Here is a 57671-nt window from a genome sequence, read left to right as displayed (position 1 = left end):
ACCGTGGCGATCTTGCCCTGCACCGCAAAAAGATTCGTTTCGGCCGGTGTTGGGATGCCGGGGCCTTCAATGCGGAAGAAGTTCGTGTTGAAGGGGCTGCCGGTTACGGTGTGCTCAAGGTTGGGATCACCGATGGATCCGGCGTTGGCATCGGGCACGGGCGTATCCCACTGAAGGAACGGACCCCAGCTGCCGGAAAGGGGCTCATCCCAGGTGCAGGGCTGCTGCAGGCAGCCGATGTCCTCCGTGAAGCGGACCCTTCCGCGATCATCCGCAGTGACTTCGTAGACGCCGTATGGCGTGGTCGCCTTGTAGGTCGCGTTTGGGGTCATATCGTCCATCCGGATCCGCATCCGGGCGAAAGCAGCCTGTTGTCCTTGAATTATTTCCCCTGCCCCTCCGAACGCTGCTTCCTGGGCCATGATGAGGCGGGCGTCCTGCCCGTTAGGCAACGTCAGCGATGCCTCGGCGGACCACCAGAAGGACTCGTCCGGGAAGTTTCCGGGAATCGCCGGCGCCAAGGTCGGGTCGTAGCCTGCCCCGACAACGGGGCAGACATTGACGTCGTCGAGGCACAATTCCAGTCGAAGGCCGTTCTTGTCCCCGTACCAGTACGGGTAGCCGGTTTCGGGGTTGACTGGTCCGACGCTTCCCTCCATTCCCGATACAGCGGCTGGAAGTAGTGCGGGTTGGGGCGCGGCCCCGGCAGGTAGTGGACTGAATGTGGACAAGAGCACAACCGCCGAGGCAGCAATTCCGGTCCCCCTCCACATCCTGCTCGTTCGGGGGGTGCCCCCCGCTGCGGTGCGTGTACCGTCCAAATTCATGATTGTCTCCCCCGTTAATTCCAGATCCCCCGACGAGCGAGACTGCTGCCGGGCGGGGCAGAGAATGAGACCTGCCCCGGAGCCACTGTGCAGAGGGGACCTTACGAATACCTTGAGGAGGTACCCGAGTAGCACGTAGGCCTGGCTCCCAATATTCGAGTACTCGGTACTGGCGCCGTCGGAAGCGGCAGCTGCTAACGTCGAGCACGGTTGACGGTAGGGTCTCCTGCGCGCCGCCGTTCACGGGTTGCAGGCAACAGCAAAGGGACCCAGGTGCATGCAGAAACCGACAATCAGCACCAGTCCCGCACCGCTGGCTGCCGCACCTGGACGTGTTCCGGGACCGGACCATGCCACCCCGGACCATTCCGGGCGCGACCGGTACCTTGACCTGCTGCGCGCGATCGCGTTGGTCCGAATTGTCGCCTACCATACCTTCTCCGGCGTAGCCTGGCTGACCTTGGTCTTCCCTTCCATGGGCGTCATGTTCGCCCTCGCGGGATCCCTGATGGCCCGCTCCCTCCAGCGGCCTGCCTTGGGTGTCCTGAAAAGCCGGACCCGGCGCCTGTTGCTGCCCCTGTGGATCTACAGCGCCACAGTTCTGGTTCTACTGCTCTGGCAGGGCTGGAGCCCGGACCAGGAAGAGGGCCGATCCTGGCCCGAAACCCTGCTGTGGTTCTTCCCGCTCGGTGACCCGCCCTTCCCAGAGAGCATTGGTTCCGAGGAAGGCCTGGTTGACAGCTTGTGGGCCCACGAAGCTGGAGTCATCCTCTGGTATATCCGTGCCTACTTCTGGTTCATGCTTTTGTCTCCCCTGCTGCTCGCGGCGTTCCGCCGGCTGCCGTGGATTACGCTGGCAGCGCCGCTCGGAATCATGGTGCCCGTCGCCGCCGAGTGGGTGACGCTGCCCGACTGGGCGGACAGCGGCGTCACCGACTTTGCCACCTACGGCTCCTGCTGGGTTCTTGGCTTCGCCCTCCACTCCGGAGCGCTGCGCAGTATCCCCCGATGGATCGTATTCTCAGCCGGAACATTGATGATGGCCCTCGGTTTCCTCTGGGCCGCACCCCACCTTGAAGAGGCGGGCTGGGACCTGAACAACATTCCCGGGGCTGATGGCGTGTGGGCCCTGGGGTTCTGTGCGATGCTCCTGCGGGTCTCCCCGTCCTGGAAATCGCTGCCCCTGCCGGTCAGGACGCTGGACAAGCCAGTCACGCTGATCAACAACAGGGCCGTCACCATCTATCTCTGGCATACCCTGCTGCTGTCGGTCTGTTACGTAATTGTCGACAGGCTCTACGACAACGAGCAAATTGCCGAAGCCGTACCATGGCTGTTGGAGAGCGAGTGGACCCTGTTCGCCGGCATCGGGCTGCTCCTCGCCATCGTGTTCCTCACCATCGGCTGGGTCGAGGACGTGGCCGCTAAACGGAGCCCGCGGCTCTGGCCGGACAGATAACGTCCACTGCACGGGCATGGTTCGGCAGTTCTTGGAAAAACCTCGGGTTGCGCGGCCCTCCGACCAGGCCCGGAACTAGGAATGCAGGGTTTTTGCCGAGATATACCCAAGGTCGATCCGCCACTCTGACGGTGGCGGGGAAACCCATTCTCGGCCTGGCCTTGAAGCTACTGGGGGCCACCAATCGAGTGTCCATCTGAGGAGTCACGATGTTTTCCAAATCTGTTGACCGGCCCGAGATGCCAGACGGAGCGCGCCGCGCCCGCCGGACAGCCCGCCAGCCAATGACCACAACCGCCCGCCGTCTTGCCGCCGTGGTCTCCGGCGCACTGCTGGCCGCATCGCTTGCACCGCTCGCTGCCCTGCCGGGCAGCGCTGCCACAGCCGGCATGGGGCCCGTGGATCCGACAAACGGGTTTCCCACCTGGTATTCGGACGGGAACGTCCGGCTGCAGCTCTGCTACGAAGCAGGGAAGGGCTGCCTTGTGGAACCGCCCAACCCTGACCTGCCTGCTTCCTACCCGGACAACTTCCCTGACGAAGCCTTCTGGTTCGCAGCTGAGGCCTCCAGCGGCAACCTGGGCCTGTATGAAGCCGCTCTCGAAGCAGCACATGCCAACGAAGCCGTGATCAACGGCGATCAGATGGGCTTCGGCCGGCTGCGGTTCCGGCTGGACGGGCTTCAGGCCGGACAGACCTACACCATCACCCACCCGTACGGGGTCCACACCTTCGCGGCCGACAACCTCGGGGAAATCAACCAGACCCTCGACCAGGGCGCCTGCGCCCCGAACGAGACGACAGCCTGCGACTGGGCAGGCGTCGGCGCCGGCTTCCTGGGAGATTACCGCGCCGGTTCAACAGCCACGTTCCTTACGCAGGTCGGCGCAGCTGCCGGCACCATCGGCGACATCAACACCGCGCGGCCCGTGACCGGCGCTCCCTCGGGCAACAACTTCGTGCGGGTTGACGGACCCGACGCCGGTGGACCAGGCGTTGACACTATGACGGTCAACACCTTTACCGTCCAGGGCCTCATCGCCCAAGACACCGAAGGCGGTCCCTCGACGCCGGATCTGGCCGCAGCCAGCGACAGTGGCCGCTCCTCAGCGGACAACGTCACCAACGTGACCGCCCCGACCCTGTCCGGTACCCTGCCGGCGGGTGTGACAGGGCCGGTTGAGGTGGTGGTCAACGGCGGCGCAGCCCAGGCAGCAACGGTTACCGGTTCCGCGTACTCCGTGAAGCTGGCACCGCTTGCCCAGGGACGCCACACCGTCCAGGCCCGTGCCGGAGCCCTGACCTCCGGCACACTCACCTTCACCGTGGACACCGCGGCGCCGGCGGTTTCCGTGACGGCTCCGTTCCCGTCCACGCCCAGCCCGGACAACACTCCGACGCTGTACTTCAGCAGCCCTGATCCGCAGGCACGGTACGAATGCAGGTTGCTGCCCACCAACGCCGACTGGGACCCCACCTGCTCGTCACCGAAGACCTGGGACGCACAGTTCAACGGCTTCTTCACCTTCAGCGTCCGCGCGACGGACACGGCCGGAAACACCGGCCTTGTCGCCAACCGGAACGTCCAAATCGGCACGGGCGGTGGCGTCACCAGCATCACGAAGGACTTCAACGGTGACGGACGAGCTGATATGGTGTCGCGGGATTCGGGGGGAAGGCTGTGGCTCTATCCTGGCAACGGGGCAGGAGGCTTCTTGGCAAGGACCCAGATCGGCGCCGGCTGGAACAGCATGACATCCATCGTCAGCGCTGGTGACTTCAACAATGACAGCAAATCGGATATCATAGCACGAGATTCCAGCGGAAGGCTCTGGCTGTACCGCGGCAACGGAGCAGGAGGCGTACTTGCACGGACCCAGATCGGCACCGGCTGGAACATCATGACCTCAATCGTCGGCTCAGGCGACATGAACAGTGACGGAAAAGTCGATCTGACCGCACGGGACTCCAGCGGCAGGTTCTGGCTCTACCGGGGCAACGGAACCGGCGGCTTCCTGCCGCGCACACAGATCGGCGCCGGCTGGAACATCATGACCTCAATCGTTGGAGCTGAGGACCTCACCAGCGACGGAAGGGCTGATCTCGTGGCGCGCGATACCAGCGGCAAGCTCTGGCTCTATCCCGGCAACGGAACCGGCGGCGTCCAGGGCCGCACCCAGATCGGCGCCGGCTGGAACATCATGACCGCCATTAGCGCTTCGGGTGACCTCACCGGTGACGGCAAGTCAGATCTGGTGGCCAGGGCCTCCAGCGGCGTGCTGTACATTTACCCGGGCAACGGCGCCGGCGCCTTCCCCACGCGGGTCAGCGTAGGCGCAGGCTGGAACGTCATGAACGCCCTCAGCTAAGGCAGTTGCCTCAGCCTGATCAACACAAGCACCGCCCGCGTACACACAGTACGGGGGCGGTGCTTGTGTCCGTTCTCCTGGCCTGCATGAGTAAAGCTGCACGACGTCGCGCTCGAGGTCGCCACCGCTGCCGCGGGAACAGCGGACAGGACGCCGTTAGGTCCGTGCGTCGATATAGCTCTGCACGATGGCGGCGAGTGTTCGGAGTACCTGCTGCTCGGAGGTCGGGAAGGCCCGGGGTTTTTGGTCGATGATGCACAGGGTTCCGATGTTCCAGCCGCGCGGCCCGTGCAAGGGATAACCGGCGTAGAAGCGGATGTGGGGCTCCCCCACAACCAGCGGATTAGACGCGAAACGTTGGTCCTTGAACGTGTCGTTGATGATCAACATCGAGTTGCGTTCCACCGTTGCCGTGCATAGCGCAATCTGCCGGGGAGTCTCATCGCGGAGAGGCCCGAAGACCGATTTGAAGTATTGGGCGTCTTCGGCGATCAGTGACATCGACGCAGCACCGACGTTGAAATATTTCCTGGCGGCAGCCACGATCCGGTCAAAACTTTCCTCCGCGCCGCTGTGAAGAAGGGCTGTCTCGCGCAGTGACTCCAGGCGTTCCGCCTCTGCACGTTCAGGAGTCAGCAGGAAGCTTCCCGCCGCCCCCAGCGCTGAGACCGCACGCTCACGGGTCTTCTTCCGGCTTGGAGGCTTGTCTGCACTAGGGAAGGACTCTAGCTTCGGCCCTGCCAGCGCACCATTGAGGTAGGCGTCCAACTCGAACTCCGACCACCGGGAACGGCCGCGATTGGCAGGCAAAAGTTTCCAGGGATCTACACCGATCGTGGCAGCGAGCTCAAGCCGCCGCTCCGTCTCTTCATCCACACCGTCCATCTCCAACCAAATTGCGCTTCACGAACCAAGTTTTCCGCAGCTGCGGAAACCATTTTACTAAGGCTACTTACTACTTCACCCCCAAGGCTACCCCGCTCTCCCGAAAAGCACGCGTTTCGGAAACTTGCAATGGAGTCATCGCCCACTTTGTCCTCAACTACTCATAGGATTTCTTGCATGAGGATTGCCGTTGCAGGGGGAACCGGTACCGTGGGGCGCCACGTCGTCGAGATAGCGCGCCAGCGCGGTCACCACGCCGTCAGCCTGAGCCGTTCGGAGGGTGTGGACCTGGTGAACGGCCGCGGCCTGGACCAGGCGCTCGAGGGCGCGGAGACTGTGATTGACGTTTCCGGCGTGGAGACCATGTCCACCAAAAAGGCAGTGGATTTCTACACCAATGCCACCCAGAACCTGCTGGCGGCGGAGAAGAAGGCGGGCGTCCGTCACCATGTGGCGCTCTCCATCGTGGGCATCGACAAAGCCACCTCGGGACTGTATGCGGGGAAGCTGGTGCAGGAGGACGAAGTCAGGCACGGCGGCATTCCCTGGTCCCTCCTGCGGTCCACGCAGTTCCACGAGTTTGTACCGATGATGGTCAAAGCCGCCTCGGCCGGGCCGCTGGTTCTGGTCCCCAACATGTTCACCCAGCCGGTGGCGGCCCGGGAAGTCGCCGAGGCCCTGGTCAACGCCGCAGAGGCAGGACCCAAGGGACGCCTCCCCGATCTCGGCGGGCCCCGCGCCGAAAAACTTGCGGACCTGGTCCGCGCCTACCTGCAGAAGACGGGCAAGCGGAAACGCGTCGTGCAGCTGAATGTTCCCGGCCGCATGGGCAAGGCAATGCGGAAGGGCGGGCTGATTCCCAAGGCGGGTGCCGACGTCGGACGCCAGACGTTCCAGGAATGGCTGGAAACGCACCACAACAAGTAGCCCCAGCATGGGTCTGGGGAAATTCGAGTACCCGCTACTCGTGCCCTCCCCGGTGGCCCCACCCTAGATTCGAAGTGCGGCTCGCGAATTCTTGCGCGGGCGAGGTTCGAGCGGGGGCGTGACGGTGACAGTAGTGGCGGGCACCAGCAGCACAGTCCTGAAGGCCGACGGCGGCAGGCGGGCGATTGCGGGCTCAGCCAACTTGAAGCCGTGGCATGAGCCGTCCGGGTTCCTGCTGGACCTGGTCACGGACGCAGCGACCGACATCGACTCCCTTCGGCGGCTGGCCGAGACCGCGGCAGTGGCCCTTACCGGGTACATCGGAGTCCAGATCGATTGCGCCGCCACCCTCACCCCGCCGCAGGGCGCTCCCATCCGGGCGGCCAACAACGGCCGGGCGGCTACCCTTGCGGCGGTGGAAAAGGATCTCGACGACGATCCCCTGGCCCATGCCATAGAGGCAGGCGGTCCCGTTATTGTGGAGGCCGACGGCGGCCCTCCCCTGCGGTGGCAGGCTTACCGTCGGCGGTGCCTCGACGCCGGCTACGGCGAGGTCCTCGCCGTTCCGGTCCGGCTCGACGCCGGAATGTCCTGCGCGCTGGCGTTCTTTGCCCCGCCGGAGGTCCGCTTCGGACCCGAAGCGGTCAGCCAGGCAACGTGGTTGGCGGGTCTGGCGGGGAAGAGCCTGAGGGTGGCCCTTGAGGTCCGGAGCGCCCGTGCAGCGGGGGACAACCTGAAGGCCGTCCTGGAAGGCCGGACCTCCATCGACGTGGCCTGCGGGGTGATTATGGGCCGGAATCGCTGTTCGTATCCGGACGCGTTCAACATGCTGGCCGGCGCCTCAACCCGCCGGGGCCTGCTGGTGCGCGAGGTGGCCGAGGGATTCCTGGCCAATCTTCCAAGCGGCGCCCCGGGGACCCGGTTCGAGGTCTGAGCCTGGTCGCTTGGAGACAACCAGGCTCAGCTGGTGCCTAATATTGCGATCCACCTTGGAGCTGGAAGGATGCCGTCATGCGAAGGGTCGTTGTTTCAAATATCGTGTCCCTGGACGGCTTTTACGCTGCGGCTGACGGCAATCCCCTCGTGCTGAACATGGACGCGGCATTTGATGAATACAACCGCATGCGGATCGAGGCGGCGGACATGGTGCTCCTGGGCCGGAAATCCTTCGAGGGCTTCAGCTCGTACTGGCCAGGAATAGCGAAAGCCCCTGACGATCCAGCGGACCGCGCGCTCAGCGAGGACAACCGTCGGGTCAGCAGGGCGTACAACTCCTTGCCCAAGGTGGTAGTTTCAGACACGTTCTCGGTCCCGGCCGGCAACGCCTGGCGTGCCACCACCACCGTCATTGCTGCCCACCAGTTGGCCGCTTGGATCGGCGCCCGCCGGCAGGAAGGCGACGGCGAAATCCTGATTTTCGCGAGCAGGGTCCTGTGGAACAGCTTGCTGGGCCTGGGGCTGGTTGATGAGCTTCACCTGATGGTTAGCCCCAACGCGCTGGCGGAGGGCATCCCGCTTTTCCTTGAACCCACTGGCCTCAAGCTCCTGGATTCAACGAGATTCAACTCCTCGTCCAACGTCCTGCTGCGATATCAAGTGCATGGGACCATCCTTTAGGTGACTGCCACCTGCCGCGACTACTTCGTGGTGCAGACTGCCGAAACCCTGCGGCGGTTCCAGGAGCGAGTGGCCCCGTCCTCGATCACGCAGGCCATGCCCTGATGCATGAGCAGTCAAACGTCGTCGAAGCCCTCTTCATCGAGTGGCTCGCGCGGGTACGCGGGCGGAACTACAACTAGGGCTGGCTGTTGATGGTCCGCGGTTGCCGGGCTGTATCCAAGTGAATCCGCAGGGCGTAGGACGTTTGTCCGGCACGTTGCTTGATCCGGTGCAGGTAGTCCACGGCGAGCCGGGGAAGGGCAACAGCCGGATCGGCAACCCGGATCCCCTCACGCTGGGCCGCCTCAAGGTCGGCGGCCAGGGCCGCGAGCCGTTCGGCGCCCACCATCTGGCTGGCCGTCTTGAGGCTGAGGACAGCATCCATGGCTCCGTCGGCATCGCCGGTAGTCAACGCGACACGAACCTTTTCGATCCTCAAGGGCAGGGCCATGATGAAGTTCTGGACAAACACCCTCCAGACGTCGTATTCACTGAGGTCCTCGCGCAGCCTCTCCAGCACTACGTGGTCCAGGAGGGGCGTAGGGGATCCCGGGGCGGTTTTCCAGGCTGACGTCCCGCCCGGCTGGGGGCTGCTGGCCTTGTGCAGTGGAGTGGTGGTGGTGGTCATGCTTGGACGGTACGGAGTGGATGCTGGGGGAACCCTGCGACCGCACCTTGAGGTTTCCTAGCAGGCCCAAGGTATCTTTTGGTCCCGAAGTGCTCGAAGGCCCTGATAAACTGATGTTCGCTTGTTGTCCCGTGCAGGACATCGAGCTTGGCTGCTGTAGCCCACGGCGGATTATTGCACCCTGCTGAGAAGAGCCGCCATGGCGCAATCACAGTTCGATCGATTCCTCACCGAAGCCACCTACCAAGACCCCGAAACCGGCGCTACTCTCAGCCGGGACGCCTTTTATGGCCTGTACACCAGCTGGTGCAGCGTATCCCAGGAAAAACCCCAGGCTGAGCACGCCTTCTGGGGCGCCATGGCAAAGCTCGTAGATCCGGGACACCGGCTGCGCATGACTGGCCCGGCTGCTGCGGATTACATCCTGGCCAGCTACCCGGCCCTGGTCTGAGCATATTGACGTCGCCAACGGACACGTACGTTCCCTGGGACGTCCGCCAGCCCCGCGGGAAACGCCCGTGGTGCGCAAGCTGCGATACCGACCTGCACCTCGTGGCTGAATTCCCGGCCGTCAGAGGCAGGCGAAGCGGGACACTCGCCGTCGCCGTCTTCTGTTCGCAGTGCTGCTTCTCGCGCGTCGTGGACACCACCGCGGATCACGTCGCAGCCCTACCCGGGCTATCATTCGAACCCAGGACAGATCAAAGGAATACCCAGAACATGACTTTCATCAACAACACCACCGGGCCTAAAACCACTCCCAATGGCGGGCATATGCATCTGGCTGGCCTCGAGGACCTTGACCTCACCCCCGCCGGCCTCGCAGACGCCCCCGCAAGCGAACAAGACCGCGACAGCATCGTGCACACCGGCAACAGCTAAACTTCCTGCATAATCCCGGGCGGATACTAACCGCCGGACAAAGGAAAGCCCCTCCTAGGAGGGGCTTTCTGCGTAGTGGTCAATTGTCTTCTGGTATAGGTCAGCGGTGATGCACTCCCCCTTCCCGGACGCCCCTCAGCGCCCATCCGGACTATGACAAGAAAAGACTCTAGTTAATTGCCCCGGGGCTCGTAAAGGGGTTCGGCTGAGAAATTTTTCGTACGACGGCGTTCCTCGCTCCACAAGTTTTTCTCAGGAGGGCGGGGTTATGCTGCTCGCCTATCTGCCAGCAGACAGACGAGACGGATTGGACTGCGAAGATGCCCAACACCAGCACTACTGCCGGCAACGTACGGCTCACGGCATGGCGATCGGCTGCCGCCCTTTTAGCCTCTGCCGTGCTTTGCCTGGTGGCTGGCTGCGGGGTGGTCGGGCCTAATCCACCGCCGGTCCCGACGATCGAGTTGGATAATCTGAGCGTCGCCGTCCCCGGTTACGTCGATCCGAGCGACTCCAGATACTGGCAGTCCGTCATTGAAGCCGCCCCGCAAGCCCGCGATGTCATCGTCAACGCCGACAGCGGTCCCGGGGAGGTGGTGCACGAACCGTACGTCCAGCTGATCGGGACCCTGCGCGATGCCGGCGTCAGGGTCCTGGGCTATGTCTCCACAGGCTGGGGCGAACGTGACGCCAAGGCGGTTTACTCTGACATCGACCGCTGGCGTGAGTGGTACGGCGTCGACAGCATCTTCCTGGACGAAGCAGCAGCCGTTCCAGAGGAGGTGGGCACCTATGCCGACTACTCCGCCGCGATCCACGGAGCCGGCGGCAAGGTGGTGCTCAACCCTGGGCTCGTCCCCGACCGTGGCTACTTCGAGTACGCGGATGCCATCGTGACGTTCGAGGATTCAGCGGATCATTACTTCAGCACGCGGACACCCCAGGACTGGCTTCAGGCGGAGACAGACACCGAGGTGTGGCACATTGTCATTGATGCCCCGCAGGACCAGTTCGGCGGCGTGGTGGACCGCGCCCGCCAGCAGGGAGCCGACAAGATTTACGTGACCGACGACGAAGCCCCGAATCCGTATGACCGCCTCCCCCGATACTGGTCCGGCCAGTTGGACGCAGCCACGAAGTAGGAGATACTTTCGCCGCCCCCGCTCCCGCCGCCGGCGACACACCGTCCAACGCCGTGGCCCTGCGGTCCTTCGAGCTCATCAATCAATACCGGTTGGCCAACGGCCGCGCCGGCTTCCGGCACAACCCGGACGCGAGCGCGCAGATCCCGTCCGGCTGGACCCGTACTGCGGAGAACATCGCCGTGAACGCCGACGCCGATGCGCTCTTTGCCGCGTGGAAGGCCTCTCCGGGCCACAACGCCAACATGCTCAACGCCGAGCTGACTGACTTTGGCTTCGGTTCGGCCCGGCTCTCCGCCGGTTCCCCGTACGGGGCGCAGTTGGTTGCCACCCAAAACTTCGCCACCTACGCGAAGTAAGCAAAGGAACGACGGCGGCTGACCGCCGCGCTAGAGCTCGTGCCTGTCGGCGTCGTTGCGGCCTGTGCCCGGGCTGTTTGCAAGTCCGGCAGGTCCGCTATCGTGCGAACTGCACGCGTCGCAGCGTCCCACGAATTGATGAGGGCAATCAGAGTGCTGGCCGTCGGCGGCCGGCAGCGTCACATGCATCGGCGTGGCCGTCTGCGTCGCCCGTACTTCCGGGCTAAAACCTGTGCCATGCTTCACTGTAGCCAGCCTCAACCCCGTTCACCCGCGTATTGCGGTACTTGTATTTACGAACCGAAATACTTGGCTTGAGTGATTGGCAGCAGCTTGGACGGCTCCTCACAAACGTCGCAACCCGGAGTGAAAGTGGTGTTGATTTATGCCGCAGTTCGACGCGCCGATCGACCAGCAAAAAAGCCTGGCACTGGGTGCCTAATCCGGGCGATGATCTGCAGGGGCCCAGGACAGGGCAGGATAGTACTTACTGTGACCGATCCTTAGGGAGAACATGAGGCCCACCCTCCGGCGGTTCCCGCCCCCACCAATGCTGGCCGTGCTCGTTCCGTTGCTGATGGCGCTGCTCCTCATGGTGCCGGCGCCCGCCGGAGCTGCCGAACAGACCGAAACCACCCCGCCGTCGGACCGGGAGCCTTATCTAGGGGCGTTGTTGGACTGGGCAACAGATTCCGCTGCCGGACACGCGGAGCGCCTCGGGGTGCCGGCGGCGTTCTACGGGCAATCAGTGCCTCTGCCGATGAGCGAGCAGGAGCAGGGCCACCTGCGCGGCTATTTTGGTCAAGTCGCAGCCGAGGGCGTTCACGCTTTGCTCACCATCCGTCCCGAAGTCCCGCTGACGGACGTAGACACCCCTCGGGCCGCTGCCCTCACAGCCCAGTTAGCCGATGCCGCTAAGGGTTACGAGGGCAAAGTGTTCGTGCGCTTCGGCCCCCAGATGAACGCCCCCTGGGTGCCGTGGGGACAACAGCCCGAAGCCTACCGGGAGGCGTTCCGGGTACTCGCGGCTGCGTTGGACGACAAGCTCGAGGATGCGGTGCTGGTGTGGTCCCCAACCTCAGCTGAGGACTACCCCTTCCGGGACCCGTCTGCGACCGCACCCACCGGCGGGGCCCTGGGGGCCCTGGACACCGACGGCAACGGGGTGTGGAACTTCGACGACGACGCCTACACCCCCTACTACCCCGGGGACGACGTGGTGGATTGGGTTGGTCTGTCCGCGTACCACGATGACACCGACGGTACCGACGGGACTTCGGTGCGTAACACGGTGCCCGCGCCTGGAGAGTTCGAGACACTGCTCGGCCCCACGTCCTCAACAGGCCCCCCTGCTGCCGAGGACTTCTACACCGCCTACGCGTCCGGCCGTGACAAGCCGCTGATGGTGGAGACAGCCGCCTTCTATAGCCCCGATATTCAGGGCGCGTCTGAGGAGGACATCAAGTCTTCCTGGTGGAACCAGGTCCTTGCCGCGCCGGGCAATGGTTATGACCATATTGGGGCCGTGGTGTGGAACGAAACTATCGAACACCGACAGGACGGTGCGGTCAGCGTGGACTGGAGGGCCACGGCCCAGCCGGAACTGACTGCTGCTTTCACCGAACGGGTGCAAGACAGTGCCCTACTGACCGGTCCCGTAATCAAGCAGTCCACCTTGGACGGGGTGGCGCCGTCCGCTACGGGCACTGTGCTGGGCGGATCCGCCGCGTGGACCGCTGCTGCGAGTGTTTTAGTCGCAGCAGCGGCCTTGTGCCTGTTGCCCTTGTGGCGGCCAGTGCGGCGGTGGGCCTACCCGGGTACTTCCCCGCGCGACACGCGCATCGACATGCTTCGAGGGGTGGCGATCATCTTCGTCGTCATCAACCACGTCGGGCTCACCTCGCTGTTCCAGCTGCTAACCCAGGAAACCATCGGAGTTGTTTCAGGCGCTGAGCTGTTTGTACTGCTCTCCGGGGCCGTCTTGGGCCTGGTGTACGGCCCACGGACCAAGGACCGTGTGGGGGAGGTAGTATCCCGCACCAGTGCACGGGCGTGGAAGCTTTACCTCACCGCCCTTACCGTGGTGCTGCTCGTTCTCGTCCTAAGCCGCCTGCCGTTCCTCAACGCCACGGCCGTCACCACATTCACGGATCAGGGCACAGGAGCAGCCGGTGCCGGGGGCGCCGGCACCGTCTACGACCTCTACGCCGGCATGGAGGCGTTGTTCCAGTTCCCGTTCCCCGCCCAGCTCGTCCCAGCGTTGTTTCTCTTGCAGGTCGGGCCTTGGCAGTTCAACGTCATGGGGCTGTACGTAATCCTGCTGGCACTGAGTCCGCTGGTGCTGATGGCCCTCAGCCGTGGCTTCGCTTGGCTGGTGCTTGTTGTAAGCGTCGGGTTCTACGCCGTAGGCACCATCACCCGGTTCCGGTTGCTGCCCGCCCAGTTCGAGGACTCCTTTCCCCTGCTGGTCTGGCAAGTATTGTTCGTCCTGGGCATGATCGCCGGCTACTACCGCCGCCAAATCGTCGCCTGGCTCTCCCACCCACGCCGCCGGGCGTTGCTGTGGGCGTGCGTGCTCCTGACAGTGACCCTTGCGGTTTTCTCCTGGACCAGCCCGTACTTCTCCAACGCCTATGACGTGAGACTGGCACTGCTTCCTGAGCAATCCTTCCGTACCGTCTATGACAGCTTTTTCGGCCGCACCTACCTGGGACCGGGCCGGCTGCTGAACGTGCTGCTGGTAGTCATCACCGGATACGCCCTGCTAAGCGCCTACTGGAAACCCCTGGAGCGGGCCTTGGGCTGGTTCCTCGTTCCCCTAGGCCAGGCCACCCTTTACGTCTTCATCCTCCACGTGTTCCTCATCCTCGCCGCTGCCAACATCCCGGCGCTCCGGCAGGGAGATATCTGGCTCAACACCGCCGTCTACGTGCTGCTTCTGGGCCTGTTGTGGACCATGGTCAGGACCCGGTTCCTGTTCCGTATAATCCCCCGCTAGACCCGCGAAACAGGAGTCCCTCCCAAACCGGGTGCACGGGAAGCGGTAGGCCCTGTCGCCCGCTCCAGCCCGGCGCCTAAGTCACGGGAGCTTGCGCAGGAACTGCGCAGGACTTGCCGAGGTTCTCCGCTGGAATCGTCGTTTGGCTGGGCCTCTTTGGAACCATGGGTTTGGCAGCCCCTTGTTGGGGCCCATCGCTGATGCTAGGGAGTGTTTGTGCTTAGGAAACGTTTTGTCCGGCTGGTCGTGTCAGGCTTGGTCGCGTCTGTGGCCGTGATGTCAGGGGTGACCATGCCCGCGGAAGCTGCCGGCCAGGCGGGTATCAAGCTCAGTGCTGCTGCCGGTCCGGCCGGGGCATCTGTCACGGTGACCGGTTCTGGTTTCACCCGCCAGGCCTCCGGTACAGTCACAGCCGGATCCGCGAGTGTTCCCTTCAGCGTTGACGCCAAGGGCTCCTTCAGCACAGCAGTGACCATTGCACCGACGTCCTCAGCAACGGTTGCGGTGACTGCGAAGGCCGGGAAGACGTCCGCATCGGCGCCCTACACCGTGACGTACAGCCCGGCCTCCCTCACCGCCGGTCAAGAAGCCTCCGACGGCGCTGTTCCCCTGACCATGGCTGCCCTGACCGAGACGACGATGACAACAACTGCGACGCCCCCGATCAGTACCGATCAGCTGCGCTTCGGCGTCTCAACACCGGGCGGCCCCCAGGCGGCAAGCGAGCTCAACGCGGTCGCCACCATGGTTAATGAGAACCCGTCGATCGTCATGTCGTACAAGGATTTCGGCCAAGCCGCACCGATTGCTGACCTGAACGCGGTCCACGCGCGCGGCGCGACCAGCCTCATCACGTGGGAGCCATGGCTTTGGAGTGGCAACGGTGCCAACCAGCCGGCTTACGCCCTGGACCGGATTACCGCCGGAGACTTCGATCCCTACATCAAGCAGTGGGGCAGCGCGCTGGCCACCTGGGGCAAACCGGTGATGCTGAGGTTCGCCCACGAGATGAACGGAAACTGGTACCCCTGGGCCGAAGCCAGCAACGGAAACGGCGCCGGAGATTACGCCGCGGCGTGGCGCCACGTCCATGATGTGATGGCCGCGACCGGTGCCACGAATGTCTCCTGGGTCTGGAGCCCCAACGTCCCGTACTGGGGATCCACTCCCCTTACCGGGCTCTATCCCGGCGCCGGCTATGTCGACGTCGTTGCCCTTGACGGGTATAACTGGGGAACCGCAGTTTCCTGGAGCTCCTGGACCTCACCGTCGGCATTGTTCGGTGAAGGCCTGACAGCTCTTCGCAGCCTCGCCCCGGGCAAGCCAATCATCATCGCAGAAACAGCGTCCGCCGAAGCCGGAGGGTCCAAGGCCAACTGGAACACCGCCCTGGTCTCATATCTCGCAGCCCAGCCCGACGTCACCGGCTTCGTCTGGTTCCACCACAACAAGGAAGTCGACTGGCGGATCAACAGCACCACCACGTCGACAAACGCACTGGCCACCGCCCTGGCCGCCAGGAACTAAGACTGCTGGGTCGTGTCCGTCGGCTTCAACCATTACCAGCGGGTGGACACGACCCGACCAGAACTAAGAAGCACTCTTCATCGCAGTTCCCTCATGCTTGGGTAGGATCGCGGAGGAACCCCAGCACGCACCTGCGCACATCAGCGGGGCCTCGGTGCAGTTCCACCAGCAGACAGGCGCGCAGGCAGTTTCACCCTGCAGCAAACCAAGGAGAGATGACACCGCGATGATTTCCAGTCCCATGGAGAAGCTGGCAGGACTGGATGAACTCTCACCGGCCCTGAAGCAGGCCCCGATTGTCGTTCTGTTCGTGCTGGCCGCGGTGATGAGCGCCTCGATCAGCACGCTGACCGTCAGCAGTTGGCCCGCCCTGACAGCGGGAACGGCTCTGGTCACCTTGGCAACCGTGCTGGCCGTGGCCTTTACCCGGCCAGCTCTTACCCGTTTCGCCACGATCGTACCGGCACTGGACTTCCTTGCTGCCGGCGCCCTGCGCCACGGCACCGGGGATAGTCAATCCATCTATGCCTCCCTGGTGCTCCTGCCCCTGCTCTGGTTCGCCTCACTGAACGGGCGGCGCTACGTGGGCTACGCAGTAGCGGGAGCAGTAATCGCCATCCTCGTCCCATTCGCGATGGGCTCAAGCATCGGCAAGAACCCCAACGAGCTGTTGCGGGGCCTTTACAGTACGCTGGTCTTCGCCTTGGCCGCCGCGGTCGTGAACGACCTCGCCCGCAGGGCACGCCTGAGACTTGCGACCGCCCGGGAGCAAGCCGCGGCCGCGGCCCAGGAACTCAGCCGGGCAGCGCAAATCCAAAGGTTCCTCCTGCCCCGAGGCGCCGCTCCGCTGCCCGGTTACGAAATCGCCGGGGCATGCCTACCCTCCAGAGCCGTCGGCGGGGACTTCTTCGACTGGTACCTTATCGACGGGGGTCTGGCCTTCACCCTGGGTGACGTGATGGGAAAAGGCGCCGGAGCCGGCATGATCGCAGCGACCACCAGGGCCGTCATCCGCAGCGCCAAAAACAGCCACGACCCCGTCACAGCGCTGGCCCTCACCGCCGACTGCTTCGCCACCGACCTGGACCAGGCTTCATCCTTCGCGACCCTGTTCCATGCAAGGCTCCGAGCCGAGGACGGGCGGATACTGTACTCCGACGCCGGTCACGGGTTAACACTCCTGATCCGGGCAAACCGGACCTGGGAACGCCTCGCCTCCAAGGACCTCCCTGTCGGCTTGATGCCGGACACCCGATGGGAATCCCACGAAATCCTGCTCAACCCCGGAGACATGATCGTCAGCTTCAGCGATGGAGTCCTGGATCTGTACGACGGCACCCTTGCCGCGGTCAACGACGTCGCCCAACTGGCCCTTTCCGCCTCCTCCGCCCAAGACGTTGTGGACTTCGTTACCGCCAAGGCCACCGAAAACAGCAACCCCGACGACGTCACCGTCCTCGCCATCCGCAGGAAACCACAGGCCACTTAGGCAGGAAAACTCCGTGGGATTGATGTGCTCCCCTGACTACGCGTAATGGCCTAGGGTAATTTACCCCGTCACAAGCGGGGCTGACTCCAGACGTGCTGAGACCGGGAGCCAGCCCCACCCCCATAGCAAGTGCTCCCGGGCGAAGACGCAAGGACCTCCCCCAACAAGGACAAAGAACACCCACCGCTGCACATCATCCGACAGATAAATGCTTTCGACAACTAATTACTTCCAGCTCCAGCTTTCCTACGGGTTGAGCCGCTCATTTGTGGGTTAGTCACCGACAGCTTCGCGTCCCCGCCGGACAATAAGCGGATCGGGGTCGTGCACAACGGAGGTGTCCTTTCCGTCGTACTCGAACTGATTAAGGAAGTAACGCATGGCATTGATCCGACCGCGTTTCTTATCGTTGGATTTTATTGTCATCCATGGCGCGTGGTCGGTGTCGGTGCGCAGAAATGTTTCCTCCTTGGCCGCGGTGTAGTCCTCCCATCGGTCGAGGGAGGCAAGGTCCACGGGCGAGAGCTTCCAGCGCCGGACCGGGTCGATCTGTCTAATGGCGAAGCGGGTACGCTGCTCGTGCCGAGTGACCGAGAACCAGAACTTGTTCAGCTGGATTCCGGACTCAACGAGCATTTTTTCGAACAGCGGCGCCTGCCACATGAACGTGCCGTACTCCTCCTCAGTACAGAAGCCCATGACCCGCTCCACGTTGGCACGGTTGTACCAGGACCGGTCGAACATCACGATTTCACCGGCCGTAGGCAGGTGTTGGATATAACGCTGGAAGTACCACTGGCCCTGTTCCCGATCCGAGGGTCTGCCCAGCGCTACGGTCCTGGCCGATCGGGGATCCAGGTGTTCGGTGAAGCGCTTGATAGTCCCGCCCTTACCGGCGGCATCGCGGCCCTCGAATACGATGACGCTCCTTAGTCCGTGGTCCTGGCCCCAGTACTGAAACTTCAGCAACTCGATCTGCAGCCGATATTTCTCGGCCTCGTATTCCTCGCGGGACATCCGCTGATCGTAGGGATAGTCCTCCCGCCAGGTCTGCACCGCCGATCCGCCGGGGTCAATCAGTTCCGGGTCCTCACCCTGTCCCCCGCGGACCGTGTACCCCAAATCAACGAGACGGTCGATGGCTTCGCGCAGGTTGTCCCGCACCCACCATGGGTCATGGGGCGTCCAGGGCGCGGTTGCCTCCACCGTCCGACCCTCCTCAAGGTAGCGCCGCTTACGGACGACAGTCTAGCAACGCGGGTCGGCTGCGGGCCTGTACCCTCCTGGGGGTTCAGGAGGCCGTACGTTCCGCAGCATCCAGAACTACTTTGCGTAGGTTTCCGGCACCGTTCATTACGGTTCTCTGCCGGACCGAGCCTGTCCCGTTGGCAAGGATCTGCCGAATGGTTTCCTCCACAAGCGACCTGTCTCCGGTTTCCGACAGGGCCGGCCCGACGTACTCCAACAGAGCTGCCACACTTTCTTCTGCCGGACGGGGCCGGTTCAGCTCAGGATGAATGAGGTCATCCTCCATGCCGTACCTGCTGGCTCGCCATGAGGCCAGCCGCAGCATTTCGGCAGGAACTGCAGGGGGCGGTTTCCTCTCGGCCCAGTCCCTGGCCGCCGTCTCAACCAGGGCTCGTACGACGGCGGCTACGGCTACGGCATGGGCCGCTTCCGTGCAGACATCCGGGACACGGATTTCGATTGTCGGATAGGTCGCCGAAAGGCGGGCATCGAAGTAGATCTGGCCACGGTCCAAGAGGACGTCGCAGGAGAGCAGCATCTCAACCAGGTCCTGATAAGCCCTGGCCGAACCGAATACCTCGGTAGGCCCCGCTGTTGGCCAACGTCTCCAAACCTGATAGCGGAAACTTGCATAGCCGGTGTCCTTGCCCTGCCAGAAGGGTGAATTCGCGGACAGGGCGATCAGCGTCGGAAGCCAGATCCTGATCCGGTCAAGGACAGCCACCCCCTCATCGGGAGAATTGACGGAGACGTGCACGTGGAAACCACACATCAGCTGTTCCCGGAGCGCCAGCCCAAAGCGCGCTTCCATGGCGCGATAGCGGGAGGTTTGGACCAGATGAGGCAACGCGGAAAGCGGTGAAGTTCCCAAGGCCGCGACCCTCGCTCCAAAGACCAGAGCCTGACGATTGGCTTCAGCCCGGCCTTCTTTGAGGGCAGCAGCAAGATCAGACAGGCAAGTGAAAGGGGCGGAAACCGCTTCGACCTGCTCGCGCTGCACCTCAGTGGTCAAGGTGTTGCCTTGCGTTGCCGTTGAACGGCCGTCGCTTCCTGTGGCGTTCTTGGCGGACGCGGCGGCAACGAGGCTTTCACCGACCGCTGCGTGGTTCCCGGTTTGGACATCAACGAGCAAAAACTCCTCTTCCACCCCGAAGCTTCGCATAACGCCAGTCTGCCCGGTCCCTGAAAATTAGCCAACAGCCGGTTCAATGCCAGCTGTTTTCACGTAGATCCTCGCGTGCCGCACGTCCGTGAAACGGTGCTGGACACGAGCAAGAAAGAGGACATAACGTCGGCTTGTACGGGTCGGCAAGGCTAATAGGGCGGGTTGCCGATGTGCACCACCGGCCCCCGAAGGAGGTGCCGTGCCGAAAGTGGCGCGCTTACTGCTCCTGCCGTTTGTCATGTTTGCAGCATCCGTGGCCGCGCAGCCGACACCGACCCCGCCCCCGTCAACCTCCTCGCCGCCGCCCACCTCCATGGCAGCCTTGGGCGACTCCATTACCCGGGCCTTGGCAGTGTGTTGTTCCAACGGTGACAGCTCGCTCCACTCATGGTCTACTGGTCACGGTCCCGGCGACGGAGTCAGCAGCCACTATGAGCGGCTGACAGGGCTGGACCCTGCTATCACTGGCCGCAACCACAACAACGCCATCAGCGGGTCCAGAGCCAGGGATCTTCCAGACCAGGCCGAACTGGCCGTCAAGCAGAACGTGGAATATGTGACCATCCTGATCGGAGCAAACGACCTTTGCGCCTCATCAGCAGCCACGATGACATCCGAGGAAGAATTTTCTTCTCACATCAAAACCGCTTTGGCGGCGCTCGATAGCGGCCTGCCGAGGGCACGCATCTTCGTCAGCAGCATCCCGGACCTCCACCAGCTCTGGAAAACGATGGAAAACAACGCCGAGGCACGCGAGGCATGGTCCAGCGGCACCTGCCCATCAATGCTTTCTGCCGACAACACCGAAGAGCAGCGGCAATCGGTCATCAAGCGGGAACTCGCGTTCAACCAGATCCTTGCCGAGGCGTGCTCCCGGTACAGGAACTGCCGCTGGGACAACAACGCTGTGTATGACTTCAAGTTCTCGGCAAGCGACGTGAGCGTGCTCGATTATTTCCATCCAAGCCTGGAAGGCCAGGCCCATCTGGCGGAGCTCACGTGGCGGGCGTCATGGTGATCCACACGTCCCGGCCACCAGAGCGCAAGAGACTTACACGAAAGGGCGAAGGAGCCGGTCGATGCACCCAGGTCATGACAGGGGCTCTGCACCCTCCACGCGTCCGGACCCCGCGGCCCGTGGGTCACAGCGGCGGAGCGCCGATCCTGCCCACCCACCGCCTTTCTCCCGTGAAGCGGAAGTGCGCCTGCGAGTGCTGCGGGCCGCAAGCAACCTGATTGACCGGCTCCAGTACGAAGCCGTGACCATCGACGCCGTGGCACGCGCCTCGGGGGTAAGCAAATCGACCCTCTACCGCTATTGGACCTCGCGTCAGGTGCTGGTACTGGAAGCATTCACCTACAAAACCAACCTGCTGACAGACATTGAGGACACCGGCGATGTGGCACGTGACCTGCACGCCTACCTGGTCGCACTGACCTACTGCCTAAAGGTCGGCGGAGCGGCCTCCACCGTGGCCAACCTGCTGGCGGAAGCTATCCGGGATGAAGAATTTGCAGCCAGTTCCGGCAGACAATGCTGCGGGAGCGCCGGCAAGGCTTCCTTATGATCCTCGAACGGGGCCGGCGCAGCGGGCAGGTCCGGGACGATGTGGACCTGGTCATGGTGACTGACGCCCTGTACGGAGCCATCCATCACCGGCTGATCGCCACGGGCCAGGACATTGGGGGTATGTTCTTGCGGAACCTGACCGACTTCGCGGTGACCGCCGTGGCAACACGGGAATACCGGGACCGGTCCAAGAAGTAGGCCCGCCAGCCCCGTTCCCCGGCTGATGGAACGTTTGGTACCAGTTCGTCCCATTCGTGCGGCCCCCGGCTCGCCCCGCAGGCATGGTGGAACCAGCGCAAGTAAGCGCCACGCCACCACCCTCAACCAGGAGATCCAAGACGCCATGACCATTGCCACATCCGCAACAAAGACGCGCAGAACCGACGTCGGCGCCGTGCACCCGAAGCTCTACAAGGCGCTGAATACAGCGGCGGGAGCAGCGCACAGGACGGCCCTGGCTGAAGGGCTTTCTCCTTTGCTCATCGAGCTGGTCAAGATCCGTGCCTCGCAGATCAACGGGTGCGCCTACTGCTTGCGGATCCACACCAAGGACGCGCTGACTAAAGGTGAGAGCCCCGAGCGGCTGAGCGTGCTTCCCGCCTGGCGGGAAAGCATGTACTTCGACGACCAGGAGCGCTCTGCGCTGGACCTCTGCGAATACATCACGCTCATCCAGGACTCCCACAGGAACACCCGATGGTACAACTCTGCAGCCGCGCACCTGACGCCCGGACAAGTCTCCGCCGTGACCTGGCTGACGATGACGATCAACATGTACAACCGGATAGCGATCAGCAGCGCCTACACGGTCAAACCCGAGTAGTCAGCCACGGACGTGGATCGCAGGGAGCTTTCCAACCCGGATCCGGACCCGGGCGGCACGTGGTTGTTTTCAACTGCGTGCGTGCGCACCATGGAAGGGTGGGAGCGAAGGACAGGTGGCACCCGTCTGCATGTGCCCTTTGCCTGCTGATCCCTCTTAGCGGAACAGCGGGATGCAGCTACGACTACCCCGAACCCGTGCAGACAACAGCCAGGTCCGGCACCGTCCGCACGCCAACAGCCAGCCCCTCCCCCGGCTCAGGGTCCTCCCAACCGTACAGTGATCCGCAGATTCTGGAGCAGGAAGCCAAGAACTATGCTGAGCTGTACCGGCTCCTCAGGGCAGTGCCTGGGCCCGTCATCCTCTTCGAAGTGGGGCCACTCGATGGCCCGGTCAGGGGCTTTGGCACAACAGCAAAGGTGCCGGCATCCGGGCAGTACGCCGTCACTGCAGCCTGCGTTGGTGCCTCCGGTGCGAGGATCTCCGTGGGCCAGGAGCATCCCGGTGCCCCCTTTCGGCCGGTCGAACTCGCGATGGATTGTGCCGGAACCACTTCACAGGTGATCGCACTTCAGGAGGGGTACGTTTTCGCGCATCTAATCCTGCCCGGCCCGGGCGATACACCCTGGACAGGAGCCGTGGGCGGGGTACGAGTGACCGGCCCGGCGGAGCAAAGTCACACCGCGCCGGGATCCCCTTCGTCTGAAAGCTCGCCGGCGGCAATGCGCTCGACCGCCGTAGCCAGCCGGACCTACCAAAACCGGCACAGCCACACCGATCCGTGACCCTGAACTGGCGAACATCATCGGCAGATAACAACCGGCAGCCACACCACCGAATAACGTGTCAATAACCCTTGGAATCCGGCAGGAACGCACGTTCGCGGCGCGCCTAAACTAAGCCATGCGAATGATCCCGTCGTTGGTCCTGGTTTTCGGTGCAGCGTTCGCCTGGCTGGGCGTGACGGTATTCGTGATCCTGCGGCTGCGACGCCGTCGCAATGGGTCGACTCTGGTGGCTTCCGCTTCGGCGCCCGCTGAGCGCGCCGGCGGACACATCCCCCACAGGCCCTGGCGCCGCGTCCGCCCAGTAACAGGTCAGACCCCGGCTCGACGCCGACTGCGGCTCAGGAAGATCCGCAGCTAGACAACGGCAACACCGCCGGCAGGAACCCTGCCATCTCTTTGCCAACGCCTCCCAGGGCTCCGGGCCCCCACCAAGGCAGGAGACCCGTTCCTGGTGGATGGAAACCGTCCGGTCCTCATTGGGTCAGGCGGGTCCAGGACTCCAGGAACTTCTCAGCAATGTAGGCGTGGCCGGCGGTGTTTGGGTGGATGCCGTCGAAGTTGAAGTCCGGGCTGTTGGCACTCGTAAACCAGCCGGCCTCGAGGGCATTAGCAAATGGAGCGCCGGCGGCTGCGGCTCCAGCGCGGACGGCACTGTTCACGCCGCGCAGTTCCTCGGCAACGGGCTGGGGCGCCGACGGCCCAAGCACCACCACCTGAACGCCCGGCCAAAACCTGCGGGCCGCCTCTATGGTCTGTGTGGTGGCAGCTTCAACCTCGTCGGCGTTGGGGACCAAGGAATCGTTTTGTCCGCCTTGAAGAATGAGCAGATTGGGCACGAAGGCCGGGTTGGCAGCAATCTCCCGCAGCCGGACCTCGTACTCCCTGCCCTGCTCGTCCTGATCCCCGCCGCCCCAGGCGAACCCGGTTCCGGGCACGCCGTCGATGTTGGTGGGGTATCCGAGCTGCCCGGCAACGAGATTCGCCCACCCCTGCTCCGGCTGATCTGCACCGACACCGGCAGTGTACGAGTCACCAACAATAAGGAGGACGGGCTCGGCGGGCAGCTCAATACCGAGCTGCCGGGCCGTTGCCGTTGCAGTAGGCGTTGGTGTGGGAGTCGGAGACGCAGTAGCTCCTGTCGGCGTGGCAGCCAGCGTGGTTGCCGGCGCAGGGACGGCTTCGCCTGTGCCTCGTGGACCCATCAGGGCGATGGCTGCCACCCCGAAGGCGGCCACTGCCAGCACAAAAAGTGCAGCGTACTTGACCCACTCCTGCTTGGTTATCCTGGGACGCCCGCCGCTTCTGATCACTCGGCATATCTTACCGGCCACGTATGGCCCGGAACCCTCCTCCGCCAGCGGATACCAGGTCGCGCCTGCTGACCGGTGCCGGCTCGTGTTCCGGCGCGGGTTCAGGGACAGAGCGGACGACGGCGGGCTGGAGCCTTTTGTTGGTCCAGCGGCGGACTGGCGTTTCCACCAGGCGGTGGGACGCGCCGGCGAGCAGCACGGTCAGCACTGCAGCCAACACGACGCGCAGCCACAGCGGGGAGACGAGCGGCATGAGCAGCAGGTAGACGGGCAGGTGCCAGAGGTAGAACGCGTAGGACAGGTCGCGGCCGGGGCCAGCAAGCCAAGGGTGGCTCAGGATACGGGCAGTGAAACCGGCCGGGGAAAGGACCAGCCAGCCGATGGCCAGTGCTGCCAGCAAAGCCAGCACAGTGGGCCCGGCTGCCCAGAAGGCGGTAAACCAGGGGCCGGGGGTGTCCGGTTCCTTCAGCAGGAACACGGCGGCCAGCAGGGTGAGCGCCGCGGGCGGTCCGGCGCGGCGGGCGGCAGCCTCAAGGGACGCATGGAAGCGGGAGCCGGAGCGGACTGTCGTGAGGACCAGGGCCAGGGTGCACCCGATCAGCAGCTCGTCAGCCCTGGTGTCCGGCCCGTTGTAGAGGCGGTTGAGCGGTGCTCCCAGTGCTACCAGGACGGAACGTTCCAGCAGGAATCCCACCGCCAGGCCGGCGGTGATCCAGGCGACCGTTCGGACTTTCCAGAATCGCAGCAGGACCAGGAGGAGCAGTGGCCACACCAGGTAGAACTGCTCCTCGACGGCGAGGGTCCAGGTGGGGCCGAATGCCTCCCCGGCAATGGACTCGCCGAACATCCCGAAGCGGGCCAGGTTCATCGCATACGCGGCGGCGGGCAGGACAAATCCCTCCTGGCCGGCCCACTTGGATGCCGGAAAGACCGCGCCCACAGCGACAACCACGGCACACAGGGCAAGCAGCGCAGGCCACAGCCGGGCCAGCCGCCTGGCGTAGAAGATTCCCAGGTGAAGCCTGCCGGTGGCGAGGTACTCCTTCATGATCAGGAGGGTAATGACAAAGCCGCTGAGCGTGAAGAAGACATCCACCCCGATGGATCCGCCCGGGACCAGGGCAGTTGCAGTGTGGAAGAAGAAGACCCCTGCCACGGCAACGGTCCGGAGCCCGTCCAGAGCGTGCTTACGCCCGGAGATGAACCCCGGTTCGGGCACCCCCGGACGTTCCGGAGCTGACAAATATCCATTGCTTGACCAATAAACCACACAGCAAGGATATATAACGTTTCTATAACTGCGCTGGGTGAAGGCTGGGCGCGGCCTCCGCGAAGCAGCTAGTGCTCCCGGCGGGTCTCCTGGAGCCGCTTGATGAACCAGCGCGATTGCTCCGGCCCGTAGGGCAGGACAGGGATGGCCTTGGTGGCATCATTCGGGGTGTCGCGGATGGACCCGCGGGCCTGGCGCACGGCCGTGCTCATGGTGTTCGCCATGGTCTTGACGAACCCGTCACTGCACGGCTTCCCGTGCCCGGGAATCAGGAACTCGTAGCGGTGGCGCAGCGCTGAGATGTGCCGGAGCGCATCCGCCCACTCCTCCGGGTACGAGTCTTCGAAGGACGGGTGGGCGCCCTGCTCCACAAGGTCACCAACGTAAAGGGTGGTGGGGGTGCCCACCAGCAGGTCGCCGTCGGTGTGGCCGCGGCCCAGGTGGAACAGGGTGGCAGTCAGCGCGCCGAGGTCCACCAGCACCGGCTGGTCCCTGACGATCGCGTTGGGGACCACGAGTTCCACGTTCTCGCCCTCGCCGGTGGACATCTCCGGTTCCAGCGTGCCCACGAAGCGGCGCTGCAGGTCCCCGCGTTCGCCGATTTCGGTGGCGCAGTTCTGATGCGCCCAGAACTCGGTGACGCCCGCCGCCGCGAACACCGCGTTGCCAAAGAAGTGGTCGTAATGGGCGTGGGTATTGACGACGACGAGCGGCAGCTGAGTCTTCTCCCGCACCGCGTCCAGGATCTCCCGCCCCTGCCTGGGGCCGCAGCCGGTGTCGATCACCATGGCTCGTTCGGATCCCACAATCAGTCCGGTGTTGAGCAGCGATCCTTCGGTGACCAGCACATAGTTGTTCGCGCCGACTTCGAGCCATTCCGACATTGTTTCTCCGTACCTCCGGCAAAGCAGTGTGCGTTCGTTTAGTCGTCGATTGTACCCAGCGTTCCTTGGAGTTCCCGGGAGGCAAAGCGTACGACGGCGGCACGCTGCGGCCGTCGTACGTCACCTGCCGACGTGCCCGGGTTAGTCGATGATCGGCGAGGAGCCGTGTCCAATCAGAGAACATAACGCGAATGCAGAGCCTCCTGCAGCCGATCCGCTCACCCCGGCGCGGCCTTGCCCGAAGATCGCGTCCATAACAGTGCGCGTTGGACCTTCAAAAAAGGCCGTGGCGTGGAACCCAAAGAGAACGAAAGCGGCGAAGAATCGCAGGCTCGTCAAACGGTCGAGGCGGTTCGCCGTATCCCCCAAAGTCATTGGCCCATTCTAAGGGCGGCGCAGTGCCTTACCACCACTCCACCAAGCATGAGGGACTGCCCTATTCATGCGTGACGCTCGCCTCGATGGCATTGTCAGCTATTTCTCGATTGCCTCGACCTGAACGTCGGAGAGGTGCACGCTCCCGTTTCTGATCTTGTCCGCAAGATCGTTCTGGATAGCCACGGCCAAGATGTGGCCGGAGCTCAACGGGTCCTGGGTAATATCCACGGGGGCACGGACATCCGCTTCGCCTTCCGTGTACATCGGGGTAGCAAGAGCTGCCGCCTGGATTTCGGCGGCATCAGCCTTGATGTCGATCACGAGCGAAATTCTGATGTGAGCCATTCCCTACCCCTTTTTAGAGCGTTCCTTGGAACTCCCGACCATACCGCCAGTCCCGGCGGATTGGAACGTAAGGAAAGACCGGTTAAGTGCCGCTGCCCCGTCCAACAAATGGTGTTTCTGAGAAGGCTCCCTGCAACACCACCAAGAGAGACGTAAGGCTGCCGCTCTGCAGGAGTCTCACGTCTCTCCGTAGTGGTCTAGATGTCGGCCAAGAGGCTGTTCGGGTTTTCGATGGCGTCCGCTACGAAGCGGAGGAAGCCGGCGGCGGTGCCGCCGTCGCAGACCCGGTGGTCGAAGGTCAGCGTCAGCTCGGTGACCTTCCGGACGGCCAGCTCGCCGTTCACCACCCACGGCTTGTCCATGATTCGGCCCACGCCCAGGATTGCCACCTCCGGGTGGTTGATGATTGCCGCGGACCCGTCCACGCCGAACACCCCGTAGTTGTTGAGGGTGAACGTGCCGCTGCCCAGTTCGGTGGGCGTGGCCTTGCCCTGGCGTGCGACGTCGGTCAGCCGCCGGATCTCCGCGTCGAGCTCGCGGGCAGTCAGCTTCTGGGCCGCGCGGACCGACGGCACTACGAGGCCCCGGTCGGTCTGGGCGGCGATGCCGAGGTTGATCCCGTCGAACGAGACGATCTCCTGGGATCCGTCTGCCGCGGTTTCGATGCGCGTGTTCAGCTCCGGGTACTTCTTGAGCCCGGCGGTGACAAAGCGCGCGATGAACGCGAGCAGGCCCGGCACCTGGGAGCCGCCCGCCTTGAGCCCTTCGCGAAGCTCAATCAGCGCTGTTGCGTCGACATCCACCCAGACAGTTGCCTCAGGGATTTCGGACCGGCTCCGTGCCATGTTGGCGGCGACTACCTTGCGTACTCCCTTGACAGGCGTCCGGGAGGAGATGGCCAGGCCGGTCCGGGCATCAGCGCCCTGGGTTGCGGTGCTCTGGAAGTCGGCAGGCTCAACCACCGGAGCAGGCTCAACCGCCGGCCTCGGCTCCACAACCGGCGCGGGACTGGTGATGGCCGCCTCCACGTCGCGGCGCATGATGAGGCCGCCTTCGCCGGAGCCGGGGAGTTCGCCGAGGTCCACGCCGTGCTCCCGCGCCATGCGCCGGACCAGCGGGGAGATCACCGCGCCCAGCTTGCCGGGGACCCGGGTGCGCAGGAGCGAAAGGTCCATGTCGGCACCCGCTGCGGGCCCGCCGTCGGCCGCTCCATCCTCCAGGGGAAGGGGGGTGACGCCGGCAGCCGCCGATGACTTGCGTGCCCGCGTCCGCCGCGCAACGCCGTGGCCGCCGGGAGTTCCGTAACCGATCAGGACATTGCCGGAGCCCGCCTTTTCCTCTTCGCGGTACAACTCAGCCTCGGCCTGGGCAGGAGTTTCGGCCGGCTCGTCCAATGAGTCACCAAGTTCGGTCTCAGCAGGCTCAACCACAGGAGCGGCAGGAGCGCCCGCGGGCGTCACCGAGATCAGCGGCTTCCCCACGTCCAGCGTCTCCCCCGGTTGCCCGTGCAGCTCCGCCACGATCCCGGCATACGGCGAAGGCACCTCAACAGTGGACTTCGCCGTCTCCACCTCCGCAATGGGCTGATCAACAGAGATCGAGTCGCCCACCGAAACGTGCCAGGACACCAGTTCGGCTTCGGTGAGGCCTTCGCCCAGGTCCGGCAACAAAAACACGCGAGTTTCACTCATGGTCAGTTCTCCCACTGAAGGTCGTCGACGGCGTCGAGGATGCGGTCCACGCCGGGCAGGTAGTACTTCTCAAGCTTCGGCGCCGGGTACGGGATGTCGAACCCGGTGACGCGGCGGATGGGCGCGGCCAGGTGGTGGAAGCAGCGCTCCTGCACCCGGGCCACGATCTCGGAGGACACGGACGCGAACCCGTGGGCTTCGGCGATCACCACGGCCCGGCCGGTCTTCCGCACGGACTCACAAACAGTGGCATCGTCGAACGGCACAATGGTGCGCACGTCGATGACTTCCAGCGAGCGCCCCTCCAATGCTGCAGCCTCGGCGGCGGCGAGGGCGGTGGGCACGGAGGGCCCGTAGGCGATCAGCGTGGCGTCGGTTCCGGGACGCGCGACGGCGGCACGGCCCTCCGAGGACGTCCCCGCCTGGGCAGCAGCAGAGTGAGCGGAACGGAGCTCGGCCAGGTCCACCAGGTCCTTGGACCAGTAGAGCTTCTTCGGCTCCATAAACACCACGGGGTCATCCGAATCGATGGCCTCGCGGAGCATCCGGTACCCGTCCGCCACCGTGGCCGGGGTGAACACCTTCAGGCCGGCGGTGTGGGCGTAGTAGGACTCGGAGGAATCGCAGTGGTGCTCCACTCCCCCGATGCCGCCGCCGTAGGGAACCCGGATCACCATGGGCAGCTTCACGGCGCCCTTGGTGCGGTTGTGCATCTTGGCCACGTGGCTGATGATCTGCTCGAACGCCGGGTAGGCAAACGCGTCGAACTGCATCTCGATCACCGGGCGCATCCCGTTGATCGCCATGCCCACGGCCATGCCCACAATGCCGGACTCGGCCAGCGGAGTGTCGAAGCAGCGCTGCTCCCCGAAGGTCTTGGTGAGCCCGTCGGTGATGCGGAAGACCCCTCCGAGCGTTCCCACGTCCTCGCCGAACACCAGGACGGAGGAATCGGCGTGCATCGCGTCGGCCAGGGCGGTATTCAAAGCCTTGGCCATGGTGACCGGCTGGGGACCGGCGGCTTCCGCCGAAGCAGCGGCCGAGGCGGCTGCCCGGGCGGTGGCGGCGCTGACGTTGCCGTTGGCCTCGGACGAGGTGGTGATGGTGGGGCTCACTTGCCGGCCTCCTGGGATGCGGATGCTTCGTCGCGGGCGAGTTCGTCGGCGAGCAGGGCGGACTGTTCCTTCAGCTGGGGTGTGGGCGCGGAGAAGACGTGGCGGAAGAGTTCCTGCGGGTCCACCGGCACGTCCTCGCTGAGCCCGTCACGCAGCTGGGCGGCCACTGCTTCGGCATGCTCAACGATCCGCGCCTCACCCGCGGAATCCAGCAGCCCGCGGTCCGTCAGGTAGGTCCGCATCCGGTTGACCGGATCCTTCGCCCGCCACTCCGCAACCTCGCTGTTCTCGCGGTAGCGGGTGTCGTCGTCGGCGTTGGTGTGGGCCTGCATGCGGTAGGTGTTGGCTTCGATGAGCAGGGGGCCGGAGCCTTCCCTGGCCAGTTTCACGGCCCGGTCCAGGACGGCGAGGAGCGCCACGACGTCGTTGCCGTCCACGCGTTCGCCTGCCATGCCGTAGCCCACGGCCTTGTGCGCGAGCGACGGCGCCACGGACTGGTGTGCCAGCGGCACCGAGATGGCGTACTTGTTGTTCTGGACGAAGAAGATGACAGGCAGGTGGAAGACGGCGGCGAAGTTCAGGGCTTCGTGGAAGTCGCCTTCGCTGGTGGCGCCGTCACCGCACATGGCCAGCACCACGGTGTCCTCGCCGCGGAGCTTGGCGGCGTGGGCCACGCCGACGGCGTGCAGCAGCTGGGTGGTCAGCGGCGTGCACTGGATCCCCACTTTGTGCTTGAGGGGGTCGAACCCGCCGTGCCAGTCGCCGCGGAAGATGGTCATCACCTGCACGGGATCAACACCGCGCGTCATCACGGCCACGGCGTCGCGGTAGGTGGGGAACATCCAGTCGCCCTCGGAGAGGCACAGCGCGGCCGCCACCTGGCAGGCTTCCTGGCCGTGGCTGGACGGGTACACGGCCATGCGGCCCTGCCGGACGAGTGCCGAGTTCTGGTCATTGACGCGGCGGCCGACGACGAGCTGCTCGTAGGCGGCCAGCAGTTCGGCATCGCCGGGCAGGGGGTACTCGTGGCCGGGTTCAGTGCCCTGCTCACCTTCGGGCTTGAGCCTGCCGTCCGGGTCCACCATCTCGATCTGGTGCCGGGCCGGGAGCATGTAATCCTCGGCCGTGATGCCAAACTTCTTGGCTGTTTCCGAGAGGGCGTTCCCGGTGGGCGCCTTGCCGGTTTGCTCCGGTGCGGTGTGGTTCGCGGAGATCGTCATCGGTTCCGTCCTTCTGTTGCCACTATTACTCCCCAGTATCCGCCTGCAGCAGGTTTCGTATCCACCACCTTGGTGAATCGTGGAGAAGCTGTTCAGTTCTGCCTAGACTGGAAGACGAATTGTAAGTGTGAGGCAGGTTACTGACAGGGGCCGTGGACAAATTGGCAACCAGGGATGCGTCGACAGAACCCGTCCCGCTGGACGACATTGACCGCAGGATCATTTCAGAGCTCACCCGGGACGGGCGGATGTCCGTCACGCAGGTCGCCGAGAACGTCCATATCTCCCGGGCGCACGCGTACACGCGCATCGGCAGGCTCACGAGCGAGGGGGTGCTGTCCAGGTTCACGGCGCTGGTTGACCCGATCAAGGCGGGGCTCCGATCCTCCGCCTACGTGACGTTGAAGCTGAAGCAGGATGCCTGGCGTGAACTGCGCGACCAGCTCGCAGTGATCCCGGAGGTGCACCACGTGGCCCTGGTGGGCGGCGACTTCGACGTGATCCTGTTGGTCCGGGCCGTGGACAATATTGACCTGCGGCGGGTCATCTTCGACCAGCTGCAGTCCATGCCGGGAGTGCTGGATACGCAGACGTTTCTGGTCTTCGAGGATCTGGATACTCGCTGAACATTGGAGAATTCATCGTGTCGGCATCTTATGGTCAACGATCACATTCCAATGTGCCGGGAATTGCGTTTCCGGTCCAGACGTTCATGGGGTTTGCAGGGACCGTGTATTTAGCGCGAAGTTCGTATCGCCAACCGGCCGCCGGCTTCCTCTCGGACCAAATCGTCAGATTCATGGTGGTGTCGCCTTGGGCCTGAAGCTGGCCGCCGCCGTCGAAGATTCGGATCTCGTAGGAGGTGGCTCTTGGCACCTTGCCGAACGAATTGACGGTAACCACATTGCTCCACCCGAAAATCCCCCACAGCAGGTGGTTGCACTCCATGGTGACGTTGGCCGTGGCAGGGGTAGCGAGGCCGGTGGAAATCAGGGTCGAGGCCTGTTCGGTGTCCGTGAACTTGGCAAAAGCGGGAGACGGGGCGGTGACCAGTGCCAGGATGACGGCCACGCCGGTGGCGAGAGCACGCAGGGTGCTGACGTGGGACACGGTGTCTTCCTTCCTCCTAAGTCTCGCGCGGACTCCTGCCTCTATTTTCACGAACGTTGCCAAAGCTCAAGCTCCAAGAGGATCAAGGCCGGGCAGTTGGCGCTGAGGCACTCAGGCATGCGCCTCTGTGCGGCCACCCATCGTTGGTTCCACCGGGGTTTCCGGATCTTTGCGCCAAATGGAGAACAACATGCCGATGACGAGGACGGCAGGAGCGCCATACATCAGGGTATTCATCACCAGAGGCTGGCGCAGCGTGCGGATGACGGTCCCGAGGTAGGGAACAGTGGCAACGTGCCGGTCCACCGTCCTGCCGTCGAGCGTGGCGATCCAAGGATCCCTGCCATTGTTGGCATCGCCCTTGGTCTGCACCGCAACTTTGCCCTCGGAGGTGGTGTCCATGTCGATGATGCGGTGGGTTTCCACACGATGGTCCTCGACCGGGATGTGGTACGTGATGATGTCGCCGACCTTCACGTCATCCACAGGGACGGGGATCGTCACCACAACATCACCCGGATTGATCAGTGGTGACATGGACCCGGTGAGCATCGTTGAGGTCTGATAACCCATGAGCCGCGGTCCGATTGCCAGAAGCAGGAAGACAGCCACGGCGAGGACGAAAAACGCCGTGGCGAAGCCCTTCAGGATCCGTCGGACAGGCCCCGTGCGCGACTCGGTCTTACGGGCCGCGGCCCGGGCCGGTTTGTGTGCGCTGCTCACGGTGGTTGTCCTCTGTCTTGTTAGGGGCCGGGGCGGTGCCGATTTAGCTACTCGGTAACCGCGGTGCGCTGGGTGCCGGTGAAGCTGAACTTAATGGTGCTCGTCGGGTTGCCCGGAAATTCTGTCTGAAGTGCTGCCGTGGGGAAGCTGGTAGTGATCTTGAGGTGATCAACTCCGCCAGCAGTGAGGGAGGACGGAACTCCATCCAGAGCCGTGCTAGCCGTGCCCGTCGGAATAATTGCCTGCACGGGCACTACGGTCGTGGCGCCCCCTTTGCAGTTGTACGTGCCGGGAGTAGTGCCAGGGGTCCAGGCTGCTGGGCAGCTCTCAATGGTGAGCTTCAGTCCATTCGTCTGGTTTGTGGTGAGCGCCGAGGGGTTGGGAGTCGAGGTGGTCAGCGTGACATTGTTCAGGGCCGAGGTTCCTGAGTTGGTCAGCGTAACGAACTTCGCCACGCTGTCCCCGGGCAGCATGTCCGTGATGGCCGTTTCCAGTGTGTTGGGCGCGCCCTTACCGAGGTCGATCGCCACGCTGCCGGCAGTGACGGCCTGGTCCGCCTGCGTCGTGGAAGTGAAGGCACCGTAGGTTCCCAGACCGGCGACGGCGGCTGCGGTGCCCACCAGTGCAACGGAGGCGAGGATCTTGCCGAACGTGGTCCTCATGCTGATGCCCATGTGACATTGCCTTTCTTGAAGGCCCACCCCCAGCGGGCCGGCCGAAGCTTTGGGTCAGACGCTCCTGGCCTGACTGGAATGGCTATTCCGGTCGTCCCTCAAGGAGCGTCCACACGGCGGGAAGGTGTGTGAGGAAGGAGTTGTTGCAGGGCACGACGGCGACTGCCGGGCTGAATGCAGCCCGGCAGCCGCGTGCCGCCCAGGTTCCCGAACCAGCTAGTGGCGGCCCTTCGCTCGGATGAGTCCTGCCGCCAGGAGGCCTGCCGCGCCGAGTGAAGCCAGCATGCCGCCCAGAGCCACGGCGTAGTCGGTGATTGTCATGTCCTGCTCCCTCCGTACTGCCTAGTACTGCTTGATGGGCACAAGCTATGCCCGGAAGCTTGGGATTTTGTTGAGGAGCGCCCGCACGTCGGGTCACGATTCGGGCACAGCAGAATCGAGGGTCATTCCTCGGAACTGTTATAAGTATCCGAAACAACGACAGGCTCTAGCGGTACCCGTCCACAATCGCAGCAGCAATCTCCTTGTACGCGCGCCGGGTCTCGGGCTTGAGCACGTCCAGGGTCACCAGGTCGCCGTCGGCCACCCCGCGGTCGTGCGGGACGGCGATAAGCTCGCGGCAGATACCCGAAAGGTGTTCCTCGATGGCGTCCTTGTCCACGCGCGAGGACACCTCGGCCTTGTCCGTGATGACCACAATGGCGTTCCGGGCGAGATCCTCATACCTCTGGCTGGCCAGTCAGTGCAGCGTGCTGCGGGCACGCTTGGCACCGCTGACTGCGTATGGTTGTGTCAAGCATTTCTGGCCCCAGTGGGACGGTTACTTGTGGCCCCGGCTGAGCTGAGGGAAACTGGCTTCTACCACTTACCTCAAACTGTCAAGACATAACTCTTCTTGTCATCGCACTGTCATGCGTCCCTCAATGCTTCGTGTGGAGTGACGTAGCTGTGCTTCAGCGTCGTGGTTGCTGGTAATCGCTGCCCGTGGCCGGTGCCTTTCGTGGCCAGTGATAGAGCCGTGTGCGTCCGCGCCTGTGGTCGGTGCTCGAGTGCCAGGTGACCTGGGGATCATAAGCCGCGACGACGAACTTCACCTACGCCGGGCCAACCAACGGACAGCCACGCTCTACCCGAACGGGGTGAAGAACACCACCGTCTACGACAACGCCGGCCGGACCGCCTCGATCACCGCGACGAACACTTCCGCGGCCGTCCTGGCCAAGCGCGACTACTACGCCGGCGGCTACAAAGACGCCGCCACCGGATACACCAAATTCGGCGCCCGCTACTACGCCCCACTCCTCGGCCGCTTCAACCAGCCCGACCCGTCCTGGCAGGAAGCCAACACCTACCTCTACGCTGGAGCTAATTCCGTAAACAACACAGACCCCAGCGGCCTCGCCTATGGGGGCTTCAAGGCTGAAGCCTGTGCTCTTGTCTGCATTACCGTAGGGATCGGTGGGGATGGCGATGTAGAACCGTCTATTGGGTTTGCCGTAGGGCCAGCCATTGGTACTGACCTAAAACTTGGCGGAGGGGTGGGCAGTAACGAAGGAACAAGCGTCGATGTCGGCTGCGGCGCCTCCCTCGGACCCATTGGAGGGTACGTTGAAGGGAGTCTCGGAGTAGGTGGAACCTTTTCCGGGGGAGCAGGAATTCAGGGCGGCCTCAAATTGGGCTGCAGCGCAGGCGTTTCATACACATTTTAGAGTTCATACCCCTAAAACAGGAGCATAAAATCGTGGCTAACCTACCCTTACTGATTGCCGGCATCATCGCTGTTGTAGTAGGTGCACTACTAATTCTCAAGCGCTCTTCATTCAACAAGATAAGTTCCGACGCTCAACGCGCTACATTTGGCCGAGCCGGCGACAAGGTCGCAAACCGTTCAAGTTCTGGAGGGGTAGGGATTGTTGGCGGCGGCTTCGCGGCAATAGGACTGATCATGATTGTGCTGGCGCTGACCGGCGCTAACGTGTAGGTACGTGTATCTTGAATGTGTTTTGGCCCGCCATCGGCATGGGCATTTTGTTCCTATCGCTCGGTTCTTTGATCCTTGCCTTCAGGCACCGCGTACTACGTCTGGTACACAAGCGCTACAGCAATGCTCAAGAGCGTCACCCTGAGATCGAGCCACCTGGACAGTTAGTCCCAGTTCTTCTTGGGTCGGTAATCATAGTGTTTGGTGTTATGGCGATCGGACTAGCATTCATCAGTTGAGAAATTACTCACTAGCGGTAACTGCGAACGACAAGAGGGCGCCTGCGGCGCAGCCAATTCACGCATAATCTCAGGACGATGCCGCCTAGTATTTCGCCACTATCCAGGGTTGCTTGTAGCAGGAAGACTAAACCCTTGCCCTTGGTGTGGGTTGGGTTGTTGGCGGTTCAGCAGCGGCGCTCTACGGATGTGCGGCGCCATATATCAGATAGATCCCGGAGTCCCAACGGGAGTGCCGACATAAATCGCCTATCCAAAAGAGTCGAGCAGTGAAACCGCGGGATCAAACAATTGTCGTACTTGCTGGAGGAGTAATCTTCCTCCTCTTGGGAATTTGGTGGTTGAATCTGCCTGGTCTGCGAAACGGTGGAATCGTATGGCTGTTCAGCGGTGCGCTGTTCCTCATCGGGGGTCTCATACAGCTCAAAAAAAGCCCACGGGAACAGGCTGGGATCAGCCCCGCAGCACAATCCTGTTACGGGAAGGGCTGCCTGCAGAAAGGCATTGTTGGTGCGGTGACAGGCGGACTCGGCTGATGGGTAGGCAAAGCTTGTTTAAAGTAGCCTTGATCAAGGAATCGTCTTGCTTGTACTCGCCACACTGCTCTTAGTCGCGCTAGCTTATGGCGCATTGGCCCTGATTTTTCTTCCTATGTTTCGTGTAAGAGAGCTCGACAAGAAACACGTGCCACGAAAGAACTGGATACTTTCCGGTATTTTGGTGGCAGCAGGGATTTGTCTTGGGCTCCTTGGGATGCCTGCGCTGAGCGCCTAGCCCGGCGGGACCAGGCTCGATGGTGAATAACCGGCTCAAGCAACGGTCAGCTATCGTCGATCTCCGGCAGTCAGAAAGCGATCTGCAAAAGGTTCTGCACGGGCTGGACCGGCCGGCCGGTTACCTCACCTATAGAGGCCAAGACCACGGTCGTTTTCGCCGCGCCCTTGACGGATCAGGTCAGCGATAAGCCAGGTGAAGAGGCCAGGGGAAATGGTGACTTCTAGATGTTGGCTCGGTTGAGGCTGTGGGCGAGTCGATAGGAGTCGGTGCCAGTTTCGATGATGGTGCCGTTGAACGTGAGACGGTCCACGATCGCGGCGCACAAGCGTGGGTCAGTGAAGGTCTTGGTCCAGCCCGAAAACGACTCGTTGCTTGCGATGGCGATGGAATTCTTTTCCTCCCGTTCAGTGAGGACCTGGAAGAGGAGTTCGGCGCCTCGGCGGTCCAGTTCCATGTAACCGAGTTCATCGATGCAGAGCAGGTCCACGCGCCCGTAGCGGGCGATGGTTTTGGCCAGGACTTTCTCGTCCGCGGCTTCGACGAGTTCGTTCACGAGCCGTGTAGCCAGAGTGTATTTGACCCGGTAGCCTTTCTCGGCCGCGACGGTGCCCAGTCCTATGAGCAGGTGGGATTTCCCGGTTCCGGAGTCTCCGATGAGGCATAGGGGTGATCCTTTGCGGATCCAGTCCCCGGTCGCGAGGGTGTGGATCGTGGCGGGGTTGATGTTCGAGTTCGCATCGAAATCGAAATCTCCGAGCCATTTGTCCCGAGGGAATCCTGCAGCCTTCACCCTGCGGATGGAGGAGCGCCGGTCCCGGTCATCGCACTCGGCCAGCAACAGCTCTGCCAGGAACCCCTGGTAGGAGAGTTGTTCTTTCCCCGCAACGGCTAGGCCTCGTCCAGCACTGCCCGAATGGTGGGCAGGCGCAGCCTGCGGCAGGCCTGGTCCACGGCAGCGACCGCGGCCTGCTCTGTCAGGCCGCGCCGCCGGCGCAGGGTCGGGGTGATGCTTGTCCCAGGGGTGGTGGGGCTCATGAGATGTTCTCCTTTGGCGCTGTTTCTGCTGGGTGTTCGCTGCGTTTGGCCAGCAGCTCGTCGTAGACGCCGACCGATGGCAGCGGTCGTGTGTCGGGTGGGAGCCCAGCTATGACCGCGGCGGGTTCCATGAGTCGGCGTTGGGTCAGACTGACAACGCGTTGCACTCTCACGTCTTCCCGAGCACCGCGATGACGGTCCGAGCCGGCCCCACCCGCGGGAATGCTTGAGGCGTGTCTGCGGGCTTCGACGGCGACGACGTCGGCACTGACAGCACCCACCCTCAGTGCCGCGGCGATGCCGGCCTGGATGTCTGCCTCGTCCATGGAGCGGTGGAGCAGGAGAACATCGATGAGTTCCCGCGTGCCGTCCGCGTCGCCGTTTACCCGCCGGGCGGCGGCCCAGAAGGCCTCATGCGCGCTGGTGAAGGCACCCGACTCCCGGGCGCGGGCGAGAGCCGTGGAGCCAGGAAGCGCACCGGGTTTGGTCTTGAGGACCTCCAGGTAGTGATCCAGCTGCACTGATTGCCCACCTTTGGCAACGATCCGCTGATGCCTGGCCACCCCGGAACGGCCGTCAAACATCACAACCTCGGATGCCCGCAAGGACACGCGTACCTTCCGACCGATGAACCGTGCCGGGACGGAGTACTTCACCATCCGCACCGTGACCATCGAAGACCTGTCCACCCTCGGGTTCAGTACCAGACCCGGATCAAAGGATTCTGCCGGCAACGGCGCCAGGAACGGCTGCTCCGCGGTGAGGTCCTGGCCGATGGTACGGATCCTGTCATTGATCCGCCGTGCATCGTCCTGGGCTTCCCAGCCCCGGATCCGGTCGTTGAGCTTATCCAGCGACTCAGCGACAGGCATCGGGGAGAGCCGGTTACGGCGGAACCAGCCGACCTCCCCTTCGACCCCACCTTTCTCATGAGCCCCCGAAATGCCCGGCTGGCAATAGAACGGGTCGAAGCCGTAGTGCGATCTGAACAACACCCACCGGTCGTTCTCTTGGCGCTGCCGACCCTGCCCAAACACGACCGCGGTTACCGCGCTGGTGAGGTTGTCATAACGGATGTGTTTTGTCGGGATGCCTCCCAGGACCTGGAAGGCTTCGATGTGGCCTTCCAGAAAAGCTTCCTGGGCCTGCGTCGGGTAAATCCGGTGAATCGCCTTGCCCGAGTGGGAGAGCCGGAAGACGAACATGTGGCACTTTGTCTTGACACCGTTCAGCACGACCCAGAGTTCACCGAAGTCCACTTCGGCCTCGGCGCCCGGGGCATGTTCCTGCGGGACGAACACCTCCACCCGGCGGCCGGCTTCCACATCGATCTGGGCCCGGCGGAGCCGCACGTAGTCCCGCACGGTCGAATACGAGAGTTCCTCCGCACCGTGTTCCTCAATGAGCCGGGCCAGGATCCTGCGGGCGGTATGGCGCTGCTTCCGCGGCGCGGTCGTGTCCTCGATCAGCATCGCGTCGATCGCGGCCTTGAACGGCTCCAGCCGCCAGGCAACACCTTGTCTGGGTTTACGTTCAGGTGGGGACGCGGATTCCAGAGCCTGCCGCACCGTCCTTCGGTGAACCCTATGTTTGGCCGCAAGTGCGCGGACTGAGAGACCCTCGACCCGGGCATCCCTTCGAATCAGCGCGAACAACTCCACTCTCGACTCCATCCAGACCAGCCTCCGCCGCATCCATCCACTGATGAATCCAACGTTGAAGGCGGGGCCACATATAACCGTCACAAGCTGCCCGGCGAGTCACGAAGTGGGGCCAGGAATAACCGTCCTACCGGGGCCATCCAAACCTGTCATAGCCATGCGTAGCCGGCGGCGATCACCAGGTCGTCGGAAGACTGGAGAATCCTGCTCATGGCGTTGTGGGTGTGACCAGTGCCGGAGTCGGTATGGCAAGGAATAGTGGGCGCTTGGAGCTTGTCGGGCGAAGCGAACTGGAACGTCAATGCGCTCTACCTAGTCGTGAGGTGCAACGGCGTGCTAGATGTGTCTATGCCGGCTTGGCGGTAGCTAGCGCTTGCGTCCTGCACCGGCCCGCATCCTAAGTGCTGCGACACCCGTCCTCACCATCCCCGCAGGAAAGACGGGCGTCAAAATCTCCGGCCGCCAGTACGCCGTCGGAACGAGTCAGTTCCGTGGCGAAGGCGTTATGAAGGCGTGAGCTAGCGAGTGATCTTGTCGCGCAGGATCCGGGCTGCTTTTCGGATCCTGCGCGGATCACTCAACACGCGCTTCGCAAGTCCGGCCGTACTCCTCGCCTGCGCCAGCCGGAGACTGATCTCATTTACGGGTGCAGCTGACCGATCGATGCTGAAATACTTCAGTGCATTGGGCTTTACCCGCACACCCTTGACGGCGTTCGCCATGTTCTTAGCGTGCACCATCTGGACCCACATCGGATGCGCGGCAATCTGCCGGATTGGTCCGTGGTTGCGGAGCATGTCGTGCCCGTCTACATGGACGGTCTTCGGTAGGTCCTCGCCGCGCTTTTCCACGAATGAGATGAAGGGACTCGACGGGTCGGTCCAACGGAATAGGGCGCCGTCCTCGCTTAGTTGTAGCCCGCTGCTGAAGTTGATGAACTCGCCGTCCTGCGGGGCGAACTCCTGCTGGATCCGCTCGATGAAGTCCCGCGCCACAGCGTCGTCATTGTCCGTGCGGGTTGTGATTACGTAGCGGGCGGTGGAACGGGATGCGACGGCTTCGGCAATCAGTTCGGTTGAGAGCCCGCCATCTATCCAAATGGGTTCGAAAACTCCGGCGGATAACCGATCAATCTCCTGCTGGAACCACTCGTCACGCTCAGCGTCGAAGAAGACCAGCCACTTGAAGTTGCTGCTGGTTTGCGCCAACACAGATCGGTGGCAGAGAGCCTCAAAGAAACCAAGGCGATGACGCAGCCATTCATCACCAGCACGCTCCGGACCCTGCCGCGCATTGAACCTAGTCAGCAGAAAGTGGTCAAAGTCCATCCGAATCCCCCATTGATTTATGTCTTCTATCGCTGCTCTTGGGCCAACTCCGCTAATGCAAAGAGTCGGCGCTCCATATAGTTAGCAGCGTTGTTCCCAAAGTTTGGCACCGTATGTCTGCGATCTCGGCGGCGATCATTTCCCGCCGAGACGCAGCAAGCTCCGCCGGCGTCGCCCTATCGTATTATCCATGACCACATCATAGACATCACGAAGCTTGCTTCGGCCAAGGCCAAACTTTGAGGACCAAGGAACCCACGAGCATCGCCGCCAGACAGATCAGCAATCCCCAAGCTGAGACTGTTTGTTGCAGCTCGGGGAACTTGTAGTAGATCCAAACTGTTATCGCCGTAGTGTCTACCGCAATAACTGCGGCGACCACCATCAACAGGAACCTGTTCACTGGGTCAGCAATTCCTTGAGAGCTACTTCGTACTCGCCCGCGATCACCGGAGGTTCAAGCTCAGCGGGGTGGCATTGGCACCCCACGCGTCGTCCCGCGCTTCTTTCGAGCGGGCATATCCAATAGACAGGTCGAGCATGCGTTCTTCAAGAGTCATGATGAAATCATATCCGCGGAACGCGAGTCCCTTCCCGAGGACAACGACGGCGACGGCTGCGGCCGCTACCTGTGAGAATGGCAAGCTACGCTTAAGCCAACCACTTCCGAGGGCGGCGCTGTCGACCGAACTCTCTGTACTGGCTCACAGTTCGAGGCTAGCCGATCTGAAGACTCTCATTTTATGTTCTTCAGCCACGCAGTCCCCTTGGACTCGCGTACGGCAGTCACTCAGCGGAGATGAGCTGGCTGCGGGCATCCACACTTTGAGCACCAGCCACGTCAGGAGACGTCATGGGACACAAGTGTAGGCGGGAACCGTGGACTACAACCCATACACGACATGGCGTCATCTAGCTCGAGCTACATGACGAGGTCGCATCTCAGTTTCGCTCGCGCCGATACGTCGTTTCGTCACCCGATCACGTAATTGTAGGGCCGGAAGCTCGACATACTTGCGACTGAGAGTGGCGAGAAGAAGGGACACCGGCAGTACCAACGCCGCGGTCAGCCAAGGTCCAAGACTCATGCTCTGCGCAAAGTAAAACAGCGGGAAGTGCCAAAGATACAGTGAGTAGCTGATTACGCCTACAAATGTCAGCGGACGGATGGATAGGCTTGCGGCCAGCGCACCAGAGCGCTCTGACATGAGGCCGACGAGCAGCGGCAGCGTAACGAGGATGATTACTGGGGCCAGGATGGCCATGGGCAGCACATGAACACTGTTGAGGATGATGGCACCAACCCCACCAGCGGCGGCACACCAAGGCAGCCAAGCAGGGACGCTCCTCACGCCCCCTGTGCTCATAGCCAGGGCTACGGCGCATCCAGCCGCTAGTCCGCCCATCCGAGCCACAGGGTTGAGCGTGGCCGTGCCGCTTCCCGTGGCGAGGACGAACAAACCAAGGCACCCGACAACCACCAATGCGGTAAGCGCAAGCAGCACGGTGCGCGAGATGCGGAGTCGGGCGGCAATGATAAGCAGTACCGGCCAGATCAGGTAGAACTGCTCTTCCTGCGCTAACGACCACGTGTGTTTCAGTGGCCCGAGATCAAGATGCAGAAACACTGTTCCGAAATTCGTGGTGTATGTCCCAGCCGCAACTATCGCAATCCAGCTAGGCCCGACGATCGGAGTCGATGCGGCCACGGCTAGGATCACGACCAATAGGGCCGGGAAGAGTCGGAACAACCGGCGAACGTAGAAATCGATGAGGGAAATACGGCCATGACGGTCGATATCTTTCAGGAGGATGGCCGTGATGAGATAGCCGCTGAGAACAAAAAAGATGTCCACGCCGACGGACCCAGCGTCCCACCCTCCGTACGCGTGATGAACGAGTACCAAAAGAATTGCGATACCCCGCAGCCCGTCGAGAGCGGGCACATAGCCAAGGCTGGATTTCTTACGCTGCTGATCCATCGTTCCCCCAATTGAGCCGTACAAGATCCGATTCTAACGGCTAGTTTCGACCGGGTAGGTGCCCCAAGCCGGTCAGGTACTACCTGCCTTAAAGAGCTCAACCAGCAGTTGGCTTTTCACGTAAAACTGCCGTCTACGGACCGGTTATCACCTTGGCCGTGGTTTGCGCACATCCCAACCATCGCTATTACCGGACCCACGCGCAGAGGCTACAAAATGCCGTCGCCCACGGCAAGGGGGGGCACTTCCCGGCGACAGGCTTTAGCGGTACCCGTCCACGATCGCCGCGGCGATCTCCTTGTACGCCCGACGCGTCTCGGGCTTCAGCACGTCCAGGGTGACCAGGTCACCATCGGCCACCCCACGGTCGTGCGGAACGGCGATGAGCTCGCGGCAGATGCCCGAAAGGTGTTCCTCGATGGCATCCTTGTCCACCCGGGATGACACCTCGTCCTTGTCGGTGATGACCACGATGGCGTTCCGGGCCAGGTCCTCATAGCCGTGGCTCGCCAGCCAGTGCAGGGTGCTGCGGGCCCGTTTGGCTCCGCTCACTGCATAACCCGCGGCGATCACGAGGTTGTCCGCAGACTGCAGAATCCCGCTCATGGCGTTGTGGGTGACGCCGGTGCCGCAGTCGGTCAGGGCCACGGAGTAGTACGCAGCGATGAGCTTGCGGATCCGCAGATACTCCTCGGCGGTCAGTGAGTCTGATACCTCCGGGTCCTGCTCCCCTGCAATGAGGTGCAGCCGACCGGCATGGTGCATGTAGCGGGCAAGGGCGGTAAGCGAATCCACTGCCTCAATGTTGCGCAGCAGGTCCGTGATGGCGCGGGGGCTTGACTGCTGGTAAATCCCCTCCCCCAGCGCGCGCTCCACGAGGTCACCGGAGTCCGGGTTAGCGTCGATGGCGCACGGCGCGTCACCGCGGTACTCGGCCAGGGTCAGGCCCACACCCACGGTGGTGGAGGTCTTGCCAATGCCGCCCTTGAGGCTAAGTACTGCGGTGTTGTAACTGCCCTGCAGCTGCCGCGAGATGCGGCGGCCGAGTTCTTCTTCCTGGCGCTGCTTCTGTCCTGGGCCCATGTTCCAGGCCCCGCCGGTCATCTTGAAGATCGCCCCGCGGGCACCGCCCACCGGCCGCGGCTTCTGTTCCTTTACGAACAAGCCCGGCGAGCTAATGAAGTCCGGCATCGGCTTGTCGGCGATGGTGTCCGCAACCGTGGGCCTAGCCCGCCGGAAAGCAGGGGTTTCGGAAGGAGCGTCCGACGGCCCCGGCTCAGTACCCGGAGAAGCAGCACCATGAATGGAGGTGATGGTACCCGTCCCCTCGGGCTGCGCAGATGCCGGCGCCCGGGTGGGCGCGGGGACGGACGCGGCGGGCTTTGCCCCGTCCGCTGCGGCAGCTGCCTCCGCCCAAGAGGTCCGGCGCGTGATCGGCCTACCGGCGTCGGGCTGAGTAGTGGTCGGTGTTACAGCTGGCATGGTTCCTGTCCGGGCATCCGTCAGCTCGCCGTCGGCGTGACGACTGTCACGGCGTCGGCGCAGCTCAGGCTGCCCTGCATCCTCTGCATGGGCGCGTGCGTTCTGATCCGCCGGATCGGGCATGTGTGTCCCCCAGGACGTTCGGCAAACTGTTGTGCAGCACTGGTTTAGAAAGTAAGTCTAGGGGCTTTGCCAGATATACCTGTTCAGACGCGTGTGAGGGCAGCGCCCACCACAGCTGCGGTGAGAACCAGGAGGACTACCAGGACGGTGTAGGCCTGCCATTTGGGACGGGCTTTATGGGGATTGATGTCGACGTAAGGCATGGCTAGCGGCGGTTTCCTCGTGGTGCTTCGGGAGCGGTGACCCGGATGGCTCGGCGCTTGAGCCGGAGCATCTGGTGCAGGACAGCGAAGGGAACCAGCAGGGTGCCCAGCAGCGCACTCAGCGCAAAGGCGTACTCGGATATAGCCACAACAGCCTCCATTGGTCAGATGATCCCCATTCCTCCCGACCTAACCACGTGACAGCTGCAATGACAAGTCGCGTCAACAGCAGGCCCGCCGCTGCGAAGACTATGCGCGCAAAGCCATCAGTACCACGGCCACCGTCGAGACGGCCAAAGCGCTGAGCAGAAAATAGGAAAGTAACCTTATGTTCCGCTGCCTTAGCTCCCGCCGCGAGTATCTCGCGTGGAAAGTGCCGCCGTATCTACCCATGCCGCGATGCTACAAAACAGACCCTCAAGGTTTGATCAAGTCCCCTTAATTGTTACGAAATCAAGGGAAGGCCCTCGGGGACCGGCGCCTCCAGCAAGGTCACGAGGATCATGGCTCCACTTATTAAGGCCGCCACCTTTGGCACCAGTCACGATCTAGATGTGGAGCATGGCCCGTCTATACATGGGCCGCGCGGCTGGCCTGCAACAATAGGAGTGAACGGCCATGTGCCACTGTTTGCGACCAAAACAATGGAAGGCAGCGCCAGTCCTCTGGTTCTATGAACTTGCCCCCTTCGTTATTCCCCACGTGTCGTCGTTGGCGTCCATCTTCACCCGGACCATGGATGCGTGCACCGCGTGGGAGAGCCAGGCGGTACACATGCCGCGTTGTAAGCAGATACTGCCGGTACAGCTCCTGTGCAACACAGCATCTCGCGCCTACCCTTGCTCCCAACAGCAGAGTCGCCGGGAGGATAACGACGGCTGCCGGACGAACCACCTCGATGGCTGGTTTCATAGGGCAGGGAGGAAAGGGCATGGGTCGCCGACGGTATGGCCGCTGGACCGGAGTGCCTGGTTGACGGCGGCGGGGTATGGTCATGGCCGCAGTTCTGACGGACCGGTCACTGCACAGCTGGGTTGACGAGGGATCAGGAATGCTTCACGGTGGCGCAGCGACGCTACCTGTGGCAGCGATTGTGACCAGCAGTTCAATAAAGCTCGGATGTATCCTCATCCGGTCCCGCCACGGATACTATGACGCGATGATCTTAAAGAGATGCAACGCATAGTATCGTTCCAGCATGGGGACCAAACAACAGCAGTCATTCTGCGGCACGTGTCGCGCGACCACCAATCATGTGACTCGGTACGGGACGGGGGACGCTGAAGGTTCGCTCGTTGCCGAGGTTTGTTGTGCTGAGCATTCGGAGCGCCCCGACATCGTTCACTGATGCCGCTGCCTGTAGCACTACGGGGACGTCGTTCGAACTGGTCGTGGGCAGTGGTTCAACCATGTGCAGTTGAAGCAACCGCACATGGATCAACGGGTGCTCCGTGTGCCACACATCAATGTACTGCAGTATTTAGTTCTTCGGGGAACAGATATAGGTCACTCAATCAATTAGACGCTGCAGGCTCGCTAAATCTGTTCAAGGAAAGCCTTCAGTCCCTCGCCCCACGACGAGTAGTTCCAGTAACTTTCAGCGAAGTCCCTACCAAGCTGGCCCATTTCTTTCCTTCTTTCTGGATCTTTGAGCATAGTGAGAGCATTCATCCATCCGCTTATGTCGCCCGGTTCGACTATAGTCACTCCACCGCATTCTGCAATTTCCCTTGGTAGAAATGGCGACCTGGTAACGATGACTGGCTTCCCCAAAGCTAGCGCATCGTTGAGTTCAGTCAGACCCGTTAGACGGTTGGGGTCCTTGACAGGGATTGCAACAACGCTGGCGCGAGCCAGATCTGCGATTACTCGTGTGGCCAAGTACACCCCTGGCGCCGCTGGATCCTCTGCTTCATGTCCAGGGTGAATCACCGTCACGGCTGCCGGTGGACTGCGAACACTTGAGTGCGAGTCATAGATCAGCCCCGAGTCTCCTGTGCGGGCCAACGCAGATACGAGAGTATCTAGGTCCCTGTTGGATTTGCCTGCACTCACTACCCCCCGAGACTCATCGACTCGGCTATAGAGCGGACTATCCAGGTCAGGACCCCAAGGTAGTACGACGCTTCGCTGCTGCAAACTCTCGGGGAGCATTGATAGAACATGGTCGGAAAGACAAACAACGCCTGCATGACGCCGCGCACTGACGCTGCTCAGAAAGCCGACAGGCAGTTGATGATGTAGTACCGACACCACGGGTACCCGTCCCACAAGGGCGAGTCCTCGAGCACTTCCTTGGTCAGCGGAGTAGTAGAGGTCGGCGGATTGCCGGAGCGCGAAATGTTCCTGATCCAACTGGCCGAACCTATACCGAGTTCGGTTGGAAAACTTTGCTAACAGCCCCCTCTCCGAGGGCTCCTCAAAGGGAGCTAGCGTCACCGAGTGACCGCCCCTTGACAGAGCGTCAACCCCCCACACGTGCTGCCTGGGAATCTGGCCCTGGTCAGCTAGCGACCACATTTTGTCCAACGGGTAATTGTTTAGGCAGCAGATACGCATGAACTGATCTTAGGGTGGGAGGGACATTTTCTAGACAACGTATGATTCAAAACGTCCACGTGACTATCACGAATAACATCGCGGGGCTCTTGCTACATGACCTCGCAGAGTACTCCCGGTCCACTAATTTCTGAACGGGAAACCCTGCCGCTCCGTCTCGCTAACTGTACTCTTCTTCGAAGTCGCAGACCCTCGGTCGCGAGCTCACGGCTGACGACACCATCAAAAGCGGGTGTTCACTGCATCTGCAAACTGTAGTCACTGCTATCCGACTATCCTTCGAAGGTCCAATGGTTGCTGTCGAACTCTCCTGCCGCGATGAAGACGTTAACGACCGCTAGAATGGGCAAGACCGACCGCATAATGCCAGTCTCAGCGTTCAGGATGAGGCAACTACTCAGGGGGACCTTGATTTGGATCTACGCGACTACTTAGCCATCGCACGACGCAGCTGGATCTTGATCTCCGCCTCAACCCTTGTCGGAATACTAGTTGGTGGAGGTGCGTCTGCCCTCACCCAGCCCACCTATACGGCCACCACCCAGTTGTTTGTCGCAATTCAGAGCTCGGGTACCGTACAGGAGCTTCAGCAAGGGAATACGTTCAGCCAGGCGCGAGTGCAGTCCTACGTTAAAACGGTGGAGTCGCCTGTCGTGCTTCAACCCGTCATAGATTCGCTCGGGCTGACGCTTTCTGCCGACCAGCTCGCCAGCCGTGTGGTAGCAACATCCGACCCGAATACAGTCCTCATAGACATAGAGGTCTCTGATGGATCTCCAGTTCAATCAGCGGCAATAGCACAGGCCATAGCACAAAGCATGATAGCTGCAGTCGACCAACTGGAGAGTCCCAAGAGCGGGGGGTCATCACCCGTGAGCCTCTCCATAACGAAGCCAGCTATTGCCCCCCTTGCTCCCTCCGCACCGAATACACGCATGAACCTAATCCTAGGCCTGGTCCTCGGCCTCGCCGTAGGTGCCACCACTGCCGTTGTCCGAGCATCATTGGACAACCGCATTAGAGGCGAAGTGGATCTGCGGCGAGTTACCGACGTTCCTCTATTAGGGGCAATTTCGTACGATCAAGACGCCACTCGAAAACCCCTCCTAACACAATCCCCTGCGCAGAGCCCACGCGCGGAATCCTTCCGTCAACTCAGAACGAACTTGCAGTTCGCAAACGTAGCAGGCCGCGCGCGAACCGTCGTCGTGACTTCTTCGCTGCCGGGGGAGGGGAAAAGTACTACTGCCACGAATCTCGCGATTGCACTTGCAGAAGCCGGCCAATCTGTTTGCCTGATTGATGCAGATCTTCGGCGTCCGATGGTGAATGAGTATCTTGGCCTCGATCGATCAGCTGGTCTAACAACTGCTCTGGTAGGGGCGGCTGATGCAACGGACCTGCTACAGCCGTGGGGCGATGAGAACCTCTTCGTGCTCACCTCGGGTCAAATTCCTCCAAACCCCAGTGAGCTTTTGGGATCAACGGAGATGGAGAAATTGATTGCGATGCTGGAGACGACATTTGACTCCATCGTGATCGACGCTCCTCCGCTCCTTCCGGTTACTGACGCTGCTGTGCTGGCTCAACACGTAGGAGGCGTGATTCTGGTTGCAAGCGTTATGAAGGTTCGCCAAAATGAGCTGGAAAAATCCATCAACGCCCTACATCTAGTGGATGCAAATCTTTTGGGGGTCGTACTCAACCGACTCCCAGCCAAGGGACCTGACGCTTACGGTTACGGCTACTACACGCAGACGGAAGCTAAAGCAGCTAGAAGTTTTCTGCCGGGAAAAGATAGCCCAGTATTGGGCCGCTCACCGGGGCCAGACACTTCAAATTGGACTCCGGTTCCAAATGACGCAGCCAACGGTGAGCTGAGGCGGCCCTCCGTCTTTCCGCCATCACATTCATGATCCGAGAGACTGCGCGAGCCGCGGCTCGTGCAAGATCCATCAGCCCCCAGGTGGAAGTCCTGACAATCCGGGTAAACAAGTCATGCAATCGTAAGGCGCTTTCAGAGGTACCGCTGCGCTTGAGTGCTTCCCTTGGTTGACCGAGTGTCCGCTTAGCGTCTTTGTTGGCGAAACAGATGAAATCTGCCAATGCGGAACCCGGCGGCATGAGGTCGCAGACGATTTGCGAATATTCACCTCTGAACCGTATCAGTGATGGTCGAAAGTGAGCCCTTCCCGGGCCTTGGCGTCTATTAACTTTTGCAACAACACGTGAGCTTTTAGGTGTTGCAATTGGGGTGTTGGCCTTCCCGAACCTGCCCGGGACAAGGTCCAGCAACCGGCCATGAACAGCGCCGCTGGCGTCAAGGGTGTAGTCCACGATACCGGTGACCATGCCGATCCCGGCGGGCTGATGCGGGACCAGACATGCTCATCCACGCCGAGCTCGTCGACCCCGGTGAGCCTGCGAGCCGTTGCGATCCGCCGGGTCGCCTCACCCTGCACGGCGTCCTAGACCGTGTGCCAGGAGACGCCGAGTGGGTGGGCCAGAGCGGAAACGGAGGTATCGAAATTACTCCTTCCGCCGCGCGCCCTATACACACGACGGAATAAAGCCTAAGCCGGGGGCGGCCCCCAGCACGCGACTACCGGCACCCGAGACCGCTACTGCGGCTTTGCCCACCGGCCCCCAAGCACAGGACAGTTGGACCCCAACATCGCGAATATTCACTGCAAGGCCAGAGTGACTTCGTGGTCCGGGTCCCCGAGGGGGAGCTTCGCGTCGAGCCGGTCGGTCTGTTTGTCGGTAAGACGTTCGGCGCCGATCTGCAGGGTCCTAAGGATGCCGTAGAGCCGATCACCCTTGCGTCCGCGGTGCCCGAGGGTGTCCTGCTGGATGCGACGGCGGACCTCGTCGACCATGGCCGACCCCAGTTTCACGACATGGAACGCGTCCAGAACGGTGATGGCTTCGCGCAGTTCGTCGCGAATCGCGCTGGCGTAGCCGCGGAAGGGATCCAGCGCTGCCGGTTTTATCCCGGCGGTAACCCGGTGCCGCGGTCTTTGAGCCAGTCGGCGTGGGCCTTTCCAGGCCGGCCCGGGACGAGGTCCGGCAACCTGGCATGTACTAAGCCATGGGCGTCGCGGGTGTGGTCGACGATCCCGGTGACCATGCCGGACCCTGGCGGGCCGGCGTTGGACCAGACATACTCGTGGACGCCGAGCGCGTCCACCCCTTAGAGCCGGCCCGTCGCTGCGATCCGGCGGGCTGCTTCCACTCGAACGGCGTCCTAGACGGTGTGCCAGGAAACGCCGAGTTGGTGAGATAGGGCGGAGAGACCGAAGTATCGAAGCGCTGCAGTGCATCGGCCGCCCACGTAACGGCTCTGCCAGTGAGTTTGGCCCGAAACCCGGCCAACTCATGCTCTTCAGTGAACGTGGTTTTAGGGCAGTCCGGGTCCGGGTAGCGCCAGACGCGCTTGGCCCATGGGGAAGCTCATCCCGGATGAGTGTTAGGCCGCCGTCCGGATGGCACTTCTCATGAGAATAATCGATTTGTGATTGGCTGGGTTCCGGTAGCCGCGAGCAGTGCGTTTGATGCCGGTGTTGTTTGCCTCGACCTTGCCGGTGGTGGCGCCGGTGACGATGAGGACCTCGATCTCGTTCCACCACCTGCAGACGGTGAGGTAGAGCTTGTTTGTTTCCGGCCGTCCGGCCGCCTCCACCGGGTTTTGAGTTCTTCTTTTGCGTCGGCGGGTCCGCAAGGGAGTTCGTGCGCAGGAGTATCCGCAGCTGTTCCTTGACCTTCCAGACGGCCTGCAGTTTGCCGGTCACGTCATCAGCTGTAAAAACCTCGGCCAGCCGGTGGGCGGCGTTGTCAGTGAGGGTCTCTCCGGCGCGCAGGAGCAGCATCCGGTGCGCCCAGGCCTTGTCATTGCCCCGTCCCCGGCGACCCTTGACCTGCTGGGACAAGTTCTGCCGGGCAACACTCACTGCCTGGTTCGCCAACGAAACCAAATGGAAGTGGTCAACGGCCACGGCCGTGCGCGGGAGCCACATTCGCAGCGCCTTTCGGAACGCCGCCGACGGGTCGATCGCAACGACCTTCACGCCCAACCGCCAGGCCAGAGGCCGGGCGAAGAGCCAGTCCCCGACACCCTTGTGGTCCCGCCCATCGACAACTCCCAGGACCTGACCGGTGTCCAGGTCAACGATGGTGGTCATCCACGGCTCATGCCGAACCCATGAGCCCGATCCGGGGTTCCTGAAGAATCGCACGGACCGGAACCGGTGCTCGTCAATGCCCAGCATCCGCGGGCTCAGCTCATCCACGTCAGGGAGCGTGAGAAGACAGGCCTCAGTCAGCGCCGCGAGGACCATCCACCAGGAGACCGCAACGCCCCAGCGGGTCTCGGAAACGGCACGGCCAGAATTGATGACCGCGTCCACAACATGGTCCCGGAGCCTGGTGGTGGAACGGGCACGACGAGGGACCTGAGTGGTTGATTCGAAGAACGAGAACCGCGGACAGGCCGCTTCCTCGCAGTGCCAGCGGTATTTAGACCAGAGCACTTCCACGGCTCCGGCGACGGAATGTCCCGGATCCGCTGAAAGCGGCGCTCCTTCCTCCTGGTCGCGACGACACCGCAGGTGGACAGCCGGGTGGCTGGTCCGTTTCGACAATGACCCGGCGGGTACCGTCAGCAAGGACGGTCGCGGAAGTGACACGGTAGTCGGGCAGGCTGAAGATGCTGGTGGCAGCGTCAGGCGCCGCCCCGGTAGGCTCAGTCAAGGCTCGTGGTCCTGTTCCTGGTTTGAATGCTTAGACACACTCAGCCCAGCAGGGTTCACGGGCCCTTCTGTCATCTACGACACGAGATCAATTCCCTACGAACCCCGAAGAGATTCCCTAACGCTTGTCAACAGTTTTATAGCTCTGGACGGCAGGCAGGGTGAGTGCACCGTCACCTGTGTTCCGCGGTGACGGGAAGTGCGTCCATAGGGACGGGACCGGGTCGTAGGGTCGTTGGTTTGCACCCCCGGGCTGGTGGGGCGGAAGATCGCCAGCGGCCTCGGAAACGGGTGGCGGTGATCGATGTTTACCGTGTCAGGCGGGCCCGTTTCGCTTCGATCGTGTGGGACCGCGACTGGCTGCGTTGCTTGGGCGTGACGGTGTAGTGGGAGGCGATGAGTTCTTTCGCGACCCGTTTGGTGACTGGCTGACCCTCGAGGTGCCGCAGCTCATACATTTGCCGGTGGTGAGGGTTTTCCAGGTTCTTTCGGCCAGTTTCCTGGCGACAGCGATCGTGGCCTGTGTGTGGCAGTGGCCGTGTTCGGTCATGAGCCGGTGATAGAAGGCGGCCAGTTGGGGATCCATGGTCCGGGCGACGCTGCCGGCCTGGTAGAAAGCGAGGCGCAGGGGTGCAGGTCCTTCCTTGCTGATGGCCCGACGGGACTGGTTCATCGTCCCAGAGGACCAGTTTGAAGGGGTGATGCCGACATAGTTCCCGGCCTTCTTGGCACTGTCGAACCCGGATCCGTCACCGAAGTAGGCGCGGATGCAGGGACCGGTTGTCGGGCCCACGCCGGGCAGGGACAGGATCAGCGGGTCGTCGCCGTAGAGCTGCTCCCACCACTGACGGGCATGGGAAGTGAAGCGCTCCACCCTTGCCCTGGATTCCTGCAGGTCGGTGAGGTGTTTGGTGACGTCGACGGCCAGCGCGTCCAGGTCCAGATGACCGTCCCAGAAGTCTGCCCATCCCCGGGCCGCGGTCTTGATCGCCGTGGCGCGGGCGGGTGGGTCGGCGACATCGCGGGTGTGCTCGGCGATCACAGCCGTTAGGGTCGCAGCACGTGCCGATCCCAGGGAACGGAGGTGGGGCCAGCGGCCCAGCACGCCGAGGACTGTTGATTCGGATCCGGCGAACGCGGTCCACACATCGGGAAAGGCCCACCTCGCCAGCGACAGCAGCCGCCGCCAGTAACGGTTCCCGTCAATCACGGCGCCGACCCGGCGGACCACGGCCCGCCGCAACGCCAGCTGTCCCGGAGATGCCAGGACCAGGGGTGGGGGGTCGAAGATCTCCCCGGCATGGGTAAGGACTTCGGAGTCTATGACATCGGACTTGTTCTTGCCCATGATGGCCCCGCGCAGCCGAGCGGAGTGGCGGGCACCGATCATTTCCATCTTGCCGCCGGCCCGTTCGACCGCGAGGGCCAGCGCCAGCCAGGTCATCGAGGTCGGTTCCACGACCGCTGTCACAGGTGCCGGAACGGCGGCCAGCCGCGCCGAAAGTCTCTCCAGCCCGGCCAGTGTCGGGTTGACCGTGAAACGGCTCAGGTGTTCTGTTCCGTCGTCGAAAAACTCCCGCACCGCGTATGGTGGCGTGCCGTGATGGCCGCGTCGATACCCGCCACTGCGCGCACGACTCCAGCGGGTTTATCCTGATTTTGCATGATGGTTCTCCTCCTCGCATCGAATACGTGCGATTGGACACTCCGTCTTTGCCGGTCCACCAGCCGAGTCACCAGGCCGGGCTTGACCCCATCCTAGGGGAGAACCGTCATGCACTGTTCTGAGCGCCGGCGGCGACCTCCCTCACACGCCCGCAACTGCTGAGGAAGCGTCGGATACAGTTCCCGCGCTTGTGAGTCATCCGGTGCCGGCCGCACAAACCCGGTGCTGTGCACCGTCCTCTTCCGGCCACCAATTCCCTCAATCGGGTCCGCTTGGAAGACAGGCCGGGGGCGACGATCTCTTTCACGGGCCATGACGCCCAGCCGAAAACCGGAACCACCCCGGCCCCTCCCAAGGTCACCGTAAACGACGACCACCCACCTCAACAGGGGGTACTTAAGAGATACAAGTCATATTAGATGGACACGGGCGGCAGCACCGCGCAGCCGCTATGTGCAGTCTTTCATTGCCGCAAATTCAAGTACAGTCCGTGAATTTCCCCTTCTAGCGGCCAAGTAACCGGCGAAGCGGCAAATTCGGGAAGTCAGTGCCAATTCGCGGCGCAGCTTCGACCGATAGGCCACTCGACAAGTTCGACTTGACCGCAAGGATACCGAAAGCCAAACCTAAGAGAGCAGGCCAACGGGAAGTGGTCATCATGAATGGGGCTGTCATAGAAGCCACTACATATATAGGAACAAAATATGCAGCACAATACTGCGCCCGGAGAAATGCCGCCTTACCCCTTAGAATCGGCCCCGACGAGGCCACCGCGAAGACAGCTAAGATTCCTATACCGATTACCAGACCAATAATACCAAATCGAAGCCAGCTCAGTAGGACCTCATTATGAACATAGAGGATATGCCCCTGAGTGAATAGTCCGGCCAAGGGACGCGCTGATGCACCATAGCCCCACGGGTTAGCAAGTGCATACTCAAGCCCTATAACTATGTCACTAACGTGACCTACGGTTGATTGGTCTTGCCCCTTTCCCCCGAGAGTCTCAAACGAAAGGACCATTCTTTCCCAAAAAGACAGTAACAGGCCACCAATAGTGAACATGCCAACAGTGATAAGACCGGCCACGGCCAAAAGCCCTTTGAACATGACCTTTCGGAAAGTGGGACTTATTAGTCCTGCCAGGACTACCGTTATAAGCAATGCAAGTAAGACAGAGCGTCGGAAGGAAATCACCAGCACCACGCCGGAAGCCACTGCGACAATAAGACTCGGGATCGTGTGCCTTGGTTGTCGGAATAGGCCTAAAAGAACGGCCGCAGCTACTGCCGCAGTGGCCGTGTCATAATAAACGAGTTGCCCACCAATGCTGAGACCACCACCCGCAAGCGCAACAGGAAGGCCAAAAGCAGCTAGAACGATCATAAGCACGCCAAGCGCACGATCAAACGACTTTAGAACAACCTCGGAGAAAGAGTATGCTCCGATACACCAAGCGAGCAGAAATATCAGTAGCGGTTTTGCGACCTGGCCAAGTACAGAAAAAAAACCCAGACCCTGAACCAAGGCAGCCACGCTGAGGACCAATACGGATACGAGAACTACGAAAAAAGGGCGAAAGTCTTTATGTATCTGCACAAACTGAGAACCTTGGTTCCTAAAATAGCTCGAAAAAGCTGCAGCAGCCAGCAGAAAAAACAATATAGGCAGGTTCACAATTTCCACGAAATAAACTTGATGCCCAAAAACGGTCAATCCAAATTGACCAAACTTCGGGTTGATCTCCTGACATAGGAACAACACCAGAAGGGTAACTGTAAGTGGTCGCCAAGCTGCCGCTGTTAGAACTACGAGAGCCAGGATCACGAAGAGGCCAGTAGTTGTAGTGGCTCCAAGGGCAGCCAGAGCAGCAACGCCGAGGCCTAGAACACTCACTAGCAAATCAGTTCCTGATCTGCTAGCGAACGGAGGACGAACCGCTCTACCCACTGATACCTTTCGGCGCTCAAGACGGAAGGGTGGCATAGGCTCTCTCTCACTAGTAACTAAGCATAGATTGCAGGCTGACCTGCAGAGCGATCGAGCCAGTAGACCACCAGTTCGAGCACAAACCTACATTAGACTCAAATTGAGCCAGATAGTTGTTGAAGTTCGGCGGTCATCACTTTAGTCCTGCTTTTATATGTGAAGGTAGAAGCTAGTGCCTGTCCGCGCTGGCGCCAAGAAGCATCAACAGTCATGGCTGCAGCAACATTGGCGATAAACTTGTCATGTGTGTCTGCAAAATAAGCATGACTTCGAAATTCACTTAGAGACGGTATCGCCGTAGACACTACTGGCACTCCGCAAGCGAGATATTCAAAGAACTTCATCGGAAACATAGACTTTGTATACTCATTTATCGGCACGGGTAAAAGACCGACATCAAAGGAAGCCATGAGTTCTGGTAAATCAGAATACTTCTTCGGCCCCACCAAGGTTACATTGTCAAGGTCCTGCAACTCCTGAAGCGTTTCCCCAGGCTGCCCCTCACCTATCTGTCCGATCAGCATTATCTCGGCATCGGGGTACGCCTCGGCAACCTTTTTGAGCAGGGGCAAATCGAGCTTGTATCGACTCAGTGCTCCTACGAAACCGATCCTTTTGGTAGCGGTGCGCGACTCAGCCGTTGCCACATCGTGGCCCCCTCGTGAGAAGTGATCATAATCCACCACGTTAGTGTGTTGGACGACCTCCTTCGCACCCATGCCCAACAGCCTTTCCCTCAACTCAGGCGCGGTGGCATAGATCAGATCGGCTCGTCCAACCAACTGGCGCTCATACCGCTCGATTGCTTCTCGGGGCATCGAAGGCTGTGCAGCAATGTTGTCAACACAGTGATACAGGACGGGTAGGCGACCAACTGAAAATGCTGCAGTGGTTATGGGACTGTACGTCCAGATCGCGTCCCATCGTCCCCAGGAAAACCTCCAAAGCCGGCTTTGTAGAAGGATCAGAATGCGATTAAGAATCACAGCGCCGGGACTAGCCCATACAGGAACAACTAACGGCGAGACGACGGAAACATTGACTGCAACTTTCCTTGGTGGCTGGATAAAGCGACCTAATCGTTTCAAGACGCGCTTGGAGTCCTGCACAGATTCGCGGCTGAAAGTTCGAATACCTAAACTCTCGACGTACAACACCTCATGACCTTCTGCCGCAAGCGCCATGGTTACATGCTGTTTGTTTGTCCAGAACGGGTGATCCCAGTCCGCTGTTGATACAACAAGAATTCTCATCTCTTCATCCGCTTCTTCATCCAAGTTCCAAGGTCTGCAGTCTCGTAGGCCCAATCTCGGCCTTCTGCGTAGGCGGCAATCTGTTTCTCAACTTCGTGCCGCCGACTGACGTTCTTCAAAACCTCAATAATTTCCGCACTCAGGTTCTTTACACCCTTTATAGCGTCTGAGGAAAGTCCCTGACGCCGCTCACGGTTCAGAAAGGGAGGACCCACGACAGTCCTGTGGTGACCTAGTGCCTCGGCAACTTTCAGCTGACTGCCGGCGCCGCTCCTAGCCGGCGCCAAGAACATGGCCGACGCCGCAAAGAGCTCCGAGAGTTCGCTCACAAAACCGAGGCCACTAACACCTTCAAGGTGACAGTGCCGTTGGGCGATCTCCTTCGATCCTTTCCCAGCCAGGATCAATTGGGCATTCGGGCTGGCTTTGATGACCGAAGGCCAGTCCAAGCGTAAAAAGTGATTTATCCCGTCTCTATTCGGGCCATAATGCCAGTTCGCCACAGACAGTATCGGAGCATTATGCGGTGAATACGAGAAAAGGTTCCGCGGCAGTGCGTTCTCCACAGCCAGCACGTTTCCACCTCTACGATCGATCAGCGAAGCGTCGGCTTGTGATATCGCTACACAAACATCAGCATCAAGCATGACTCGTTTCTCCCAGAAGAGTGCCTTAAGGTATTCAAAGGCCGCAGAAGTTCGCCCTTTCAGGGAGCCAGTCTGTGACAATGACAGAAACCGCTGAGCCTCGATATTAGCAAACTCGACAATGTGGGTAGCTTCTGTGTGCAGGCGGCTTTGCCCTATCCTGGCGAGATATGAGTGACTCCAGTAGACAAAATCGGGCTCATACTCGTTAACTTGGTCCTGCAAGTCGGCCATGTTGGACATGGCATACGTCCCTAGCCACGGTTTCATCCCTATGCGCTTAATGTTTGAAGGCGGTGTCCAAGGCAAAGCGACCTGCTCAAGCGTTGGGTGAACCTGCATTTCGTCAGCACCAGACCGCTTGGGAAAGACGGCGCGAACTTCAAATCCAAGGTTTAGGAATGACACTGCCATATTGCTTGTCCGAACTCTCCCCCCATGGAGCGCAGGAAACAAGGGCTCGATGCTGACAACTAAAACCTTCACTATTCCCGTACCCCGCCATGAGATTCTGCCGTCTGCCAGTGAATTAC

Annotated in this window: 50 protein-coding genes and 3 pseudogenes (2 of these 53 running past the window's edge); 22 read left to right on the top strand and 31 right to left on the bottom strand. The window is 61.9% G+C overall.

Annotated elements, in window-relative coordinates:
* Positions 1-659: the 5' portion of a chitobiase/beta-hexosaminidase C-terminal domain-containing protein gene (locus AC50X7_RS12890; protein ID WP_494979360.1), read on the bottom strand. It extends 2518 nt beyond the left edge of the window; 659 of the gene's 3177 nt are visible here — the first part of the coding sequence; the start codon lies at positions 657-659; its stop codon lies off the left edge, out of view.
* Between the two features lie 445 nt (positions 660-1104).
* Here AC50X7_RS12890 and AC50X7_RS12885 point away from each other — a divergent pair, with 445 nt between their 5' ends.
* Both AC50X7_RS12885 and AC50X7_RS12880 read left to right on the top strand, forming a co-directional pair.
* Positions 1105-2286, top strand: coding sequence for an acyltransferase family protein (locus AC50X7_RS12885; RefSeq protein WP_494979359.1), 1182 nt, complete (start codon positions 1105-1107; stop codon positions 2284-2286).
* A 209-nt stretch (positions 2287-2495) separates the two neighbouring features.
* On the top strand, positions 2496-4655 hold the full coding sequence (locus AC50X7_RS12880; protein ID WP_494979358.1) for a VCBS repeat-containing protein: 2160 nt from the start codon (positions 2496-2498) through the stop codon (positions 4653-4655).
* A gap of 156 nt (positions 4656-4811) precedes the next feature.
* On the opposite strand, the gene AC50X7_RS12875 is transcribed toward AC50X7_RS12880, so the two are convergent.
* Positions 4812-5531, bottom strand: a complete 720-nt coding sequence (locus AC50X7_RS12875; protein WP_494979357.1) for a GAF domain-containing protein — start codon at positions 5529-5531, stop codon at positions 4812-4814.
* 186 nt (positions 5532-5717) lie between these two features.
* Here AC50X7_RS12875 and AC50X7_RS12870 point away from each other — a divergent pair, with 186 nt between their 5' ends.
* The 3 genes from AC50X7_RS12870 to AC50X7_RS12860 all read left to right on the top strand — a co-directional run bounded on the left by AC50X7_RS12870 (position 5718) and on the right by AC50X7_RS12860 (position 8084).
* The gene (locus AC50X7_RS12870) at positions 5718-6467 is read left to right on the top strand and encodes an SDR family oxidoreductase (RefSeq protein WP_494979356.1); all 750 of its coding nucleotides are present in this window, start codon (positions 5718-5720) and stop codon (positions 6465-6467) included.
* A gap of 118 nt (positions 6468-6585) precedes the next feature.
* A complete protein-coding gene (locus tag AC50X7_RS12865; RefSeq protein ID WP_494979355.1) occupies positions 6586-7401 on the top strand; it encodes a GAF and ANTAR domain-containing protein in 816 nt (271 codons plus the stop codon).
* A 77-nt stretch (positions 7402-7478) separates the two neighbouring features.
* Entirely contained in the window at positions 7479-8084 is a 606-nt protein-coding gene (locus AC50X7_RS12860; RefSeq protein WP_494979354.1) for a dihydrofolate reductase family protein, read from the top strand.
* A gap of 178 nt (positions 8085-8262) precedes the next feature.
* Here the strand turns inward: AC50X7_RS12860 and AC50X7_RS12855 are convergent, their stop codons facing one another.
* Positions 8263-8754 carry an Hpt domain-containing protein gene (locus AC50X7_RS12855; protein WP_494979353.1) on the bottom strand — a complete coding sequence of 164 codons (492 nt, stop codon included), beginning with the start codon at positions 8752-8754 and terminating at the stop codon, positions 8263-8265.
* Positions 8755-8953: 199 nt separating this feature from the next.
* Here AC50X7_RS12855 and AC50X7_RS12850 point away from each other — a divergent pair, with 199 nt between their 5' ends.
* From AC50X7_RS12850 to AC50X7_RS12820, 7 genes are all read left to right on the top strand, one after another.
* Positions 8954-9205, top strand: a complete 252-nt coding sequence (locus tag AC50X7_RS12850; RefSeq protein ID WP_494979352.1) for a hypothetical protein — start codon at positions 8954-8956, stop codon at positions 9203-9205.
* 269 nt (positions 9206-9474) lie between these two features.
* Complete coding sequence (locus AC50X7_RS12845) at positions 9475-9636, top strand: hypothetical protein (RefSeq protein WP_494979351.1); 162 nt, start codon at positions 9475-9477, stop codon at positions 9634-9636.
* A 320-nt stretch (positions 9637-9956) separates the two neighbouring features.
* A complete protein-coding gene (locus AC50X7_RS12840) occupies positions 9957-10778 on the top strand; it encodes a spherulation-specific family 4 protein (RefSeq protein WP_494979350.1) in 822 nt (273 codons plus the stop codon).
* Between the two features lie 53 nt (positions 10779-10831).
* Positions 10832-11137, top strand: coding sequence for a CAP domain-containing protein (locus AC50X7_RS12835; RefSeq protein WP_494979349.1), 306 nt, complete (start codon positions 10832-10834; stop codon positions 11135-11137).
* Between the two features lie 514 nt (positions 11138-11651).
* Positions 11652-14135 carry an OpgC domain-containing protein gene (gene opgC, locus AC50X7_RS12830; RefSeq protein ID WP_494979348.1) on the top strand — a complete coding sequence of 828 codons (2484 nt, stop codon included), beginning with the start codon at positions 11652-11654 and terminating at the stop codon, positions 14133-14135.
* A gap of 291 nt (positions 14136-14426) precedes the next feature.
* Entirely contained in the window at positions 14427-15662 is a 1236-nt protein-coding gene (locus AC50X7_RS12825; RefSeq protein ID WP_494979347.1) for a glycoside hydrolase family 26 protein, read from the top strand.
* A gap of 226 nt (positions 15663-15888) precedes the next feature.
* Entirely contained in the window at positions 15889-17151 is a 1263-nt protein-coding gene (locus AC50X7_RS12820) for a PP2C family protein-serine/threonine phosphatase (protein ID WP_494979346.1), read from the top strand.
* A gap of 273 nt (positions 17152-17424) precedes the next feature.
* Here AC50X7_RS12820 and ppk2 read toward each other — a convergent pair whose 3' ends face one another.
* On the bottom strand, positions 17425-18357 hold the full coding sequence (ppk2, locus tag AC50X7_RS12815; protein ID WP_494979345.1) for a polyphosphate kinase 2: 933 nt from the start codon (positions 18355-18357) through the stop codon (positions 17425-17427).
* A gap of 85 nt (positions 18358-18442) precedes the next feature.
* Entirely contained in the window at positions 18443-19561 is a 1119-nt protein-coding gene (locus AC50X7_RS12810; protein ID WP_494979344.1) for a glutamate--cysteine ligase, read from the bottom strand.
* 202 nt (positions 19562-19763) lie between these two features.
* Between AC50X7_RS12810 and AC50X7_RS12805 the strand changes: the two genes are divergently transcribed.
* From AC50X7_RS12805 to AC50X7_RS12785, 5 genes are all read left to right on the top strand, one after another.
* Positions 19764-20582, top strand: a complete 819-nt coding sequence (locus tag AC50X7_RS12805; protein WP_494979343.1) for an SGNH/GDSL hydrolase family protein — start codon at positions 19764-19766, stop codon at positions 20580-20582.
* Positions 20583-20643: 61 nt separating this feature from the next.
* Positions 20644-21132 (top strand): TetR/AcrR family transcriptional regulator, encoded by a 489-nt coding sequence (locus AC50X7_RS12800; RefSeq protein ID WP_494979342.1) that lies wholly within the window; start codon positions 20644-20646, stop codon positions 21130-21132.
* Positions 21129-21332: a TetR-like C-terminal domain-containing protein gene (locus AC50X7_RS12795; RefSeq protein ID WP_494979341.1), complete on the top strand. Its 204-nt coding sequence runs from the start codon at positions 21129-21131 to the stop codon at positions 21330-21332. The genes AC50X7_RS12800 and AC50X7_RS12795 overlap by 4 nt, the downstream gene beginning before the upstream one ends.
* 145 nt (positions 21333-21477) lie before the next feature.
* Positions 21478-21957: a carboxymuconolactone decarboxylase family protein gene (locus tag AC50X7_RS12790; protein WP_494979340.1), complete on the top strand. Its 480-nt coding sequence runs from the start codon at positions 21478-21480 to the stop codon at positions 21955-21957.
* A gap of 197 nt (positions 21958-22154) precedes the next feature.
* The gene (locus tag AC50X7_RS12785) at positions 22155-22742 is read left to right on the top strand and encodes a hypothetical protein (protein ID WP_494979339.1); all 588 of its coding nucleotides are present in this window, start codon (positions 22155-22157) and stop codon (positions 22740-22742) included.
* 476 nt (positions 22743-23218) lie between these two features.
* Here AC50X7_RS12785 and AC50X7_RS12780 read toward each other — a convergent pair whose 3' ends face one another.
* The 8 genes from AC50X7_RS12780 to pdhA form a co-directional block, all read right to left on the bottom strand.
* The gene (locus tag AC50X7_RS12780; protein ID WP_494979338.1) at positions 23219-24055 is read right to left on the bottom strand and encodes an SGNH/GDSL hydrolase family protein; all 837 of its coding nucleotides are present in this window, start codon (positions 24053-24055) and stop codon (positions 23219-23221) included.
* Positions 24056-24065: 10 nt separating this feature from the next.
* Complete coding sequence (locus tag AC50X7_RS12775) at positions 24066-25274, bottom strand: acyltransferase family protein (protein WP_494979337.1); 1209 nt, start codon at positions 25272-25274, stop codon at positions 24066-24068.
* Between the two features lie 119 nt (positions 25275-25393).
* The gene (locus AC50X7_RS12770) at positions 25394-26209 is read right to left on the bottom strand and encodes an MBL fold metallo-hydrolase (RefSeq protein ID WP_494979336.1); all 816 of its coding nucleotides are present in this window, start codon (positions 26207-26209) and stop codon (positions 25394-25396) included.
* A 141-nt stretch (positions 26210-26350) separates the two neighbouring features.
* Positions 26351-26584: a hypothetical protein gene (locus AC50X7_RS12765; protein WP_494979335.1), complete on the bottom strand. Its 234-nt coding sequence runs from the start codon at positions 26582-26584 to the stop codon at positions 26351-26353.
* A gap of 99 nt (positions 26585-26683) precedes the next feature.
* On the bottom strand, positions 26684-26932 hold the full coding sequence (locus tag AC50X7_RS12760; protein WP_494979334.1) for a hypothetical protein: 249 nt from the start codon (positions 26930-26932) through the stop codon (positions 26684-26686).
* Between the two features lie 197 nt (positions 26933-27129).
* Positions 27130-28623, bottom strand: a complete 1494-nt coding sequence (locus tag AC50X7_RS12755; RefSeq protein ID WP_494979333.1) for a dihydrolipoamide acetyltransferase family protein — start codon at positions 28621-28623, stop codon at positions 27130-27132.
* A 2-nt stretch (positions 28624-28625) separates the two neighbouring features.
* Complete coding sequence (locus AC50X7_RS12750; RefSeq protein WP_494979332.1) at positions 28626-29738, bottom strand: alpha-ketoacid dehydrogenase subunit beta; 1113 nt, start codon at positions 29736-29738, stop codon at positions 28626-28628.
* Entirely contained in the window at positions 29735-30958 is a 1224-nt protein-coding gene (gene pdhA, locus AC50X7_RS12745) for a pyruvate dehydrogenase (acetyl-transferring) E1 component subunit alpha (RefSeq protein WP_494979331.1), read from the bottom strand. The genes AC50X7_RS12750 and pdhA overlap by 4 nt, the downstream gene beginning before the upstream one ends.
* 161 nt (positions 30959-31119) lie before the next feature.
* Between pdhA and AC50X7_RS12740 the strand changes: the two genes are divergently transcribed.
* Positions 31120-31584, top strand: coding sequence for an Lrp/AsnC family transcriptional regulator (locus tag AC50X7_RS12740; protein WP_104044939.1), 465 nt, complete (start codon positions 31120-31122; stop codon positions 31582-31584).
* 34 nt (positions 31585-31618) lie between these two features.
* Here AC50X7_RS12740 and AC50X7_RS12735 read toward each other — a convergent pair whose 3' ends face one another.
* The 4 genes and pseudogenes from AC50X7_RS12735 to AC50X7_RS12720 form a co-directional block, all read right to left on the bottom strand.
* A complete protein-coding gene (locus AC50X7_RS12735; protein ID WP_494979330.1) occupies positions 31619-32068 on the bottom strand; it encodes a hypothetical protein in 450 nt (149 codons plus the stop codon).
* Between the two features lie 111 nt (positions 32069-32179).
* The gene (locus AC50X7_RS12730) at positions 32180-32791 is read right to left on the bottom strand and encodes a signal peptidase I (RefSeq protein ID WP_494979329.1); all 612 of its coding nucleotides are present in this window, start codon (positions 32789-32791) and stop codon (positions 32180-32182) included.
* A 47-nt stretch (positions 32792-32838) separates the two neighbouring features.
* Positions 32839-33465, bottom strand: a complete 627-nt coding sequence (locus tag AC50X7_RS12725; protein ID WP_494979328.1) for a TasA family protein — start codon at positions 33463-33465, stop codon at positions 32839-32841.
* Between the two features lie 487 nt (positions 33466-33952).
* Positions 33953-34249: pseudogene (locus AC50X7_RS12720) on the bottom strand (MinD/ParA family ATP-binding protein); the annotation flags it as partial.
* 355 nt (positions 34250-34604) lie between these two features.
* On the opposite strand from AC50X7_RS12720, the gene AC50X7_RS12715 reads away from it, so the two are divergent.
* Both AC50X7_RS12715 and AC50X7_RS12710 read left to right on the top strand, forming a co-directional pair.
* Positions 34605-35174, top strand: coding sequence for an RHS repeat-associated core domain-containing protein (locus tag AC50X7_RS12715; RefSeq protein WP_494979327.1), 570 nt, complete (start codon positions 34605-34607; stop codon positions 35172-35174).
* A 32-nt stretch (positions 35175-35206) separates the two neighbouring features.
* Positions 35207-35446, top strand: a complete 240-nt coding sequence (locus AC50X7_RS12710; protein ID WP_494979326.1) for a hypothetical protein — start codon at positions 35207-35209, stop codon at positions 35444-35446.
* A 1236-nt stretch (positions 35447-36682) separates the two neighbouring features.
* Here the strand turns inward: AC50X7_RS12710 and istB are convergent.
* The 6 genes and pseudogenes from istB to AC50X7_RS12680 form a co-directional block, all read right to left on the bottom strand.
* A pseudogene (istB, locus tag AC50X7_RS12705) lies at positions 36683-37497 on the bottom strand (IS21-like element helper ATPase IstB).
* Positions 37494-39170 (bottom strand): IS21 family transposase, encoded by a 1677-nt coding sequence (istA, locus tag AC50X7_RS12700; protein WP_494979325.1) that lies wholly within the window; start codon positions 39168-39170, stop codon positions 37494-37496. Before istA ends, istB begins: the two are co-directional and overlap by 4 nt.
* Positions 39171-39676: 506 nt before the next feature.
* Positions 39677-40486, bottom strand: a complete 810-nt coding sequence (locus AC50X7_RS12695; protein ID WP_494979324.1) for a glycosyltransferase — start codon at positions 40484-40486, stop codon at positions 39677-39679.
* Positions 40487-41394: 908 nt separating this feature from the next.
* Positions 41395-42492 (bottom strand): acyltransferase family protein, encoded by a 1098-nt coding sequence (locus AC50X7_RS12690; protein WP_494979323.1) that lies wholly within the window; start codon positions 42490-42492, stop codon positions 41395-41397.
* Positions 42493-42729: 237 nt separating this feature from the next.
* Entirely contained in the window at positions 42730-43950 is a 1221-nt protein-coding gene (locus tag AC50X7_RS12685; protein ID WP_494979322.1) for a MinD/ParA family ATP-binding protein, read from the bottom strand.
* 328 nt (positions 43951-44278) lie between these two features.
* A complete protein-coding gene (locus AC50X7_RS12680) occupies positions 44279-44425 on the bottom strand; it encodes a hypothetical protein (protein ID WP_494979321.1) in 147 nt (48 codons plus the stop codon).
* A 2823-nt stretch (positions 44426-47248) separates the two neighbouring features.
* On the opposite strand from AC50X7_RS12680, the gene AC50X7_RS12675 reads away from it, so the two are divergent.
* Both AC50X7_RS12675 and AC50X7_RS12670 read left to right on the top strand, forming a co-directional pair.
* The gene (locus AC50X7_RS12675) at positions 47249-48751 is read left to right on the top strand and encodes a tyrosine-protein kinase domain-containing protein (protein ID WP_494979320.1); all 1503 of its coding nucleotides are present in this window, start codon (positions 47249-47251) and stop codon (positions 48749-48751) included.
* 385 nt (positions 48752-49136) lie between these two features.
* Positions 49137-49307, top strand: coding sequence for a hypothetical protein (locus AC50X7_RS12670; RefSeq protein ID WP_494979319.1), 171 nt, complete (start codon positions 49137-49139; stop codon positions 49305-49307).
* Between the two features lie 212 nt (positions 49308-49519).
* Here the strand turns inward: AC50X7_RS12670 and AC50X7_RS12665 are convergent, their stop codons facing one another.
* The 8 genes and pseudogenes from AC50X7_RS12665 to AC50X7_RS12630 all read right to left on the bottom strand — a co-directional run.
* Positions 49520-50158 (bottom strand): transposase, encoded by a 639-nt coding sequence (locus tag AC50X7_RS12665; protein ID WP_494979391.1) that lies wholly within the window; start codon positions 50156-50158, stop codon positions 49520-49522.
* A gap of 146 nt (positions 50159-50304) precedes the next feature.
* The gene (locus AC50X7_RS12660; protein WP_494979318.1) at positions 50305-50517 is read right to left on the bottom strand and encodes a transposase; all 213 of its coding nucleotides are present in this window, start codon (positions 50515-50517) and stop codon (positions 50305-50307) included.
* Positions 50518-50620: 103 nt separating this feature from the next.
* Positions 50621-51016, bottom strand: a pseudogene (locus AC50X7_RS12655) (ISL3 family transposase); the annotation flags it as partial.
* 883 nt (positions 51017-51899) lie between these two features.
* Positions 51900-53165 (bottom strand): IS110 family RNA-guided transposase, encoded by a 1266-nt coding sequence (locus tag AC50X7_RS12650; RefSeq protein WP_494979317.1) that lies wholly within the window; start codon positions 53163-53165, stop codon positions 51900-51902.
* A gap of 588 nt (positions 53166-53753) precedes the next feature.
* Positions 53754-55076 carry an O-antigen ligase family protein gene (locus AC50X7_RS12645; RefSeq protein ID WP_494979316.1) on the bottom strand — a complete coding sequence of 441 codons (1323 nt, stop codon included), beginning with the start codon at positions 55074-55076 and terminating at the stop codon, positions 53754-53756.
* Positions 55077-55333: 257 nt separating this feature from the next.
* Positions 55334-56515, bottom strand: a complete 1182-nt coding sequence (locus AC50X7_RS12640; protein WP_494979315.1) for a glycosyltransferase — start codon at positions 56513-56515, stop codon at positions 55334-55336.
* Positions 56488-57552 carry a glycosyltransferase gene (locus AC50X7_RS12635; RefSeq protein ID WP_494979314.1) on the bottom strand — a complete coding sequence of 355 codons (1065 nt, stop codon included), beginning with the start codon at positions 57550-57552 and terminating at the stop codon, positions 56488-56490. Before AC50X7_RS12635 ends, AC50X7_RS12640 begins: the two co-directional genes overlap by 28 nt.
* A gap of 71 nt (positions 57553-57623) precedes the next feature.
* Positions 57624-57671 carry the final stretch of a glycosyltransferase gene (locus AC50X7_RS12630; protein ID WP_494979313.1) on the bottom strand. The gene runs 657 nt beyond the window's last position, so the window shows 48 of its 705 coding nt (coding positions 658-705); its start codon lies beyond the right edge, outside the window; its stop codon occupies positions 57624-57626.

The sequence above is a fragment of the Pseudarthrobacter sp. Hb11 genome (genome assembly GCF_059383655.1).
This window is presented reverse-complemented; position numbering and strand designations above follow the sequence as displayed.

Bases quoted from the DNA above. Each gene is read 5' to 3' on its own strand.
- AC50X7_RS12810 (WP_494979344.1), bottom strand. From the start codon at position 19,561: ATGCGAAGCTTCGGGGTGGAAGAGGAGTTTTTGCTCGTTGATGTCCAA.
- pdhA (WP_494979331.1), bottom strand. From the start codon at position 30,958: ATGACGATCTCCGCGAACCACACCGCACCGGAGCAAACCGGCAAGGCG.
- AC50X7_RS12850 (WP_494979352.1), top strand. From the start codon at position 8,954: ATGGCGCAATCACAGTTCGATCGATTCCTCACCGAAGCCACCTACCAA.
- AC50X7_RS12825 (WP_494979347.1), top strand. From the start codon at position 14,427: ATGCCCGCGGAAGCTGCCGGCCAGGCGGGTATCAAGCTCAGTGCTGCT.
- AC50X7_RS12870 (WP_494979356.1), top strand. From the start codon at position 5,718: ATGAGGATTGCCGTTGCAGGGGGAACCGGTACCGTGGGGCGCCACGTC.
- AC50X7_RS12880 (WP_494979358.1), top strand. From the start codon at position 2,496: ATGTTTTCCAAATCTGTTGACCGGCCCGAGATGCCAGACGGAGCGCGC.
- AC50X7_RS12845 (WP_494979351.1), top strand. From the start codon at position 9,475: ATGACTTTCATCAACAACACCACCGGGCCTAAAACCACTCCCAATGGC.
- opgC (WP_494979348.1), top strand. From the start codon at position 11,652: ATGAGGCCCACCCTCCGGCGGTTCCCGCCCCCACCAATGCTGGCCGTG.
- AC50X7_RS12670 (WP_494979319.1), top strand. From the start codon at position 49,137: ATGAACAGCGCCGCTGGCGTCAAGGGTGTAGTCCACGATACCGGTGAC.
- AC50X7_RS12695 (WP_494979324.1), bottom strand. From the start codon at position 40,486: ATGGACTTTGACCACTTTCTGCTGACTAGGTTCAATGCGCGGCAGGGT.
- AC50X7_RS12855 (WP_494979353.1), bottom strand. From the start codon at position 8,754: ATGACCACCACCACCACTCCACTGCACAAGGCCAGCAGCCCCCAGCCG.
- istA (WP_494979325.1), bottom strand. From the start codon at position 39,170: ATGGAGTCGAGAGTGGAGTTGTTCGCGCTGATTCGAAGGGATGCCCGG.
- AC50X7_RS12800 (WP_494979342.1), top strand. From the start codon at position 20,644: ATGCACCCAGGTCATGACAGGGGCTCTGCACCCTCCACGCGTCCGGAC.
- AC50X7_RS12860 (WP_494979354.1), top strand. From the start codon at position 7,479: ATGCGAAGGGTCGTTGTTTCAAATATCGTGTCCCTGGACGGCTTTTAC.
- AC50X7_RS12760 (WP_494979334.1), bottom strand. From the start codon at position 26,932: ATGGCTCACATCAGAATTTCGCTCGTGATCGACATCAAGGCTGATGCC.
- AC50X7_RS12795 (WP_494979341.1), top strand. From the start codon at position 21,129: ATGATCCTCGAACGGGGCCGGCGCAGCGGGCAGGTCCGGGACGATGTG.
- AC50X7_RS12840 (WP_494979350.1), top strand. From the start codon at position 9,957: ATGCCCAACACCAGCACTACTGCCGGCAACGTACGGCTCACGGCATGG.
- AC50X7_RS12885 (WP_494979359.1), top strand. From the start codon at position 1,105: ATGCAGAAACCGACAATCAGCACCAGTCCCGCACCGCTGGCTGCCGCA.
- AC50X7_RS12725 (WP_494979328.1), bottom strand. From the start codon at position 33,465: ATGGGCATCAGCATGAGGACCACGTTCGGCAAGATCCTCGCCTCCGTT.
- AC50X7_RS12755 (WP_494979333.1), bottom strand. From the start codon at position 28,623: ATGAGTGAAACTCGCGTGTTTTTGTTGCCGGACCTGGGCGAAGGCCTC.
- AC50X7_RS12685 (WP_494979322.1), bottom strand. From the start codon at position 43,950: ATGCCAGCTGTAACACCGACCACTACTCAGCCCGACGCCGGTAGGCCG.
- AC50X7_RS12770 (WP_494979336.1), bottom strand. From the start codon at position 26,209: ATGTCGGAATGGCTCGAAGTCGGCGCGAACAACTATGTGCTGGTCACC.
- AC50X7_RS12635 (WP_494979314.1), bottom strand. From the start codon at position 57,552: ATGGCAGTGTCATTCCTAAACCTTGGATTTGAAGTTCGCGCCGTCTTT.
- AC50X7_RS12790 (WP_494979340.1), top strand. From the start codon at position 21,478: ATGACCATTGCCACATCCGCAACAAAGACGCGCAGAACCGACGTCGGC.
- AC50X7_RS12665 (WP_494979391.1), bottom strand. From the start codon at position 50,158: ATGCACTGCAGCGCTTCGATACTTCGGTCTCTCCGCCCTATCTCACCA.
- AC50X7_RS12820 (WP_494979346.1), top strand. From the start codon at position 15,889: ATGATTTCCAGTCCCATGGAGAAGCTGGCAGGACTGGATGAACTCTCA.
- AC50X7_RS12765 (WP_494979335.1), bottom strand. From the start codon at position 26,584: ATGACTTTGGGGGATACGGCGAACCGCCTCGACCGTTTGACGAGCCTG.